General features: G+C 69.5%; 52 protein-coding genes (2 of these 52 cut by a window edge). 25 read left to right on the plus strand and 27 right to left on the minus strand.

Annotation, left to right across the window (positions count from 1 at the left end):
• The 4 genes from BUR94_RS02785 to BUR94_RS02800 form a co-directional block, all read right to left on the minus strand.
• A protein-coding gene (locus BUR94_RS02785) for an ExbD/TolR family protein (RefSeq protein ID WP_074254741.1) crosses the window boundary here: on the minus strand, positions 1–56 show its 5' end (the start). Its footprint begins 331 nt before the window's first position; only the first 56 of its 387 coding nucleotides appear in the window; it begins with the start codon at positions 54–56; the stop codon falls past the left edge of the window.
• On the minus strand, positions 53–1021 hold the full coding sequence (locus BUR94_RS02790) for a MotA/TolQ/ExbB proton channel family protein (protein WP_074254742.1): 969 nt from the start codon (positions 1019–1021) through the stop codon (positions 53–55). Before BUR94_RS02790 ends, BUR94_RS02785 begins: the two co-directional genes overlap by 4 nt.
• A 62-nt stretch (positions 1022–1083) precedes the next feature.
• Positions 1084–3018: a TonB-dependent receptor domain-containing protein gene (locus BUR94_RS02795; RefSeq protein WP_074254743.1), complete on the minus strand. Its 1935-nt coding sequence runs from the start codon at positions 3016–3018 to the stop codon at positions 1084–1086.
• A gap of 159 nt (positions 3019–3177) precedes the next feature.
• Positions 3178–3486 carry a DUF2218 domain-containing protein gene (locus tag BUR94_RS02800; RefSeq protein WP_074254744.1) on the minus strand — a complete coding sequence of 103 codons (309 nt, stop codon included), beginning with the start codon at positions 3484–3486 and terminating at the stop codon, positions 3178–3180.
• Positions 3487–3582: 96 nt separating this feature from the next.
• On the opposite strand from BUR94_RS02800, the gene BUR94_RS02805 reads away from it, so the two are divergent.
• From BUR94_RS02805 to BUR94_RS02820, 4 genes are read left to right on the plus strand one after another with little or no spacing between them, the layout of a single operon-like run.
• Positions 3583–4491: a siderophore ABC transporter substrate-binding protein gene (locus BUR94_RS02805; RefSeq protein WP_074254745.1), complete on the plus strand. Its 909-nt coding sequence runs from the start codon at positions 3583–3585 to the stop codon at positions 4489–4491.
• Positions 4488–5444: an iron chelate uptake ABC transporter family permease subunit gene (locus tag BUR94_RS02810; protein WP_074254746.1), complete on the plus strand. Its 957-nt coding sequence runs from the start codon at positions 4488–4490 to the stop codon at positions 5442–5444. Before BUR94_RS02805 ends, BUR94_RS02810 begins: the two co-directional genes overlap by 4 nt.
• On the plus strand, positions 5437–6384 hold the full coding sequence (locus tag BUR94_RS02815; protein ID WP_074254747.1) for an iron chelate uptake ABC transporter family permease subunit: 948 nt from the start codon (positions 5437–5439) through the stop codon (positions 6382–6384). The genes BUR94_RS02810 and BUR94_RS02815 overlap by 8 nt, the downstream gene beginning before the upstream one ends.
• The gene (locus tag BUR94_RS02820) at positions 6381–7145 is read left to right on the plus strand and encodes an ATP-binding cassette domain-containing protein (RefSeq protein ID WP_074254748.1); all 765 of its coding nucleotides are present in this window, start codon (positions 6381–6383) and stop codon (positions 7143–7145) included. Before BUR94_RS02815 ends, BUR94_RS02820 begins: the two co-directional genes overlap by 4 nt.
• Here BUR94_RS02820 and BUR94_RS02825 read toward each other — a convergent pair.
• The 9 genes from BUR94_RS02825 to BUR94_RS02865 all read right to left on the minus strand — a co-directional run bounded on the left by BUR94_RS02825 (position 7142) and on the right by BUR94_RS02865 (position 18103).
• Positions 7142–8203 (minus strand): lipocalin-like domain-containing protein, encoded by a 1062-nt coding sequence (locus BUR94_RS02825; protein WP_074254749.1) that lies wholly within the window; start codon positions 8201–8203, stop codon positions 7142–7144. The genes BUR94_RS02820 and BUR94_RS02825 overlap by 4 nt on opposite strands.
• On the minus strand, positions 8200–10599 hold the full coding sequence (locus tag BUR94_RS02830; protein WP_074254750.1) for an FtsX-like permease family protein: 2400 nt from the start codon (positions 10597–10599) through the stop codon (positions 8200–8202). Before BUR94_RS02830 ends, BUR94_RS02825 begins: the two co-directional genes overlap by 4 nt.
• A 76-nt stretch (positions 10600–10675) precedes the next feature.
• Positions 10676–11335 (minus strand): ABC transporter ATP-binding protein, encoded by a 660-nt coding sequence (locus BUR94_RS02835; protein WP_074257544.1) that lies wholly within the window; start codon positions 11333–11335, stop codon positions 10676–10678.
• Between the two features lie 120 nt (positions 11336–11455).
• Complete coding sequence (locus BUR94_RS02840; RefSeq protein ID WP_084192887.1) at positions 11456–12550, minus strand: ATP-binding response regulator; 1095 nt, start codon at positions 12548–12550, stop codon at positions 11456–11458.
• Positions 12551–12719: 169 nt separating this feature from the next.
• A complete protein-coding gene (gene metG / locus BUR94_RS02845) occupies positions 12720–14432 on the minus strand; it encodes a methionine--tRNA ligase (RefSeq protein ID WP_074254752.1) in 1713 nt (570 codons plus the stop codon).
• A 72-nt stretch (positions 14433–14504) separates the two neighbouring features.
• Positions 14505–15722: an MFS transporter gene (locus BUR94_RS02850; RefSeq protein ID WP_074254753.1), complete on the minus strand. Its 1218-nt coding sequence runs from the start codon at positions 15720–15722 to the stop codon at positions 14505–14507.
• A gap of 95 nt (positions 15723–15817) precedes the next feature.
• A complete protein-coding gene (locus tag BUR94_RS02855) occupies positions 15818–16432 on the minus strand; it encodes an ImuA family protein (RefSeq protein ID WP_074254754.1) in 615 nt (204 codons plus the stop codon).
• 82 nt (positions 16433–16514) lie between these two features.
• Entirely contained in the window at positions 16515–17063 is a 549-nt protein-coding gene (locus tag BUR94_RS02860; RefSeq protein ID WP_074254755.1) for a hypothetical protein, read from the minus strand.
• 455 nt (positions 17064–17518) lie between these two features.
• Entirely contained in the window at positions 17519–18103 is a 585-nt protein-coding gene (locus tag BUR94_RS02865) for a flavin reductase family protein (RefSeq protein ID WP_074254756.1), read from the minus strand.
• 74 nt (positions 18104–18177) lie between these two features.
• On the opposite strand from BUR94_RS02865, the gene BUR94_RS02870 reads away from it, so the two are divergent.
• The gene (locus BUR94_RS02870) at positions 18178–18666 is read left to right on the plus strand and encodes a GNAT family N-acetyltransferase (RefSeq protein WP_245794351.1); all 489 of its coding nucleotides are present in this window, start codon (positions 18178–18180) and stop codon (positions 18664–18666) included.
• A gap of 39 nt (positions 18667–18705) precedes the next feature.
• On the opposite strand, the gene ptsP is transcribed toward BUR94_RS02870, so the two are convergent.
• On the minus strand, positions 18706–20958 hold the full coding sequence (gene ptsP, locus BUR94_RS02875) for a phosphoenolpyruvate--protein phosphotransferase (RefSeq protein ID WP_074254757.1): 2253 nt from the start codon (positions 20956–20958) through the stop codon (positions 18706–18708).
• A gap of 231 nt (positions 20959–21189) precedes the next feature.
• Positions 21190–21975, minus strand: coding sequence for an SDR family NAD(P)-dependent oxidoreductase (locus BUR94_RS02880; protein ID WP_084192888.1), 786 nt, complete (start codon positions 21973–21975; stop codon positions 21190–21192).
• A 98-nt stretch (positions 21976–22073) separates the two neighbouring features.
• Between BUR94_RS02880 and BUR94_RS02885 the strand changes: the two genes are divergently transcribed.
• Complete coding sequence (locus tag BUR94_RS02885; RefSeq protein ID WP_074254759.1) at positions 22074–22574, plus strand: MarR family winged helix-turn-helix transcriptional regulator; 501 nt, start codon at positions 22074–22076, stop codon at positions 22572–22574.
• A gap of 3 nt (positions 22575–22577) precedes the next feature.
• Here the strand turns inward: BUR94_RS02885 and BUR94_RS02890 are convergent, their stop codons facing one another.
• Positions 22578–23813 (minus strand): aspartate kinase, encoded by a 1236-nt coding sequence (locus BUR94_RS02890; RefSeq protein WP_074254760.1) that lies wholly within the window; start codon positions 23811–23813, stop codon positions 22578–22580.
• A gap of 146 nt (positions 23814–23959) precedes the next feature.
• Here BUR94_RS02890 and BUR94_RS02895 point away from each other — a divergent pair, with 146 nt between their 5' ends.
• Positions 23960–24205 (plus strand): HP1242/YdcH family protein, encoded by a 246-nt coding sequence (locus tag BUR94_RS02895; RefSeq protein WP_074254761.1) that lies wholly within the window; start codon positions 23960–23962, stop codon positions 24203–24205.
• A 69-nt stretch (positions 24206–24274) separates the two neighbouring features.
• On the opposite strand, the gene BUR94_RS02900 is transcribed toward BUR94_RS02895, so the two are convergent.
• The 3 genes from BUR94_RS02900 to BUR94_RS02910 all read right to left on the minus strand — a co-directional run bounded on the left by BUR94_RS02900 (position 24275) and on the right by BUR94_RS02910 (position 28921).
• Positions 24275–26152 (minus strand): polysaccharide lyase family 7 protein, encoded by a 1878-nt coding sequence (locus BUR94_RS02900; protein ID WP_074254762.1) that lies wholly within the window; start codon positions 26150–26152, stop codon positions 24275–24277.
• A gap of 98 nt (positions 26153–26250) precedes the next feature.
• Complete coding sequence (locus BUR94_RS02905) at positions 26251–27639, minus strand: helix-turn-helix domain-containing protein (RefSeq protein ID WP_074254763.1); 1389 nt, start codon at positions 27637–27639, stop codon at positions 26251–26253.
• 49 nt (positions 27640–27688) lie between these two features.
• Entirely contained in the window at positions 27689–28921 is a 1233-nt protein-coding gene (locus BUR94_RS02910) for a multidrug effflux MFS transporter (protein ID WP_074254764.1), read from the minus strand.
• A gap of 191 nt (positions 28922–29112) precedes the next feature.
• Here BUR94_RS02910 and BUR94_RS02915 point away from each other — a divergent pair, with 191 nt between their 5' ends.
• From BUR94_RS02915 to BUR94_RS02950, 9 genes are all read left to right on the plus strand, one after another.
• Positions 29113–30645 (plus strand): acyl-CoA carboxylase subunit beta, encoded by a 1533-nt coding sequence (locus tag BUR94_RS02915; protein WP_074254765.1) that lies wholly within the window; start codon positions 29113–29115, stop codon positions 30643–30645.
• A 47-nt stretch (positions 30646–30692) separates the two neighbouring features.
• Positions 30693–31235: a DUF6497 family protein gene (locus tag BUR94_RS21005; protein WP_281249192.1), complete on the plus strand. Its 543-nt coding sequence runs from the start codon at positions 30693–30695 to the stop codon at positions 31233–31235.
• Positions 31236–31455: 220 nt separating this feature from the next.
• Positions 31456–31581: a hypothetical protein gene (locus BUR94_RS21010; protein WP_256377575.1), complete on the plus strand. Its 126-nt coding sequence runs from the start codon at positions 31456–31458 to the stop codon at positions 31579–31581.
• 66 nt (positions 31582–31647) lie between these two features.
• Complete coding sequence (locus BUR94_RS02925; protein ID WP_074254767.1) at positions 31648–32055, plus strand: hypothetical protein; 408 nt, start codon at positions 31648–31650, stop codon at positions 32053–32055.
• 331 nt (positions 32056–32386) lie between these two features.
• Entirely contained in the window at positions 32387–32587 is a 201-nt protein-coding gene (locus BUR94_RS02930) for a YMGG-like glycine zipper-containing protein (RefSeq protein WP_074254768.1), read from the plus strand.
• A 132-nt stretch (positions 32588–32719) separates the two neighbouring features.
• The gene (locus BUR94_RS02935; protein ID WP_074254769.1) at positions 32720–32905 is read left to right on the plus strand and encodes a YMGG-like glycine zipper-containing protein; all 186 of its coding nucleotides are present in this window, start codon (positions 32720–32722) and stop codon (positions 32903–32905) included.
• 129 nt (positions 32906–33034) lie between these two features.
• The gene (locus tag BUR94_RS02940) at positions 33035–35035 is read left to right on the plus strand and encodes an acetyl-CoA carboxylase biotin carboxylase subunit (protein WP_074254770.1); all 2001 of its coding nucleotides are present in this window, start codon (positions 33035–33037) and stop codon (positions 35033–35035) included.
• Entirely contained in the window at positions 35032–35415 is a 384-nt protein-coding gene (locus BUR94_RS02945; RefSeq protein ID WP_074254771.1) for a hypothetical protein, read from the plus strand. Before BUR94_RS02940 ends, BUR94_RS02945 begins: the two co-directional genes overlap by 4 nt.
• Positions 35415–36029: a hypothetical protein gene (locus BUR94_RS02950; protein WP_074254772.1), complete on the plus strand. Its 615-nt coding sequence runs from the start codon at positions 35415–35417 to the stop codon at positions 36027–36029. The genes BUR94_RS02945 and BUR94_RS02950 overlap by 1 nt, the downstream gene beginning before the upstream one ends.
• 109 nt (positions 36030–36138) lie before the next feature.
• Here BUR94_RS02950 and BUR94_RS02955 read toward each other — a convergent pair whose 3' ends face one another.
• A complete protein-coding gene (locus tag BUR94_RS02955) occupies positions 36139–36633 on the minus strand; it encodes a DUF4174 domain-containing protein (RefSeq protein WP_084192889.1) in 495 nt (164 codons plus the stop codon).
• A 98-nt stretch (positions 36634–36731) separates the two neighbouring features.
• Here BUR94_RS02955 and scpA point away from each other — a divergent pair, with 98 nt between their 5' ends.
• From scpA to BUR94_RS02985, 6 genes are all read left to right on the plus strand, one after another.
• On the plus strand, positions 36732–38858 hold the full coding sequence (scpA, locus tag BUR94_RS02960; protein ID WP_074254773.1) for a methylmalonyl-CoA mutase: 2127 nt from the start codon (positions 36732–36734) through the stop codon (positions 38856–38858).
• 126 nt (positions 38859–38984) lie between these two features.
• Positions 38985–39584: a VOC family protein gene (locus BUR94_RS02965; protein WP_074254774.1), complete on the plus strand. Its 600-nt coding sequence runs from the start codon at positions 38985–38987 to the stop codon at positions 39582–39584.
• Positions 39581–40051, plus strand: a complete 471-nt coding sequence (locus BUR94_RS02970) for a GNAT family N-acetyltransferase (RefSeq protein WP_074257547.1) — start codon at positions 39581–39583, stop codon at positions 40049–40051. Before BUR94_RS02965 ends, BUR94_RS02970 begins: the two co-directional genes overlap by 4 nt.
• Before the next feature lie 32 nt (positions 40052–40083).
• The gene (locus BUR94_RS02975; protein ID WP_074254775.1) at positions 40084–40773 is read left to right on the plus strand and encodes a molecular chaperone DjiA; all 690 of its coding nucleotides are present in this window, start codon (positions 40084–40086) and stop codon (positions 40771–40773) included.
• On the plus strand, positions 40754–41791 hold the full coding sequence (locus BUR94_RS02980) for an endonuclease/exonuclease/phosphatase family protein (protein WP_074254776.1): 1038 nt from the start codon (positions 40754–40756) through the stop codon (positions 41789–41791). The genes BUR94_RS02975 and BUR94_RS02980 overlap by 20 nt, the downstream gene beginning before the upstream one ends.
• Positions 41792–41828: 37 nt before the next feature.
• Complete coding sequence (locus BUR94_RS02985; RefSeq protein ID WP_074254777.1) at positions 41829–42236, plus strand: hypothetical protein; 408 nt, start codon at positions 41829–41831, stop codon at positions 42234–42236.
• Positions 42237–42260: 24 nt separating this feature from the next.
• Here BUR94_RS02985 and BUR94_RS02990 read toward each other — a convergent pair whose 3' ends face one another.
• The 7 genes from BUR94_RS02990 to BUR94_RS03020 form a co-directional block, all read right to left on the minus strand.
• Positions 42261–42785, minus strand: a complete 525-nt coding sequence (locus BUR94_RS02990) for a DUF6985 domain-containing protein (protein ID WP_217694040.1) — start codon at positions 42783–42785, stop codon at positions 42261–42263.
• Positions 42772–44313: a Ppx/GppA family phosphatase gene (locus BUR94_RS02995; RefSeq protein ID WP_074254778.1), complete on the minus strand. Its 1542-nt coding sequence runs from the start codon at positions 44311–44313 to the stop codon at positions 42772–42774. Before BUR94_RS02995 ends, BUR94_RS02990 begins: the two co-directional genes overlap by 14 nt.
• A gap of 56 nt (positions 44314–44369) precedes the next feature.
• Positions 44370–46544, minus strand: a complete 2175-nt coding sequence (locus BUR94_RS03000; protein ID WP_074254779.1) for an RNA degradosome polyphosphate kinase — start codon at positions 46542–46544, stop codon at positions 44370–44372.
• 51 nt (positions 46545–46595) lie between these two features.
• Positions 46596–47270: a P-loop NTPase family protein gene (locus tag BUR94_RS03005; protein WP_074254780.1), complete on the minus strand. Its 675-nt coding sequence runs from the start codon at positions 47268–47270 to the stop codon at positions 46596–46598.
• A gap of 4 nt (positions 47271–47274) precedes the next feature.
• Positions 47275–48393, minus strand: coding sequence for an AI-2E family transporter (locus BUR94_RS03010; protein ID WP_074254781.1), 1119 nt, complete (start codon positions 48391–48393; stop codon positions 47275–47277).
• A 209-nt stretch (positions 48394–48602) separates the two neighbouring features.
• A complete protein-coding gene (locus BUR94_RS20845) occupies positions 48603–50384 on the minus strand; it encodes a methyl-accepting chemotaxis protein (RefSeq protein WP_074254782.1) in 1782 nt (593 codons plus the stop codon).
• On the minus strand, positions 50377–50679 hold the full coding sequence (locus BUR94_RS03020) for a hypothetical protein (RefSeq protein ID WP_074254783.1): 303 nt from the start codon (positions 50677–50679) through the stop codon (positions 50377–50379). Before BUR94_RS03020 ends, BUR94_RS20845 begins: the two co-directional genes overlap by 8 nt.
• 427 nt (positions 50680–51106) lie before the next feature.
• Here BUR94_RS03020 and proS point away from each other — a divergent pair, with 427 nt between their 5' ends.
• The 3 genes from proS to BUR94_RS03035 form a co-directional block, all read left to right on the plus strand.
• Positions 51107–52447: a proline--tRNA ligase gene (gene proS, locus BUR94_RS03025; RefSeq protein ID WP_074254784.1), complete on the plus strand. Its 1341-nt coding sequence runs from the start codon at positions 51107–51109 to the stop codon at positions 52445–52447.
• A 10-nt stretch (positions 52448–52457) separates the two neighbouring features.
• Positions 52458–53663, plus strand: a complete 1206-nt coding sequence (locus tag BUR94_RS03030; protein ID WP_074254785.1) for a hypothetical protein — start codon at positions 52458–52460, stop codon at positions 53661–53663.
• A 109-nt stretch (positions 53664–53772) separates the two neighbouring features.
• Positions 53773–54670: the 5' portion of an ABC transporter permease gene (locus BUR94_RS03035; RefSeq protein ID WP_074257549.1), read on the plus strand. The gene runs 350 nt beyond the window's last position; 898 of the gene's 1248 nt are visible here — the first part of the coding sequence; its start codon is at positions 53773–53775; its stop codon lies off the right edge, out of view.

Consider the following 54670-nt stretch of genomic DNA (forward strand, 5'->3'; position numbering starts at 1 on the left):
ATCAGCGGCGTGAGGCTTGGCCTGCGGGCCTTGCGGGGCGGCTCGAAGAGGGTCACTCGGCGGCTCGCGCCATGGCGGGGGCGGCCCTGGGCGGCGGGGTGTCGGCGATGAAGATGCGGGCGGCGATGTCTTCCATGTCGGCGCGGATGGAATCGCGCACGCTCTCGAACCAGGTCAGCGCGGCGGAGGCGGGGATCGCCACGGCCATGCCTGCGGCGGTGGTCAGCAGCGCCTCCCAGATGCCGCCCGCGAGCAGCGAGGGATCGGCGCGGCTGCCGGCGGTTTGCAGGGTCTGGAAGGCCTCGATCATGCCCAGCACGGTGCCGAGCAGGCCCAGCAGCGGCGCGATGGTGGCGATCAGCTCGAGCGCGCGCAGCCCGGTGGAGAGCTCGCCCAGCCGGCGGCGGGCGGCGCGGGTGACCTCCTCGCGGGCGGCGGGCTCGTCGAGCGCCAGGCGGGCCTCGATGGCAGCGCGGGTGAGGCGGCTGCGGGTGCCCTTGCGGCCTTCGAGCAGGGCGAGGGCGGCGGGGGCGTCGCCCGCAGCCCAGGCCTCGACGGCGCGGAAGGCCGCCCCGCGCGACCAGGCCCCGGCGAGGAAGAAGCGCCAGGTTTTCCAGAGGATCAGGGCGAGGGTGAGCACAGCCAGCGCGGTGATGGCCCAGATCGCCGGGCCGCCGTCGACGAGAAAGCGGGTGGCCCGGTCGAGCGGGGCGGCGGGGGTGGTCTCTGGTGCGGAGGCGGGGGCAGGTTGGGCCGCTGCCGGATCGTCGGGCGCGGGGGTGGTGTCGGGGGCGGCGGGCGCATCGGATGCCGCCGGGGCGGAGGGCGCGGGGGCCGTATCGGGTGCGGCGGGCGAGGTGTCGGCGGGGAGGACGGGGGCCTCGGGCGCCGGGGTCTCGGTGACAACCTCGGGGGCTGCGTCGGGCGCGGCGGTCTGCTGCGCGGCCGCGGGCAGGGCGCAAAGGCACAGCAGGGTAAGGGTGGCGGCCTTGAGGTGCGAGCTGGCGGGGCGGATCTGCATCGGGCGGACTCCTTGGGTCGGGTCGGGAGGCGCCGCCGGTGCGCCTCCCGCATGGTTGCCTATCAGAACTTCATGTTCGCCGAAATCAGGAAGGTCCGGCCAGGTTCGGTGATGGGTTCGACAGCCGAGAAGCCGACGCCGTCGTTGCCGCGCCCGGAATAGGTGGTGTCGAACACGTTCTTCACGTCGAGCCGGAGGGTCAGGGCATCGTAGGCGGGCGGGGTCCAGGTGGTCCAGAGGTTGACCACCTCGTAGCTCTCCAGCGGATTGTAGCCTGCGGGCACGTCATCGACCTCGAGCGCGATCTCGGCGGTGCCGCCGACGGTCCACTGGTCGTTGAGGTCATAGGCGCCGGACAGGCCGATGATGTGGCCCACCGGGCGGCCGATGTAATAGGCCGTGGTGCCCACCGGTCCGTCATCGACGGAGACATCGGCATAGGTCCAGTTGCCCTCGATGTAGCCGCGCGCACCGGTGTAGCGCAGTTTGGCGTCGAAACCCTCGGAGGTGATGTCGTATGCCGCCGCTACACCCGTGGTGGTGAAGGGATCGTCGGCGTCCTTGATCTCGGTGTGGAAGAGCGCGAAACCCGCCTGCCAAGGGCCCTGCTCGTAGCGCAGGCCGATGCGGTAGTTGGTCGACCGCGAGGTGATCTGGTCGCCGTAGACCGGCGCAGAGTTCAGGCCGATCAGCGCGGCCTCGTTGAGCTCGTAGCCGCCCCAGACGGAGGCCGCGCCGAGGTTGAGCGTCAGCCGGTCGGTCAGCACGACGTCTGCCGCGGCGTTGACGCTGACGCCGGAGGACGACCACTCCTGCCCGCTGTTGCCCGTGTAGGTCTGGCTGTCGAGCCGCAGGCCGTAGGAGAGCGAGACGCGGGGGCTCACGTCCTGCCGCATCTGGGCGTAGAGGCCGATATTGGAAAGCTCCTCCTCGCCGGCGGTGGCGGAGGTGCCGGTGTTGGTTGCGGTCTCGTGGAAGAAGTCGATGCCCGCGGTCAGCACGCCGGAGCCGAGCGCAAACCTGTTTTCGGCCTTGCCCGAGAGGCTGCGGTTGCGGCCCTGGGCGCTTTCGGCGTCGAGCAGTTGCTCGTTCCAGGCCAGCTGGATCGTGGGTGCCCAGAGGCCCTGCGGATTCTCGTCGGTGTAGGTGAAGCTGTAGCTGGTGCGCTCGGTGATCGCCCGGAGATAGGTCGTGGGGCGGGTCGGGCTGTTGAGGTAGTCGAAGTCGGGGCGGGGGAAGCCGCCCTGGAAGGCGCGCAGGCCCTGGTCGGAGATCTGCTCTGCCGAGAACTCGAAGCGTTTTCCGCTGTCGGTGGTGTAGGCCACCTTGGCGAACACGTCCTCGAGGTCGGGCTCGGTGCCGCCGACCACGGTGCCCTCGCCGTTCTCGTAGTCATCCCCGGTCTGGCGGGAGTAGGCCAGCAGGTACTCGAAGCCGCCCTGGGCGCCGTAGATTGCGGCCGAGCGGCGGAAGGTGCCGCCGTTGGAGCCGAAGGTGAGGCCGGTGAAGCCGCCGACGGTGGCGCCGGGCTCCAGCAGGTCGCGGGCGTCCTTGGTCTCGTAGGCGATGATGCCCGCGAGCGCGCCGGGGCCTGCATCGGCCGGGGCGAGGCCGGAGCTGACGTTCACGCTTTTCAGCAGGAACGGGTCGAGCGGCACGTTGCCGGTGTGGTGGAAGGCGCCCTTGTTCTGGCGGGCTCCGTCGATGGTGACGGCGAGGTTGCTCTCCTCGAGCCCGTGGACCAGCACCTTCTGGGCGATCACCGAGCCGCCGGAGGCGAGAATCTCGGACTGGCCGGCGAAGAGCTCGTCGGTGCTGGCGGCGTTGCGCTCCTCGATCTCCTGCGCGGAGATCTCGACGTTGCCGAGGCTGTCTTGCGCGGCATCTGATTCGACCCGGATGGCTTCGAGGTCGATGACCTCCTGCGCGGCCGCGCTGCCTGCGATCAGCACGGCGGTGGAGGCGAGCAGGATGGTTCGTAGTTTGTTGGTCTTCACGTCATGTCCCCATGTTCTGGTGTTTTGCCGACTGGCTTGCACCGGGGCGCCTTCTTGCGGGCCGCACGGGGGACTGGCGTGTCGTATGCGGGGGTCGATTGCGATAACCGACTAAAAGAGTCAAGCTTGGCCGGACGCATCCGTCCGGACCTGTGCCCGTCAGGTGGCGGTGGCCAGCCCTTCCCAGTCCATCGTCTCGAAGTTCTCGCGGAAGGCGAAGCGGACGAGGTGGTTGTCGATCACAGCGCGGGCGCGGGTCAGGCCTTCCTCGTCGGGGGCGGTGATCTCGATCACCAGTTCTTCCGGCTCGGCCCTCATCGTCGCGGGGCCGGGAGGCAGCGCGGCCTCTGCGGAGGTGGCGTCGTAGCGGACGTCGATCTTGTGGGCGAAGTGCTTGCACAGCTGTTGCATGTACTTGCTGGCCGAACGGGTGGCAAAACGGCCGGTGTCGTGGAGTTGCTCTTGCATCTGACGGATCTCTGAGTTCTTTTGTCGGAAATATCCTGAGTGAATGAATCGGGATTGTCCAGACACCCTGACCCACGAGAACGAGAGGCCCTCGCCATGAAACTGCTTTCTCCTGCCCTTGCGGCGCTGGCCCTGATGCCGGCCGCGCTGGCCGCCCAGTCGGTCGAGATAGAGACCTTTGCCGGCGCCGCCTCGGTGCCCGTATCGCCCGAGAAGATCGTGGTGCTCGACATCGCGGCGGTCGATTCGATCTCGGCGCTGGGCGTGACCATCGACGCGGTGCCCGCCGTCACCCCGCCGGCCTACCTCGCCGAGGTCTTTGCCGCCGCGCAGCCGGTGGGCAGCCTGTTCGAGCCGGATTTCGAGGCCATTGCCAGCATGGCCCCCGACCTGATCGTGGCGGGCGGGCGCTCGCAGAAGCAGGTGGAGCCGTTGTCGAAGATCGCGCCGACCGTCGACATGACGATCTGGGAGGATGTCGTGGGCGAAGGCCGGGCGCGGCTCGAGGCCTTTGGCAAGCTCTTTGCCGCCGAGGACAAGGCCGCAGAGCTCGTGGGCCAGCTCGATGCCGCCGTCGCGGGTGCCAACGCGGCAGCCGAGGGCAAGGGCGCGGCGCTGATCCTGCTGGTCAACGGCGGCAAGATCTCGGCCTATGGCGACGACAGCCGTTTTGGCTGGCTGCACACCACGCTGGGCCTGCCCGAGGCCTTCCCCGACCTGACCGCCGAGACCCATGGCGAGGCCGTGAGCTTCGAGTTCGTGGCCGAGGTGAACCCGGACTGGCTCTTCGTGATCGACCGGGGCGCGGCCATCGGCCAGGAGGGCGAAGCGGCCGCTGCCGTGCTTGACACGCCGCTGATCGCGGGCACCAAGGCGGGCGCGGCCGGGCAGATCGTCTACCTCGACAGTGCGGCGCTCTATCTCGCGGGCGGCGGCATCCAGTCGATGCTGGGCACCATCGCCGAAGTGACCACCGCGCTGGAAGGCGCCGGGGCGGGCAATTGACACCGGCCGCCCGATGGGCGGTCGCCGGAACGATCCTCGCCGTCCTGATCGTCGCCAGCGTGCTGATCGGGGCGGCGAGCCTCTTTTCGGGTGACGTGGACAGCGGGCTGCTGATGGCCGTCAGCCGCCTGCCGCGGACCCTTGCCGCCCTGCTGGCCGGTGCGGGCCTCGCGCTGGCGGGCGTGGTGGTGCAGATGGCGGTGCAGAACCGGCTGGTGGAGCCGGGCCTCGTGGGCACGCCGGAGGCGGCGATGCTGGGGCTGCTGGCGATCACCCTGCTCGCGCCGGGTGCGGCGCTGATGGTGAAGATGGGCGTGGCCGCCGGGGCGGCGCTGGCCGGCACGCTGGGCTTTTTGCTGCTCGCGCGCCATGTGCCGCGCCGCGACCCGGTGCTGCTGCCGCTGGTCGGGCTGATCTATGGCGGCATCCTCGGCGCCGCCGCGCTCTGGCTCGCCTGGACGACCGACCTGCTGCAATACCTCGGCACCTGGATGTCGGGCGAGTTCTCGGGCGTGCTGGCGGGGCGCTACGAGCTGTTGTGGCTGGTGGCCGCGCTGGCGCCGGCGCTCTGGCTTGCGGCCGACCGGATCACCCTGCTGGGGCTTGGCGAGGACGCCGCCCGCAGCCTGGGGCTGAACTACCGCCAGACGCTGCTTGCCGGCCTCGTGCTGGTGGCGCTGATCACTGCCGCGGTGGTGGTGACGGTCGGGGCGATCCCCTTCGTGGGGCTCGTGGTGCCCAACGTCGTGTCGCGCTGGCGGGGCGACAACCTGCGGCGCAACCTGCCCGTGGTGGCCTGGCTCGGGGCGGTCTCGGTGCTGGGCTGCGACATTCTCGGCCGGGTGGTGCGCTGGCCCTACGAGATTCCGGCGGGCACGATCTTTGCCGTGCTGGGGGCGGGGCTGTTCCTGTGGCTGCTCCATGCGCCGCGCCGGGAGGCCGCCCATGGCTGAGGCCCGCCGCCTTGTGCCGCTGGCGCTGATCCTGCTCGGGGTCGCGGCGCTGTTCCTGGCGTGGAAGCTGCGCGCGCCGGTGGAGTTCATCCTCGCGCTGAGGGCCACCAAGCTGGCCACGCTGGTGGTGGTGGGCGCGGCGATCGGGGCGGCGACGGTGATCTTTCAGACGCTGACGGAAAACCGGCTTCTGACGCCGGGCATCGTGGGGTTCGATGCGCTCTATGTCTTCATCCAGACCGGCGCGGTGATGCTGCTGGGCGGCGCGGCGCAGGCCGGGGTGCCGGTGGTGCTGCGGTTCGGGCTGGAGGCGGGCTGCCTCGTGGCCGCAAGCCTCGCGCTCTTCGGGCTGCTGCTGCGGCGGGGCGCGGGAGACATCCTGAGGATGGTGCTGACGGGGGTGATCCTGGGCATCTTCCTGCGCGGGCTCACCGGCTTTGCGCAACGGCTGCTCGACCCCTCGGAATTTGCCATCGTCCAGCAGGCGAGCATCGCCAGCTTCACCGCCGTCGACACCACCGTGCTGGCCATCGCCGGGGCCACGCTCGTGGCCGCGCTGGCGGGTGCGCTCCGGCTCGCCCCCGCGCTCGACGCGGCGGGGCTGGGGCGGCAGGCGGCGCGGGGGATCGGGCTGGACCATGACCGGGTGGTGCTGACCGGGCTGGCGCTGGTGGCGCTGATGGTGGCACTTTCGACCGCGCTGGTGGGGCCGGTCACGTTTTTGGGACTGATCGCCGCGAGCCTCGCCTATCGTGCCTGCGGCACCTGGCGGCACGGGGTGCTGATTCCGGCGGCGGCGCTGATCGGCGCGGCGATCCTGGTGGGCGGGCAGTTCCTGTTCGAGCGCCTTTTGGGGCTGCAATCCTCGCTGGCCGTGGTGGTGGAATTCCTCGGCGGCCTGCTGTTTCTCGTTCTCTTGCTGAAGAGGTCTGCCCGATGATCCGGATCGACAGTCTGACCGTGACCCGTGGCGAGCGGCCTGTGCTCGACAACCTGTCGCTGGCCTTCGGAGAGGGCGGCATCACGGCGCTGATCGGGCCGAACGGGGCGGGCAAGTCGACGCTGCTCCATGCCATCGCCGGGCTGCTCCCGGCGGGGCGGGGGCGGGTCGAGGTGGAGGGCTGCGACATGGCCCGCACCGCGCCGGCCGAGCGGGCGCGGCGGGTGGCGCTGTTGATGCAGAACGATCAGGTGACCGCGCGGCTCACGGTGGAGGACCTGGTGAGCTTTGGCCGCTGGAGCTGGCACCGGGGCCGCCCCGGCCCGCGCGACCGGGAGATGGTGGCGCAGGCGCTGGCGCAATTCGAGCTGGAGGCTCTGGCGCGGCGGCAGATCGACACGCTCTCGGGCGGGCAGCGGCAACGCGCCTTCGTCGCCATGGCCTGGGCGCAGGAGACCCCCTGGCTGCTGCTCGACGAGCCGCTCGCCGCGCTCGACCCGCGCCATGTGCGCGACCTGATGGAGCGGCTGCACGCGATGTCGCGGCCCGGCGCGAAGGGCGCCCGCAGCATCGTGATCGTGATGCACGACCTTGGCGCGACGGCGCGCTATGCCGACCGGATCATCGCCATGAAGGACGGGCGGATCGTGAAATCCGGCCCCAGGGCGCTGGCGATGACCGGCGGGGTGCTCAGCGCGCTGTTCGACACCGGGCTGAAGGTGGTGCGGGTCGAGGACGCCGACACGGTGGTGCCGGCCTAGTCGTAGCCTGTCATTTCCAGGTAGCCGCGGCCGTCGTGGCTGCCGGTGATGCTGACCGGCCCTTCCCAGTAGGGAAAGCTGACCTCCATGAAGGCGCGCGGGTTGAGCGCCTCGATCTCCACGTTCACGCCCCGGTCGGGCAGTTCGACCCGCCAGCGGGTGGGCGGGGTGGCCTCGGTCAGCGGGGTGAGGGTGAGGGCGCCGTCGGGATAGGCGGTGGCGGTGCCGTCGGGCTCGATCCAGGTGGCGGAGGTGAAGGCCGTGCCGTCGGTGCTGCGCAGGGCGAAGCCCATCAGGCGGGCACCGGAGGAAAAGGAGAGCGAGATCCAATCCCATCCGTCCTGGTTTTCGGCCAGCGGCTGGGAGGACCACTCGCGGTCGAGCCAGGCCTTGCCGGTGACGGGGATGGCCCGGTCGGGGAGGGTGACGGTTCCGGTGAGGTCGTAGAAGGGCTGGGAGTAGTAGTGGCTGGCCTGGCCGCCGGGGCTTTTGACCGAATAGCCCTCGGCCCCGTGCAGCACGAGCGGGCCGGTGGCGGTGAGCGCGAGGTCGTAGGCGAAATCGGGGGCGGAGGCGGTGAGGCGCAGCGCGTCGAGCGCGTCGCCGGTGGCGGCGGTGGAGGTCACTTGCCAGTCGTCGATCCAGGCGGAGAAGGGCGTGGCGGTGACGCCGGCCTGGCCCGTGCCGCCACGGGCGCGGCGCTCGGTGGAATGGTGGGCCTCGGGCGTGGTAAGGGCGGCATGGGCCATCCAGACCTGCGGCGAGCCCCAGCCCTTGGCCTCGCGGCCCTGTGCCTCGGGGGCGAGGGCGGAGCGAAACAGGGTCCACTGGACGCCGTAGGGGGTGCCGTCGGGGCCCTCGAGCGTGGCGGTGAGATACCACCATTCGATGCGGAACGCGGGGTGGGGGCCGTGGTCGGCGGGAAAGGCGAGCCGCGTGTCGCGGGAGGGCAGGGCGAAGCCCTCGGCCTCGGTGCCGAGACCGGCGAAGCCCTGGGCGCGGGCCGTGAGCGGGGTGGCCGCGAGGGCGGCGAGAAGGGTGCGGCGGGTGAGGGTCATCTTTCGCTCGCGAAGACCTTGAGGAAGGCGGAGGGCCGGGTGCGGCGGAGCTTGAGCACCGGCCAGAAGCAGGCCAGCGCGGCGGCGGCCATGGCGGTGGCGAAGAGCAGCGCCCATTGACCGGGGAAGAGGAACATCGGCAGCCGCCAGCCGAAGGCCTGGGTGTTGACCACGGCGAGCAGCGCCCAGGCGAGGGCGAGGCCGAGGGGCAGGGCGAAAGCGGCGGTGAAGGCGGCCAGCGCGAGGGTGCGGACGGCCTCCAGCGTGGCCAGCCGGGCGCGGGTGGTGCCCATGGCCCAGACCGGGGCGAGCTGGGGCAGGCGCATGGTGGAGAGGGTCAGCATGGCGGTGAGGATGGCCAGCGCCGCCACGCCGAGGGTGAGCGCGTTCAGCGCCGCCGTCACCGCGAAGGTGCGCTCGAAGATCGCCAGCGAGTAGGCCTTGATCTCGGCGTTCGGCACCAGCGCGGTGGGCGGCAGGCCGAAGTCCTCCGTCAGGGCGGCGGTGAGCGCGGGAATGTCGGAAGGCTCGGCACGGATGCCATGCCGGAGCCGGGACACATCGGGGAAGTGGCGGGTGAGCGCGAGGGTGGCGACGATCGCCTGGGGGCCGGGGTTTCCGTAATCGGAGTAGGTGGCGACGATGGTGGGGTGCCAATCGGGCGCGAGGCGGAGGCTGTCGCCGGGCGAGAGGCCGGCGCGGCGGGCGAGCTGCTCGTTGATCATCACCGCATCGCCGGTGGCGAGGCGGTCCCAGGCGTCGGGTGTGGCGGAGAGCAGCGGCCAGTTCTCGCGGTAGGTGGCGTGGTTGGCAACGCCGTAGAGCTCGCCGGTGCCCTGGTCGGCGAGCGGGAGGGTGACGTGCCAGATGGGCAGGGTGGCCTGGACCTCGGGGCGGGTGTCGAGGAAGGCGCGCAGGCGGGCCGCCTCCGCCTCGGTGCGGGCGGTGACGTAGAGCTCGGAGACGAGGCGCTGGTCGAGGAAGCCGGTGAAGGTGAGGCGGAAGGAGCTGACCATTGTGCCGACGCCGATGTTGGTGGCCAGCGCCAGGAGCAGGGCCATGAGGGCGAGGCGCAGGCCGGGAAGCTGCTGGCGGGCATCGGCCCAGAGCCATTGGGCGAGCGGGCGGCGGGCGAGGGCTTCGGCGGCGGCGAGGAGGGCGGCGAGCAGGGCGGGCAGGGCGAGGGCCGCACCGAGCAGGAGCCCGCCGAGCAGGGCGAAGCCGCCGGGGAGGCCGCCGACCAGCGGCACGGCGGCGGCCCCCGCGGCGGCGAGGGCGAGGCCGGCTGCGGCCAGGAGGGTGAGGCTGCGCGAGGAGGCGCGGGCCCAGGCGCGGGGCCGGGCGGAGGCGAGGATGGGCAGCCGAGCGAGGCCGATCAGCGCGCCGGTGCCGGCGGCCAGGGTGCCCGCGAGGGCGATGGCCAGCCCGGTGGCCGCCCAGGACGGCCGGAAGGCGAGCTGTCCGGGCAGGGCCGCGCCGTAGAGACCGCGCAGGGAGGCGGAGACATCGGGCAGGAGCGCGGCGGCGGTGACATGGCCGAGCACAAGGCCGAGGGCTCCCGCGACGAGGGCGAAGGCGGTGAGCTCTGCCAGGGTGAGCGCGGCGAGCAGGCGGGTGGAGAGCCCCAGCGCGCGGAGGGTGCGGATCATCGGGCGGCGCTGTTCGAAGGCCAGCCCGATCGCGCCATGGGCGATGAAGAGGCCGACCGCGAAGGAGAGCAGCCCGAAGGCGGTGAGGTTGAGGTGGAAGCTGCGCGTGAGCCGGGCGATCTCGGCACCGCCCTGCGGGCGGCTGCGGGTGAGGCTGGGCGCCACCTCGGAGAGCGGCGGACGGGTGAGCGGCTGGGCGGCATCGGGCGCGACCAGCAGGTGGGTGATGGCCCCCGAGGGGGCGAGGGTCATCGCGCCGTCGATGGTGGTGACGATCAGGCCGGGCGCGAGGCCGGGGGCCGGGGTGGCCTGGGGAGCGCGGGCGAGGGTTTCGGGCGCGGCCCAGGCCGGAGGGGGCAGGGTGACGAGGGCGGAGGGGGGCATCTGCGCCAGGGTGGGCGCGAGGTCGGGCAGGCTGCCCATGGGGAGGGTGAGGAAGTCGTAACCGCGGAGGGTGAGGCCCTCGGGCGTTGCGCCCTCCCAGACCGGGGAGACCTGCCAGCCGGCGGCGCGCAGGGCGAGGAAGCTCTGCATCGGGATGCGGCCCGTGGGGGAGGTCAGATGGTCGGGCGCGTCGGGGGAGAGGGTGGCCTCGGAGGCGGCATAGGAGGCGCGGGCCTCGGCGTTGATCGCCTGCACGGCAGAGAACAGCGCGGTGGCCAGCGCGATGCCGAGCAGAAGCGTGGCCAGCTGGCCGGGGTGGCGGCGCCAGTGGGAGAGCAGGGCGGAGAGGGCGGCGCCGGTCATCGGTGCATGCTCGTCCGCGCTTCGAGGCGCTCTCGCGGCGGGGCGGCGGTGGTGCGCGGGAGCGAGGGCGGCCGGGTCATGCCAGCCGGCCGTGCGACAGGTGCAGGCGGCGCGACATGGCGGCGGCGACGGTGGCGGAATGGGTGACGGTGACAAGGGCGGCGCCGGTTTCGGCGGCAAGTTCGAGCATGAGCGCGAGAACGGTGGCGGCATTGTCCTCGTCGAGATTGCCGGTGGGCTCGTCGGCGAGCAGGAGCGGCGGCCTGGCGGCCAGCGCGCGACCGATGGCGAGGCGTTGCTGCTGGCCGCCGGAGAGGGTTTCGGGCCAGGCGGAGAGCTGCGGGGCGAGGCCGAGCCGCTCGGCGAGGGTGGCGCACCATCGGGCATCGTGCCGCCCGGCGAGGCGGGCCTGGAAGGCGAGGTTGGCGGCGACATCGAGCGAGGGGATCAGGTTGAACTGCTGGAAGACCAGCCCGATGCGGGTGCGCCGGGCCTCGGCGCGGGCGGCGTCGGGCAAGGCGGAGAGCGGCGCGCCATCCAGCGTGACGGTGCCGCTGTCGGGGCGTTCGAGCCCGGCGAGCAGGTGCAGGAGCGTGGATTTGCCAGAGCCGCTCTCGCCGGTCAGGGCGAGGGTCTCGCCCGGTGCGAGGGAGAGGGAGACACCGTTGAGCACGGGCTGGCTGCCGCCGCCGGGGAGCGCGAAGGTCTTGTGGAGGTCTTTGGCGGTCAGCAGCATTGCGGGGAACATGTATGGCGCCGGGCCGGAAGGGAAGTGGGGTGCGGCGCTGGGGCGCGGGGGGCGGGATCGGGGGGAGCGGGGTCGGGGGCCGGGGGCGGCAAGGCTGCGGGGCGGCGCCTAGGGCGAGCGGCCCTCGAGCGCGCGGCGCATCTCGGCCTCCAGCGTGCCGGGTGTGCAATCGGGGCCGAGAAGGCCATCCATCCCCTGTCCGCGCAGGGCGGAGAGGGCGGGCGGGTTGGCCGCGCCGGAGCAGGCGATGACCGGAACATCGCGGAAGCTGCGGCCCGAGTTGCGGATCTGCGACACCGTGGCGGGGCCGGAGAGGCCGGGCATGTCGAGGTCGATCACGGCGAGATCGGCCGGGCCGGCGAAGAGCGCCTCGATGGCCTCGTAGCCGTTGGCGACGGCGATCACCTCGTGGCCGGCGGCCCGCAGCAGGGCGCGGAGATGATCCTGCGCGGCGGCATCGGCGACGGCGAGCAGCACCCGCATCGGGGCGAGGGGCAGGCGGCGGCGGGGGGCGTCGTCCTGGCGCGGCATCGGAGAGCTGGAGCGGCGGCGCGGGGCGAGGCCGCCCTCGGCCGCGGCCAGCGCGGCATCGAGCGCCCCGCGCAGCGCCTCGGCGGCCTTCAGCACCTCGGCCAGCCGGGCGCGCTGCCCGCTCTCGAGTTCGCCCTGCTCCATCAGCCCGGCGAAGCCGAGGATGGCGCCGAGCGGCGTGCGGGTGTCGTGGCCGAGTTTCTCCAGCAGGTCCCGCAGCGCGCCTGCGCCCTCGTGGTCGCGCTGGGCGCGGGCATCGAGCTCGCGCTCGGCATAGCGGGCGCGGCGGTCGTCGGTGATGACGGTGAGGCTCTTGACGTAGCGGCCCGAGGCATCGCGGATCGCGCCCGATGACAGCAGCACCGGGATCGGTCGGCCGTCGGCGCGCAGGAACTCGTAGGAGATGTTGCTCACATGGCCGCGGTCGTAGAGCATGGGAAGGCCGTGGGTCAGGGCGTAGGCGCGGCTCCGGGGGGCCATGATATCGACGGAGCGGCGGCCGATCAGCTCCTCGCGGCTGTAGCCCAGGAGGCGGGCCCAGGCGGTGGAGACATTGAGCAGCGTGCCATGTTCGTCGATGGAGTGCAGCAGCAGGGGTTCGATGAGGAACAGCGCATCGAAGCCGTGGTCGAGCACGGAAGGTTCTTCCTGCAAGCTGGGTCGAGGGTTCATGATGCCCCTTCCCTCATGGCGCAATGCTTTGTGCCCACGAACCTGCCCCCGGTGTCAATTGCACGCTGCTTCGGCCTTCAAAGCAAGCGGATCGTGAAAGTTTTCACGTATTTATCCCGACTCACCTCCCTCGAGGCGGGCTTTATGCGACTTTAGTCGTAGCTCGGGTTCAGCTCCGGATGCCGGAGAATCGCGCGGCCCAGTCCTCGCGGGTCTCGTCGGCGATCTTGGCAAAGAGCACCTCGGGCACGGTGAAGGCGTGGCCGGCGGGCAGCGCGGTGAGCGCGGCGGAGAGGTCGGTGGGCCATGCGGCCTCGTCGGTGCGCATGTCGGCCAGCATCCGCTCGGCGGAGAAGGGGATGAAGGGCGCGGAGAGCACGGCATAGACCCGGATCAGGTTGAGCGCGAGGCGCACATCCGCCGCCGCTGCCTCGGGGTCCTGCTTGAAGGTGGTCCAGGGCGCCGCCGATTGCAGGAACTCGTTGCCCGCCACCCACATGGAGCGCAGCGTGGCCGCCGCGCGGCGGACCTCGATGGCATCCATCTGGGCGGTATAGTCGGCGAGCTTGCCCTGCAGGTCGTCGATCAGGGCCTTGCCGCGTTCGGAGAGCGCCCCGCCCGCCGGCACCTCCTCGCCCCATTTGGAGCGGCAGAATTTGGTCACCCGCGACACGAAGTTGCCCAGCACGTCGGCCAGGTCCTTGTTCACGTCCTGCTGGAAGGTCTCCCAGGTGAACTCGGTGTCGGAGCTTTCGGGCGCGTGGCTGAGCAGCCACCAGCGCCAGTAGTCGGCGGGAAGGATCTCCAGCGCCTGGTCCTGGAAGACGCCGCGGCCCTGGCTGGTGGAGAACTGGCCGCCCTCGTAGTTCAGGTAGTTGAACGATTTGATGTAATCCACCAGCTTCCAGGGCTCGCCGGAACCGAGGATGGTGGCGGGGAAGCTCAGCGTGTGGAAGGGCACGTTGTCCTTGCCCATGAACTGCACGTAGCGCACATCTTCGGCGCCCTTGTCGGTGCGCCACCAGCGCTCCCAGTCGCTGCCCTTGCCGGCGTCCTGCCATTCCTCGGCGCAGGCGATGTATTCGATCGGCGCGTCGAACCAGACGTAGAAGACCTTGCCCTCCATGCCCGGCCAGTCCTCGGTGCCCTTCTTGACGGGCACGCCCCAGTGCAGGTCGCGGGTGATGCCGCGGTCTTGCAGCCCGTCGCCGTCGTTCAGCCACTTGCGGGCGATGGAGGTGGTGAGCACGGGCCAGTCGGCCTTGCTGTCGATCCATCTCGACAGCTCGTCGCGCAGCGAGCGCTGCTTGAGGTAGAGGTGCTTGGTCTCGCGCACCTCGAGGTCGGTGGAGCCGGAGATGGCGGAGCGGGGATTGATCAGGTCGGTCGGGTCGAGCTGCTTGGTGCAGTTCTCGCACTGGTCGCCGCGGGCCTTGTCGTAGCCGCAGTTGGGGCAGGTGCCCTCGATGTAGCGGTCGGGCAGGAAGCGGCCGTCGGCGTTGGAATAGACCTGCTTCTCGGAGACTTCGGCGATCAGCCCGTTCGCCGCCAGCGCCCCGGCGAAATGCTGGGTCAGCCGGTGGTTCTGCGGCGAGGAGGAGCGGCCGAAGTGGTCGAACGACAGGCCGAAGCCCGCGCCGATAGCGGCCTGGACCTCGTGCATCTCGGCGCAGAACTCGTCCACCGGCTTGCCTGCCTTGGCGGCGGCCAGCTCGGCGGGGGTGCCGTGCTCGTCGGTGGCGCAGAGAAACAGCACCTCGTCGCCGCGCGCCCGGCAGTAGCGGGCGTAGAGGTCGGCGGGGAGCTGGGAGCCCACCAGGTTGCCGAGGTGCTTGATCCCGTTGATGTAGGGAATGGCGGAGGTGATGAGCGTGCGGGGCATGGGTGGGGCCTTTGTCGGAAGTTGGCCGATGGGTTACAGCAGGCGGCGGCGAGGGGCAACGGCTGCGCGGCCCTACTTGTCCTTGCGTTGCCGCCCGGTGAGCCACCCGATCAGGAAGCTGGTGCGCGGGGCGTAGATGTAGCGGGTGCGGGTTGCCGTGGGGCGGGCGCGCATCCGGATGGTGCCGATCACCGCCAGCGCCACATGGGCCAGGGCGATGAGCCAGAAGAGCGCCGCCGCGCCGGTGGCGGCCATCAGCCAGGAGGCGGTGAGCGGCGCGGCGATGGCCCCGGCGGCGAAGGCGAACATCAGCGAGGCCGAGAGCTCGACGCGCTCCTCGTCGGAGGCCCAGTCGTGGGCATGGGCGGCGGCGACCGAGTAGATCGGAAAGCTGGTGAGCCCGAAGAAGGCCGCCGTGGCGAGGATCGCGGCGGTGGAGCCGGAGGTGGCGATGGTGGCCAGGCACGACAGGGTGGAGGCGACCGAGAGGCCGATCAGCACCCAGCGCCGGTCGTAGCGGTCGGCGAGCCAGCCCACCGGCCATTGCGCCAGCGCGCCGCCGCCGATCCAGATGGCGAGGAAGAGGCCGATCTGCTCGGGGCCGAGGCCGACGGCCTGGCCATAGACCGGGCCCACGGTGCGGAAGCTGCCCGAGGTCAGCCCGGCCACCAGCACGGCGGCGCCGGCCAGCGGCGAACGGGCGAAGGTGAGGGCGGGGCGCAGGCGCGGGGCCTCGGGCGTGGCGGGCTGGGCGGCGGTGGTCAGCGCCATCGGCAGGAGCGCGGCGCAGCACAGGATCGCCAGCAGGGTGTAGGCGGCATAGGTGGCGGGCTCCAGCACGCCGACCAGCAGCTGCGCCAGCAGCGAGCCGCCGAGGTCGACCAGCCGGTAGCCACCCATTGCGCGGCCCCGGGTCTCGTTGGTCACCCGGGCCTGGAGCCAGGCTTCGATGACGGTGTAGCAGCCGGCGATGCAGAGGCCGGAGGCCACCCGCATCCCGGCCCAGGCCCAGGGCGTGGTGAGCAGCATGTGCCCCAGCAGACCGATCGCCCCGAGCGCGCCGAAGGCGGCGAAGGCGCGGGCGTGGCCCACGGTGCCCATCAGCCGGGGCGCCCACCAGCAGCCGAGGAAGAAGCCGAGAAAATGCGCCGACCCCAGCAGGCCGATCTCGCCGGTGGAAAAGCCCAGCGTCAGGCCCGAGAGCGCATCCATCGGGCCGAGGCCGCCCGAGGAGAGCTGGAGCAGGGCCACGGAGGCGAGGAGCGGGGCGAAGGTGAGCAGGAGGCGCATGGGGCGGGGTCGCGTGACGGCTCTGGCTGGGCTGGCCATGGCGCGACGGGGGGCGTCGTTTTTCGCGGGCCGGCGGGGAAGGGGCTGTGACTGGCCTACGCCGATTGCTCCAGCGCGGCAAGCGGCGTGAGCACCAGCGGCGCGCGGGCGGCGGGCTGGGCGAGGTGCCAGGCGGCGGGCGGGGCCATGCGGGCGCGCCGCCGGGAGAGCCGCCAGCGCGTGAGGCCGGGTCCATGGTCGGGCGTGGCGTGCCAGCGGCTCTCCACCCCGGGCGCGCCGCCCTCGCCGGGGGTGAGGATCAGCCCCAGCGGGGCCGCACCCTCGGGCGTGCCGGCGGCCAGGTGCAGACGCCGCACCGGCACCATGCCCGGCGGCGCCTCGAGATCGGCCACCACCAGCGGCACCGCCCCCGCGCGCAGGGCCTCCTCCATGCACCAGAGCAGCTCCATCGGGCGGCCCGCCCGCACCATCAGGAGCCGCGCCGGGTCGATCCAGCGGCCGACGCCCGCGCCGCAGAGCGCCTCGCCCTGCCAGGCGGGCGCGATCCAGATCACCGGGCCGGAGAGCCGCGCCGCCACCGCCAGCGCCAGGGCCTGCCGGGACGGGCCGCAGAGCTCGTGCACCCGGCCCGTGGCCAGGGCGAACTCTCCCGTCACCACGCAGGCGTGGCGGGCGTGGTGGGGCATGTGGGAGAGCGGGTCGTGGGGCATGGGGGCAGGATAGTGTTCGTGATTTGTTCTGTAAATGGGGCGCGTGCGCCGGTCGCCCGCCGAACACCACCGAGGATGGGGCTCAGCTCTCGGTCACACCCTCGATCACCCGCCCGTCCGGCGCGGTGCGGGCCACGAAGATGATGTGGTCGTCGTCGCGGGGCAGGGCGTGGAAATCCCAGCTGGCCTGGGGCCCCAGGCCCGGGTCGCGCGGTGACAGCGGGATGGCGTGCAGGCGCATGGCGCGCATGAAGCGGGCCTCGGAGACCGCGCCCGAGCGCCGGGCCTCGGGAAACGCCCGGAAGAAGGCATCGGCCAGGGGGCCGTTCTCGGGGGTCAGCCAGTTCTGCGCCCAATCCTGGCGCAGCAGGGCCAGCGCGGCGCGCAGACCCGGCAGCAGCCTGCGGGCGCGCTGGAGGAGCAGGACGAAGGGATCGAGCTCGGCGGGGTCGAAGGTGGGATCTCGGCAGGGGGAGGTAGAGCGACAGCGGCACGCGGCGCCAGCCGATGCGGGACGGATGCAGATCGGCCAGAACCTCGCGGCCGACCGGCCCGAAACGGGGGTGGTGGAGTGGAGAGAGCGCGGGCAGGTCGTGCAGGGCCTGAAGGCTGGCGGCCTCGGAGGCGACATCGCGGCAGTGGAGATCCCCCTCCACCGCGCCATCGGCCGAAACGCGAAAGGCGTAGATCGGGTCTTCGGTGACCAGCAGCAGAGTCGGCTCGCCCTCGATGGAATAGTGGAAGGTGAGCTGCGACATCGCCAGCCCCTCGGGCCAGCCCCTCGGGCCAGCCGTGACGCGCCAGATCGGACCGGGCCGACGGCACCGCCTTGTCGAGCACGGCCACGAAAGGCCGGGCCTCCTCGACAAGGCGGCGCAGCAGGGCGACGGAAGACTCAGGGTCGGCGGCCTCGGGGTCGGCGGCCTCGGGCGCGCGGCCCAAGCCGCTGATCGAGAGCTCGACCCGCAGGCCGTCGACCGTGATCGCGGGCAACTGCGCCTGGTGGGCCATGCCGTCGAACCGCTCGAGCAGGGCCGGGCCGAGCGCGGCCTGGACACTGTCTTCGGCGCGGCTCATGGCGCGGCCTCAGTCGTCGGGGCGGCTCAGTTCGAAGACGTTCTCCACCACGGCATAGTCGCGGTAGCCCAGGCGGGAGAGCGGCTGGAAGGTGGTCACGTCGAAGCGGCCGTCCTTCAGGCAGTCGTCGCGGATATGCACGCCGGTCACCTCGCCGATGACCATGTGGTTGTCCTTGCCCTTGAGCTGGACGAGCTGGACCACCCGGCATTCGAGGTTGGCGGGCGCGTGGGCGACGCGGGGGCAGACGATGGTGTCGCACTCGGCCTTCTCGATGCCGGCCTTCTCGAACTCGTCCACCGTGGGCAGGTGGGCGGCGGAGGTGGCGTTCATCACGTCGCGCGCGGCGGCCTCGACGATGTTCACGCAGAACACGCCGGTCTCGCGGATGTTCATCAGCGAGTCCTTGGTGCCGGTGGAGCAGAACATCACCTGCGGCGGCACATAGGCGATGGCGTTGAAGAAGGAATAGGGGGCGAGGTTGTCGTGTCCTTCGGCCCCGCGCGAGCTGATCCAGCCGATGGGCCGGGGCGAGACGATGGCGTTGAAGGGGTTGTGCGGCAGGCCGTGGCCATCTTCGGGGGTATAGAACATTCGGGCTCCTTGCGGCGTTTGCGGGAAGGTAGCGTGCGTGCTAGGGGGCTGCCAGTGCGGAAGGGACGGCAGGCGTGATCGGATACAGGCTCAGCGAGGAGAGCGCGGAGGACCGTTGGGAGGTTGAAGCGCTCTACGACACTTGTTTTGCACCGGGCCGCGAGGCGCTCAGTTCCTACCGGCTGCGCGACGGGGTCGACCGGGTGGCGGGCCTGTGCCTGCTGGCGCGGGACGGCGAGGGAATTCTGGCCGCCGCGATCCGCTACTGGCCGGTGCGGGTGGGCGGCCATGCCGCGCTGCTGCTCGGGCCGGTCGCGGTGCACCCGACGCGGCAGGGCGAGGGCCTTGGCGCATGGCTGGTGACCGAGAGCCTGGAGCGGAGCCACGGGCTTGGCTGGGCGCGGGTGATGCTGGTGGGCGACGCGCCCTATTACGCGCGCTTCGGCTTTCGGAAGCTCGCGGGCGTGGTCATGCCGCCGCCCACCAACCCCGAGCGCGTGCTCGGCACCGGCGACTGGGCGGGCATCGCGGGCGACGTGGAGAAATGGGACAGCGCGCCCTGAGGCCATGCCGGGACCGGCCGCTGCGGCTGGCGGGTGCAGCTATTCCGGGTCGGTGTTGTCGAGCAGCCAGGCCTCGGCGCGGGCCCGAACCGATTGCTCGCCGTCGGCACGGGCCTTCTCGATTACCTTCCTCAGATCGGACAGGTCGATCCGGCGCAGGAGCGACTTGACCGCGCCTATGGAGGCGGGGCGCATCGAGAGGGCGCGCAGCCCGATCGCCGAGAAGCAGGCGGCCTCCAGCGGGCGGCCGGCATCCTCGCCGCAGAAGCTGACCGGCGTTTCGGTGGCGTCGCAGCGCATGGCGATCCATTCGAGGAAGCTCAGGAACGACACGTTGAGGCAGTCGTAGCGGTTGCGGACCCGCTCGTTCTCGCGGTCGGCGGCGAAGAAGAACTGCTTGAGGTCGTTGCCGCCGATGGAGATGAAATCGGCCAGCTCGAAGAACTTCTGCGGCGCGTAGGCGAGCGAGGGTGTCTCCAGCATGGCGCCGACCTCGACGCTCTCGGGCAAGGTGTGGCCGAGCCTGTCTTCGCGGTCGAGCTCGCGCATCAGGTGGTCGCGCGCCTCGGTGAACTCCGACAGCTGCGCGACGAACGGAAACATGACCGAGAGCGGCCGCCCGCAGGAGGCGCGGATCAGGGCCTGGAGCTGCATCCGCATCACGCCGGCCTTGTCGAGCCCCACGCGGATCGCCCGCCAGCCCATCGCCGGGTTGGGCTCGTCCTGCCGCTTCATGTAGGGCAGCACCTTGTCGGAGCCGATGTCGAGCGTGCGGAAGGCCACCCGCTTGCCCTGCGCCGCGTCGAGCACGCGGGAGTAGAGCGCGGCCAGCTCGCCCCGGCGCGGCACCTGGTTGCGGACGAGAAACTGCAGCTCGGTGCGGAACAGGCCCACACCTTCGGCACCCGAGGAGGGCAGGGAGGGCAGGTCGGCCATCAGGCCTGCGTTCATGTGCAGCGCGACAGTGGCGCCCGACTTGTCGGTGGCGGGCAGGTCGCGGATCGAGGCGTAGCGTTCGACGGCCTTGGCGCGCATGGCGATCTTGTCGCGGAAGGCATTGGCGACGTTGTCCTCTGGCCGCAGGTGAACGACGCCCTGGTCGCCGTCTACCAGGATCGGGTCGCCGTTGAGCGCCTCTGTGGTGATGCGGATGGCGTGGATCACCAGCGGGATCGCCAGGGCCCGCGCCACGATGGCGGCGTGGCTCCCGACCGAGCCTTCCTCGAGCACGATCGCCCGCAGCTTGCGGCCATAGGCCAGAAGCTCGCCGGGGCCGATGTTGCGGGCCACCAGCACCGGGTTGGCGGGCATCTCCGAGCCGTCGTCCTGGCCCTGGCCGGTGAGCAGGCGCAACAGGCGGTTCGACAGGTCGTCCAGGTCGTGCAGGCGCTCGCGGAGGTAGGCGTCGGGCACTTGCTCCATCCGGGCGCGGGCCGCCGATTGCTCCTTTTCCACTGCCGCTTCGGCAGAGAGGCCGCGGCCGATATCCTCTTCCATCCGCTTCAGCCAGCCCTTGGAGTTGGCGAACATCCGGTAGGCCTCGAGCACCTTGCGCTGGTCGCCCTCGGCCAGCGGCGCCGAAGACAGCATCTCGTCGACCGAGTAGCGCAGCTTGTCGACCGCCTCGCGCAGGCGGACCACCTCGGCCTCGGCATCGTCGGCGATCGGGTTCAGCACCACCACGCGGGGCTCGTGCAGGTAGACCCGGCCTTCGGCCGCCCCCTCCTGCCCGACGCCGCCCCGAAACATCACCGGGTGGGTATGGCGCGCCTGAAGCCCGTCGGCCGAACTCTGGAACACGCCCAGCTCGGCCATCTCGGCCAGCACCATGGCGACCACCTCGAGGCCATAGACATCGTCGTCGGAATAGGCGCGGGCCTCTCGGCTTTGCACCACGAGCACGCCCAGCCGCTCGCCCAGCCGTTGGATCGGCACGCCGAGAAAGGCGGAATACCGCTCTTCCCCGGTTTCGGGCATGTAGCGGAAGCCGTGCTCGGCGGGGGCGTTGGCGGTGTTGATCGGGGTGGTTCGCAGGGCGACGCGGCCGACGAGGCCCTCGCCCAGCCGCATCCGGGTCTGGTGGACCGACTCGGGCTTGAGGCCCTCGGTGGCGCAGAGTTCGAGCGTGTCGGCGTCGCGGAACAGGTAGATCGAGCAGACGTGGGTGCCCATCTCGGCGGCGATCAGCGTGGTGATCGCGTCCAGCCGTTCCTGCCCCTCTCCGGCCTCGGAGAGAGTTTCGCGCAGGCGCTTGAGCAAGCGCCGGCTGCCGGGTTGGTTACTGTCTGGCATTCTGCCCCATCGTTCACGGCCCGGCGCGCGGGCCGTTCCGGAGACCGGGTATAGACCATCGCGCCGAGGTTGCGAAACGGGTTTTGACGCGGGCGGTGTGAATTACCGGGGCGATCCGCGCGGGGCTGTACCCTGGAGCATCATGCCGCCCGGCGCATCTGTGCTGGTGCAAGAGCCGCGCCGGAGGCGGCACAGGGGCACGGGGCCGGCGCGGCGGGGGCGGGGTGCGGATCAGGCCGCGGGGCTCAGCCCGTAGCGGCTGGCCGGGGTGCCGGATTGCAGCACGTCGAAGACCCTCTGGCGGGCCGCGAGCGCCTCATCGAGCCGCATCCCCTCTTCCAGCGAAGGCAGTGTGAGCACCTCCCCGGCGTCGAGCCCGGCCAGGGCGGCGGCGACCATGTTGCTGGCGGTCATGACGATCTCGGGCGGGAGTTGAGACAGGTCGACCCCCGCGACCTCGTAGATCTCGCTCTCGACCGCCGCGGGCAGAACCGCCTGCACCCGGACGTTGCTTCCCTCGGCCTCTGCGGCCATGCCCTCTGACAGCATCATCACGAAGGCCTTGGTTGCGGAGTAGAGCACGGTGCCGGGGTAGACGCCCATGGCGACGGCGGAGCTGATGTTGATGATCGAGCCTCGTCCGGCGCTCCGGAATGCTGCAAACGCGGCCCGTGCCAGGCGCTCGACGGCGGTGACATTGAGGTGCAGCATGGTGCTGGCCTGTTCCGGTGAAAGCTGGTCATAGGCTCCGATCGCGGTGGTGCCGGCGTTGTTCACCAGCACGCCCAGTGATGGCTCATCGGCGATGAGGGTCGCGATGCGCTCAAGGTCGTCGGGGGCGGTGAGATCGGCCTGCACCACCCGCGCGTTGACGGGGAGGCTTTCGGCAAGGGCGCTCAGCCTGTTCTCGCGGCGGGCGACGAGGATCAGGTCATAGCCGCGCCCGGCAAGCTGGCGGGCATATTCGGCCCCGATCCCGGAGGAGGCGCCGGTGATGAGAGCGGTGGGTGTGGTCATCGGAGTCCCTTTCATTGAGTGCTCAATTGTTGAGTGCTCAATATGTGGAGTGTGAGCCGAGATTGTCAATCCTTGAAGGCTCAACTATATGTGACGCCATGGCACGCACTCCCGAACCCACGCGCGATACAGCGGCGGATGAATGCCTCTCCACCGCGCTGCGACAGGCGACACGTCGGCTTGGGGCTGTATATGACGCGGCGATGGCGCCGCTTGGGGTGAACGGCACCCAGGCGCGGTTGTTGTGGAAGATCGGCGCGTTGCAGGAGGAGGGCGGCGCTCCGCTGAAGCGGGTCGCGGAGGAAATGGGCTATCAGGTATCGGCCCTGTCGCACGCGCTGAAGCCGCTTGAGCGAGACGGGCTGGTGCAGGTGACGCAAAGCCGCGCGGATCGCCGGGTGCGCCACCTGGAGCTGACCGGCAAGGGCCGCGGCATCGTTTCGCAGATCACCGATCGCTGGCTGTCGGCGAATGCACGTATCGACAGGGCGCTGGGCCGTGCGGAGGCGGAGGCCCTCATGCGGCTGGCCAGCAAGGTGGCCGGGCCGGAATTTGCCCGGGCAATGGCGCGCGGCGAAGAAGAAGAGGAAGAGGGCTGAGGCTCAGGCCTTTTCCAGCTCGAAGGCGTCGTGCAGGGCTTGGACCGCCAGTTCGGTGTACTTGCGGTCGATCAGCACGGAGATCTTGATCTCGGAGGTGGCGATGACCTTGATGTTGATGCCCTCGTCGGAGAGGGTCTTGAACATCTTGGCGGCGACACCGGACTGCGAGCGCATGCCGATGCCCACCACGGAGATCTTGGCGACGTCGGTATCGGCGACGATCTCGCGGAAGTTCAGGCCGCCCTTCTCCTTCACGTCGTTCAGCGCCTTCTCGGCGCGGGCGACCTGGTTGATCGGGCAGGAGAAGGTCATGTCGGTGCGACCTTCCTCGGAGATGTTCTGCACGATCATGTCGACGTTCACGCCGGCCTCGGAGAGCGGGCCGAAGATCGCCGCCGCGATGCCGGGCCGGTCGGCCACGGAGATCAGGGTCATCTTGGCTTCTTCGCGGCTTGCGGCCACGCCGTTCACGGCTTTGCTTTCCACGATATCCTCCTCGGCACAGATCAGCGTGCCCGCTTCATCGGATTGTTCTTCGAAACTCGACAGCACCCGCAGGCGCACGTTGTAGCGCATGGCCAGCTCGACGGAGCGGGTTTGCAGCACCTTGGCGCCCAGCGAGGCGAGCTCCAGCATTTCCTCGAAGGCCACCTTCTCGAGCTTGCGGGCCTTGGAGGTGATGCGGGGGTCGGTGGTGTAGACGCCGTCGACATCGGTGTAGATGTCGCAGCGCTCGGCCTCGAAGGCGGCGGCGAAGGCCACGGCGGTGGTGTCGGAGCCGCCCCGGCCCAGGGTGGTGATGCGGCCATCCGGGCCGATGCCCTGGAAGCCTGCGACCACGGCCACCTTCATGCCCTCGGCGAACTTGGCCATGATGTTCTCGGTCGGGATCTCGACGATCCGGGCGGCGGCATGGGCGTTGGTGGTGCGCAGCGGCACCTGCCAGCCCTGCCAGCTGCGGGCGGGCACGTCCATTTCCTGCAAGGTCAGTGCCATCAGGCCGGCCGTCACCTGCTCGCCGGAGCTCACAACCGCGTCATACTCGCGGGCATCGTAGAGCTGCGAGGTTTCCTCGACATAGCCCACGAGCTTGTTGGTTTCGCCCGACATGGCCGAAACGATGACGATGACGTCATAGCCATTGGCGACCTCGCGGCCCACGCGCTTTGCGGCGCGGCGGATGCGGTCGGTGTTGGCGACGGAGGTGCCGCCGAATTTCATCACCAGAAGGGGCATTGGCGCAGTCTCTTACAGTTCCGGCGCGGGATAGGTGACGGCGGGGAAAAGCGCAAGAGTGCTGTCTCTGTCGCGGCATGATCCATGTCAAGGCACGAGCGGCCTGCGGCGCGCAGTCTGGGAACGCAAAAAAACAGGAGTGACCCATGTCGCAGAACACCCCTCATGAACTGGCTCAAGAGTTTCCGGGGCGCGAGGCCGAGATTTCGGCGCTGAAGCAAGGGGATGCGCATTTTGCCCGGATGGTGGACCGCTACCACGAGCTGAACCGCGCCATCCACCGCGCAGAGACCAACGTGGAGCCGACCGACGACCTGCACATGGTCGAGTTGCGCAAGGAGCGGATGTACCTGAAGGACCAGGTGGCCGCCGCGCTGAACGTGAAGGCCTGAGCGCGGAAAGGCCGAGCGCCCCGGCGCTGGTGGCGCCGGGGTCTGCTCCTGCGGGCGGGCGGGGGCGGCTCAGTGCCGGGCCTCCAGTGCGAAGAACGTGACCTGATCGAAGTCGCGCTCGGGCCAGGGAGAGCTGTTGTTCTGCGAGTAGGCCCCGGCCTTGAAGTACATGAACTCCTCGGCGATGGAGTAGTCGCTGTCTGACATGTCGAGCGGGGGCGCGCTGACCGTGGTGCCATCATCGCGGGTGATGGAGACATCGAGGATCGGGTGCACGGTGCCGTCCACCTCCTTGCCCGAGACGCGGATCTCGTAGGAGAACCGCTCGTCGAGCGCGATGCCGTCGGCGGGGTTCTCGGCGAAGTCGCTGCGGTCTCCGATGAGCGGCACGTAGATGTCGTCGCGGCCTTCGCGCTCGTGGATATAGTAGACCGACCCGTATTTGTTGGTGGGCAGCTTGCGGTAGTAGAGCCGGATCGGTTCGCCGTCCTTGGCGTGGATCTGGCCGATGATGACACGGCCCACGCGCGAACCCTCGCCCATGCGGGTGACCTGGTTGACGGCGAGCGTGGCCGTCATGGTGCCGTCAACGCCGCCGGCCGCGGCCTGTGCCTCGGGCGGGGCGGATGAGAGGACCCAGTTGTTGGCCGTCGGCGTGCCGTCCTCGTTGCGGGTGGCGATGCTCTCGTCGCCGCCGCGCAGCATCTCGCGCAGTTCGGCGCGGGAGTAGCTGGAGTTTTGCGTGGTGGCGCCGGTGCCGACGACACGGAAGACCATGCCGCCGGTCACCGGATCGGTGTAGAAATAACGCTCGTCGGACCAGCCATTGGCCAGGAGCGTTTCGGAGATCTCATCGGCGCGGCCATCGCCGTCTTCATCGACGGGGAGGGTGATCTTCCAGTTGGTGAGGTCGAAGTTGGCGGCGGGCGGCTTGCCGGTGGCGAGGCCATAGGCGCTGATGCCGGCCACCTCGGCGGCGTCGGAGCCGTCGCCGGTCGGGGCGATCTCGCCCATGCCGCAGCCCCACGGCTGGATCTCGAGCACGCTGTTCCACTCGTTGGAGGCATTTCCCAGGCCGATCAGCTTGATGTGGCGGGCCACGCGATCATCGAAGTCGAACCGCTCGATGGCGGTGGTGGTGCCGCTGGAGGCGGTGCGCCCCATCAGCGGGGTGAAATCGGTGCCGTTGACGGAGGTTTCGAGGGCAAAGAAGTTTTGCCGCTCGTTGCCCTTGTAGAAGGCGATGCCGATTTCCTTGAGGGTTTGCGGCATGCCCATGTCGATCACCAGTTCCTTGCCCTCGAGCTTGGACGACCAGCGCGACTCGGGCTGAAAGGACCCGTCGATGGTGAGCTCGGGGCCGTGGCCGTCGTGGGTGCCGTCATCGCGGGCAGAGGAGACCCCGAGCTGGCTCATGCGCTCGCATGCACCGGGGATGGTGGCGTAGGTGACGGGGCCGGCGGCGGCCTGCTCGGCGGCGTCGAGCGCCGGGCCGGAGAGGGCGGTGATCTCGAAGTCGTCGAAGCGGCCCTCGCTGCCGTTGTGGCTGCCGAAGATCGTGGCCTCGGTGGCGTCGCCCGACGAGAACGGCACCTCGAGGGTGATCCAGTCTTCGGTTTCGGAGCCGGAGGCGGCGGTGAAATCCTGTGCGCCCAGCGTGATGCCGATGCTCCCCGGCCCCTTCACGGCGGCCCGAAGCATGTAGTCGCTGCCCGGCGCCAGGGTGATCTGCTGTTCGAACCGGCCGGTGGCCTTGCTGATCTTGGCGGATTTCTCGCCGGTCCGGGCGTGGCCGGAGATGGAGGTGGCGTCCTTGTCGGGATCGACATCCTGCCAGCCGCTCCAGCCGTGCTCGAAGGATGGGTTGGTGATGAGGTCCTGCGCGGTGGCTGCGGGCGCAGCGGCGCAGAGGGCCAGAACAACGGCGGGTGTAGGACCGAATCGCATGCTTCTCCTCCAGGTTGCGAGTTGGTGCCGGTATACCAATACTAGTATACCAGACTTGCAACAGGAGATTTGGCGCCCTCCTCTCGGTCAGGCGATGTTCAGCCGGTGTCTATTTCGTAGGGCAGCAGCCCGCGGGCATTGGGGTTGACCGTGAGGCGGCGCTCCAGCGGCGGGACCGAGCGCTGGTGGCAGCCCTGGCGCTCGCATATGCGGCAGGAGATGCCGATGGGCTCGAAGGCGGCGGGCTGGGTGATATCCAGCCCGTCGGCATAGACGAGCGCGGGCGCGTGGGCCACCTCGCAGCCGAGCGCGATGGCGTAGCGGCGCACCGGCGCGTGGAAGCTGCCGCCGGGCTTGGAGACGTCGCAGGCGAGGGAGATGTAGCGCAGCCCGTCCGGGGTTTCGGCAAGCTGCCGCAGGAAGCGGCCGGGCGTTTCGAAGGCGCGATGCACGTTCCAGAGCGGGCAGGCGCCGCCAAAGCGGGCGAATTGCAGCCGGGTGGCGGAGTGCCGCTTGGTGATGGTGCCGGCCTGATCGACGCGGACGAAGAAGAAGGGGATGCCCTTTGCGCCGGGGCGCTGGAGGGTCGAGAGCCTGTGCGCCACCTGCTCGATGGAGGCGCCGAAACGGTCGGAGAGGCGCTCGAGGTCGTGGCGGGTGTCGCGGGCGGCCTCGAGAAAGGCGCGGTAGGGCAGCAGGGCGGCCCCGGCGAAGTAGTTGGCCAGCCCGATCTTGGCGATGGCGCGGGCCTCCTCGGTCTGGAAGCGGGCGAGGTCGAGCGTGGCCTCCAGCAGGTCGTTCTGGGTGAGCAGGGCGAGCTGGTGGTAGATCTGGAAGCGCCGGGTGGCGGCGGTGGCGCGGGCGGGGAGGGAGAGACGGCGGGCCTCCGGGTCGAACCGGCGGAGGGCGGTTTCATCGGTGAGCGCGAGGGTGACGCCGGCCTTGGCGAGGTGCTTCTGGGCCGAGTCCGGGTCGGAGGCATCGCCGGCGAAACGCTCGGCGGCGCGGTCGATGGCGTCGAGGTAGTTGTCGCAATAGTGGAAGAAGTCGCGGACCTCCTCCCAGGGCGAGATCGGGGCCGGGCCGCCGGTGCCCATGGCCTCATCCAGCAGCGCCAGGCGCTCCTGCCCCTGGCGGTGGGCGCGGTGCAGCTCGAGGAAGGCGCGGGCCAGCGCGGGGGCGTTCGACGCGGTGAGGCGCAGGTCGGCCAAGGGGGGCGTGTCGGTGAAGACCGGGTCGGCGAAGGCCTCGCGCATGTCTGTCACCAGCCGCTCGGTGTCGCCGGAGCTGAGCTCGGTCACGTCCTGGCCGAACTCCTGCGCCAGCGCCAGCACCACCCGCGCCGAGACCGGGCGGTTGTTGTTTTCCATCTGGTTGAGATAGGGCAGGGACACCCCCAGCTTGGCGGCAAAGGCCTTCTGGGTGAGGTTCAGCCGCGTGCGGATTTCCCGCAGCTTGGCGCCGGCATAGAGCTTTTGCGTGGGCATGGTGCCCGCATTTTGCAGATAAGCACGGCGCGCGCCAGCCTTTGCAAACTCAGGGAAGCGCGCCGGGCGTGCCGGCCAGCTGGCGCTCGCGCAGGAGCACCACGATTATGGCGACCAGGCTGCAGAGGGCGGTGCTGACCATGAGGGTCAGCAGGGGCAGCGGCGTGGAGCCTTCGCCCAGCAGCGCGGCGGCCAGCGCGGAGAGCGCGGCGCCGCCGGCGATCTGGATCGCGCCGCCGAGGCCCGAGGCGGAGCCCGCGAGATCGGGCCGCACCGAGACGAGACCTGCCGCGCCGTTGGGCATGACCAGCCCGTTGCCCAGCCCCACGAAGGTGAAGAAGGCAAAGAAGAGGAAGGGATCGCGCAGCCCGGCGAGGTAGGCGGCGAGGTGCAGCGAGAGGCCGATGACGGTGAGCAGGCAGCCCCAGAGGATCATCCGGTTGATGCCGAAGCGGCTGGCAAAACGGCCGGTGAAGGCGTTGCCGAGCAAGTAGCCGATGGCCGGGAAGCCGAAGTAGAAGCCCATGGTCGCGGGCTCGAGGCCGAAGTAGTTGGTGGCCAGGAAGGGCGCGCCGCCGAGGTAGGCGAAGAAGGAGCCGGAGGCGAAGGCGGAGGCCAGCGCGTAGCCCCAGAAGCGGTAGGACGACAGCAGCGTGGGGTAGCCGCCGAACTGCTCGGAGAAGCGGGCCTTGCGGGTGTGCAGGGTTTCGCCGAGGTCGGTGAGCACCAGCGCCAGCAGCACCACGCCGAAGCCGAACATCAGCCAGAAGTTGGCCTGCCAGCCGAACCATTCGTCGAGCTTGCCGCCGAGGGCGGGCGCGATCATCGGCACCAGACTCATGCCCATGGTGACATAGCCGATCATCGAGGCGGCCTGGTTCATCGGCACCACGTCGCGGACGATGGCGCGCGACAGCACCATGCCGGTGGCCACCACGGCCTGGCACATGCGGAAGAACAGGAAGCTCTCGACGGTGGGCGCGTAGATGCAGCCCAGCGTGGCGAAGAGGAAGATGGTGATCGAGGCGATCAGCACGACGCGCCGCCCGAACCAGTCGGACAGCGGGCCGACGATGATTTGCAGCACCGCGTTGACCGCGAGAAACAGCGAGACGGCGAGGCCGATCACCCGGTACTCGGTGTTGAAATGCGCGGCCATCGCGGGCAGGGACGGCAGGAAGACATTCATCGTCAGCGCGGTCATCGAGGCGACGAGCACGAGGGTCAGAACATGGGGTGGGGTGCTGCGGTCGGCGAAGCGGACCCGGCTTCCGTAACTCATTGCGCGGAATTAGGCGGGGTGCAGGGCTTTGTCTACTGCCAGCGCGGAAAAAGTGTGCGCGACTCACATGAATATTCATTTTTGCAGTTTGCTTTGCCCTTCTTGCCAAGAGTTTGCAAATTTTCCGAATTTCCCTTTGGTCCGCAGCCGTGAGACCCTATAGCTTCGGCAAAATCATCGGGGAGATGGCCATGAAGGACATTCTGGAGCAACTCGAGGCGCGTCGCGCGGAGGCCCGGGAGGGTGGCGGCCAACGGCGGATCGACGCGCAGCACGCCAAGGGCAAGCTGACGGCGCGCGAGCGGATCGAGCTGCTGCTGGACGAGGGCTCCTTCGAGGAGTTCGACATGTTCGTGGCGCATCGCTGCACCGACTTCGGGATGCAGGAGCAGCGCCCGGCGGGCGACGGGGTGGTGACCGGCTGGGGCACGATCAACGGCCGGATGGTCTATGTGTTCTCCCAGGACTTCACCGTGTTCGGCGGCTCGCTCAGCGAGACCCACGCCCAGAAGATCTGCAAGATCATGGACATGGCGATGCAGAACGGCGCCCCGGTGATCGGGCTCAACGACTCGGGCGGCGCCCGGATCCAGGAGGGCGTGGCCTCGCTCGCGGGCTATGCGGAGGTGTTCCAGCGCAACATCATGGCCTCCGGCGTGGTGCCGCAGATCAGCGTCATCATGGGCCCCTGCGCGGGTGGCGCGGTGTACAGCCCGGCGATGACCGACTTCATCTTCATGGTGAAGGAATCGAGCTACATGTTCGTCACCGGCCCGGACGTGGTGAAGACGGTGACCAACGAGCATGTGACCGCCGAGGAGCTGGGCGGGGCCTCGACCCACACGAGAAAGTCGAGCGTCGCCGACGGCGCCTTCGAGAACGACGTGGAGGCGATGACGGAGGTGCGCCGTCTGGTGGACTTTCTGCCGCTGAACAACCGCGAGAAGCCCCCGGTGCGGCCGTTCTTCGACGATGTGGCGCGGGTGGAGAAAAGCCTCGACACGCTGGTGCCGGAGAACGCCAACACGCCCTACGACATGAAGGAGCTGATCTGGAAGGTCGCGGACGAGGGCGACTTCTACGAGATCCAGGAAGACTACGCCAAGAACATCATCACCGGCTTCATCCGGCTGGAGGGGCAGAGCGTGGGCGTGGTGGCGAATCAGCCGATGGTGCTGGCGGGCTGCCTCGACATCGATTCGAGCCGGAAGGCCGCGCGCTTCGTCCGGTTCTGCGACGCCTTCGAGATCCCGATCCTGACCTTCGTGGATGTGCCCGGCTTTCTGCCCGGCACCAGCCAGGAGTATGGCGGGGTGATCAAGCATGGCGCCAAGCTGCTGTTCGCCTACGGCGAGGCGACCGTGCCCAAGGTGACGGTGATCACCCGCAAGGCCTATGGCGGGGCCTATGACGTGATGGCCTCCAAGCACCTGCGCGGCGATTTCAACTACGCCTGGCCCACCGCCGAGATCGCGGTGATGGGCGCCAAGGGGGCAACGGAGATTCTCTATCGCAGCGAGCTCGGAGACCCCGAGAAGATCGCCGCGCGGACGAAGGATTACGAAAACCGCTTCGCCAATCCTTTCGTGGCCGCCGAGAAGGGCTTCATCGACGAGGTGATCCAGCCGCGCTCGACCCGCAAGCGGGTGGCGCGCGCCTTTGCCTCGCTGCGCAACAAGAAGCTCTCCAACCCGTGGAAGAAACACGACAACATTCCGCTCTGAGCGGAAAACCGCTTGAGCCCTGTCGCAGGGTAAGGGGGATAGCCAGAATGATTTTTTCGTGCCAATACAGGCTGATCGACCGTCGCTGCCCGACGGACGCATCAGCGAGATCTGGCCGTTTCGGTCGCCTGTTCAAGGCGCACGGCCTCTTGCCGGACGTTCGCGTTCGGCTGTTTCGCACCGGGGAGGGGAGGCCCCGGTGCGGAACCGTTATCGCCCTGATCCTTTCAATTGCGACACCGGCCTGCGCCGCCGACCTGCCGGAAGGCTGGGCGGTGTTTCATGATGCCATCGTGGAGCGCCATATCGGCGAGACCGAGGGCGACGAGGAGCGCTGGCTGATCATGCGCTACCTGGCGCCGGCGATCGCCCGCGACGGTGGCACCCTGGTCTATGACGACGTGTCCGAGGCGATGGACGTGCTCTGCAACGGCCCGGCGCTCGAGACCGCGCGGTCGCATGAATCACCCATCGACCAAATCGTCATCGCGTTGATGGACCGGGTGGTGGAACGGGGCCAACCCGACCCGGAGGCCACGCAGTTTATTGCCTCCTACCAGGTCACCGAGACGGGGTGCGAGTGGCAATGAGCGGCGCTAACCTCAATAAAACAAGGCGTTTCTGCGGGAGCGAAGGCGGGTTTGATGCAATCCCGCCACAGCGGATTCATGTGCACGGAGGGGCCTGTTTTTCCTTGGGTAATTGCATTAACCTCACGCTTGGCCAGACCTATTTGGCTGTGAACTCGAATGAGGGACCTGGGGAGTGTCACTGCTTTCTGCGCACCTCACAGATTATTAGGAGACAGAGATGTCGAAGAGCATCAAAACCCTTCTCGCCATCAGCCTCGTTGCCTTCGTGGCTGCCTGCGCTCAGCAGGACGAAGTTGTTGTGGAAGAAGTCGTGGTCGAAGAGCCGACCTACTCGAAGTACTGATTCTACACCGGGGCAGGCCTTCGGGCCTGCCTCGACCCTCCGCCCGCTCATCGGGGAGCGTGGCGCATGATCAAGCATCGCGGATTTCCAGGCCGCCTTCCCGGAACAGATTACCAATTCACCATCCGACGTGCCGCCAAGGGGGGAGCCACCCCGATCAAGGCGCGTGCGCGCTACGCCGATCGCAAGGCCGTGGACCGCCGGGCCGATTCGGCCTTCATGGCGGCGCTCTGGGCGCAATTCGGTGACGAACCCTTCGAACGCGGCAACCTCGATGCAGGGCGGCTGAGCTGGCTGTTCGGGCGCGAGGTGGTGGCGGCGGAAGACCCGTTCGACCCAGCCAGCTACGACGCGCTGCTGCGGATCGACGAGGCCCGGGCGCGCGCGAGCTTTCCCGAGGTGTTCGACGGTGGCGGCGAGAGCTTTGACGACGACGACGATTGGGATGACGACGACGAGGAGGATTGGGCGTGAACTTGCCGAGCCTCCCCGGATTCCGGCAGGAACCGGCTCATTCCTGCCGCAACGTGACGCGGCGCTTGCCGACGCCCGCTGTGGTTGCAAATGTCACTGCAGGCCCGACGTTCTCCAGCAAGCTTGCGTCGGCCTGTATAAGTCAAAACCGTTACCCTTCCCCTTCTATGTGGTCTGACCCCTTTCGGGTCAGGCCACACCCTTTTTCGTCGCGGCGAAACACCGCCTGCGAGGTCGGGGGGGATATGTCATGTGACGAATTTGGCTTCACGGATTCAACGATCTGCGATAATACTCTGCGCATAAACAATAAAACTCGAGGCAGTTTACCATGCAGAAACTCATCTGGGCCGCAGCCCTTCCTTTTGTCTTTGCCCTTTCCGGGTGCCTTGAAAACGACGTGCAGCGCGCGGCTGTCGGCGCCGGCATCGGTGCCGTCGCGGCCTCTGCCACCGACAACGACCCGCTCGTCGGCGCGGCAGTCGGGGCCGGCGTGGGCGCGCTCTCGGACGACATCGCGGACGCCTTCTGAGGCCAGCCGCCACAAGCGAAACGCCGCCGGGCCGTGGAACCGGGCCGGCGGGCCCCTTGTTGATCTCGCGAACCTGAAATCGCCCTGCACGCCCGAGCGCGTCCGGGCCAACAGTTTGCGAGGACCATCCCCATGCAGAAATTCATCCTGGCCGCCAGCCTGCCCGCCCTGCTGCTTGTCGCGGCCTGCGACAACGATGTCGAACGTGCCGCCGTCGGTGCGGGCATCGGCGCCGTCGCCGCTGACGCGACCGGCAATGACCCGGTCGTCGGCGCAGCCGTGGGCGCCGGTGTGGGCGCGCTTTCCGACGATCTCTGACGCCCGCGCGCCGCAGCGCGCCGTCGGCATCACCGAAAACCATCGAGGCGTTCTCCGGGCGAAAGACCCGGGGAGCGCCTTTTGCGTGTCGCGGCCCAGCGTGGCCCAAGCTGAAGAGGGACAAGACAGATGTTCGACAAGATCCTGATCGCCAACCGGGGCGAGATCGCCTGCCGGGTCATCAAGACGGCGCGCAAGATGGGGATCAGCACGGTGGCCGTCTATTCGGACGCCGACCGCAATGCCTTGCACGTGGAGATGGCCGACGAGGCGGTGCACATCGGCCCGCCCCCGGCGAACCAGAGCTACATCGTGATCGACCGGATCATGGAGGCCATTCGCCAGACCGGCGCACAGGCGGTGCATCCGGGCTACGGCTTTCTTTCGGAGAACCCGAAGTTCGCCCAGGCGCTGGCCGCCGAGAACGTGGCCTTCATCGGCCCGCCGGTGGGGGCGATCGAGGCGATGGGCGACAAGATCACCTCGAAGAAGATCGCGCAGGAGGCCGGCGTCAGCACGGTGCCGGGCTACATGGGGCTGATCGAGGATGCCGAGGAGGCGGTGCGGATCAGCACCGAGATCGGCTATCCGGTGATGATCAAGGCCTCTGCGGGCGGCGGCGGCAAGGGGATGCGGATCGCCTGGAACGACGAGGAGGCGCGCGAGGGCTTTCAGAGCTCGAAAAACGAGGCGGCGGCCAGCTTTGGCGATGACCGGATCTTCATCGAGAAGTTCGTGACCCAGCCGCGGCACATCGAGATCCAGGTGCTTTGCGATGCCCATGGCAACGGGATCTATCTGGGAGAGCGCGAGTGCTCGATCCAGCGGCGGAACCAGAAGGTGATCGAGGAGGCGCCCTCGCCGTTTCTCGACGAGGAGACCCGCCGCGCGATGGGCGAGCAGGCCGTGGCGCTGGCGCAGGCGGTTGGCTACACCAGCGCGGGCACGGTGGAGTTTATCGTCGACGGGGAGAAGAACTTCTACTTCCTGGAGATGAACACGCGGTTGCAGGTGGAGCATCCGGTGACGGAGTTGATCACCGGGGTGGACCTGGTGGAGCAGATGATCCGGGTGGCCAATGGCGAGCCGCTGACCATGACCCAGGCCGACGTGAAGCTGAACGGCTGGGCGATGGAGAGCCGGATCTACGCCGAGGATCCCTATCGCAACTTCCTGCCCTCGATCGGGCGGCTGGTGGCCTACTGCCCCCCCGCGGAGGTGGCCGAGGCGGCCCGCGCGGTGCGCAACGATACCGGCGTCTACGAGGGCGGCGAGATCTCGATGTATTACGACCCGATGATCGCCAAGCTCTGCACCTGGGCACCGACCCGGGGGCAGGCGATCGAGGAGATGCGGGTGGCGCTGGACAGTTTCGAGCTGGAGGGGATCGGGCACAACATCCCGTTTCTCGCGGCGGTGATGGACCATCCCAAGTTCGTCGCGGGCGACATGACCACCGCCTTCATCGCGGAGGAATATCCTGACGGCTTTGCCGGCGTCGAGCTGAGCGCGGCCGACAGGCGGCGGGTCGCGGCGGCGGCGGCGGCGATGTATCGCGTGGCCGAGATCCGGCGCAGCCGGGTGAGCGGCCGGATGGACAACCACGAGCGCCACGTCGGCGAGGAGTGGGTGGTGAGGGTGGGCAGCGAGACGCTGGTGACCGAGATCGCCGCCGACCGGGCGGGCTCCACCGTGGCCTTCTCGGACGGCACCGTGCATCGGGTGGCCTCCGACTGGACGCCGGGCGACAGCCTTGCCCGCCTGCAGGTGGACGGCAAGCTGATGGTGCTGAAGGTGGGCAAGATCGTCAGCGGCTTCCGCATCCGGTTCCGGGGCGCGGACGTGCCGGTGAAGGTCTGGACGCCGCGGCAGGCCGAGCTTGCCGCGCTGATGCCCGAGCGGCTGCCGCCCGACACCTCCAGGCTGCTGCTCTGCCCGATGCCGGGCCTGATCGTGAAGGTCAACGTGGCCGAGGGCGACGAGGTGCAGGAGGGGCAGGCGCTTTGCACGGTCGAGGCGATGAAGATGGAGAACATCCTGCGCGCCGAGAAGACCGGCAAGGTGGCCAAGATCAACGCGGGGCCGGGTGACAGCCTCGCGGTGGACGACGTGATCATGGAGTTCGAATGAGCATCGGAAAGAGGGCCCTGCTGGCCCATGCGCTGGGGTTCGTGGCGGGCGTCGGCGCCGCCTGGGCGCTGACCTACCTGTTCAGCGGCCTCGTGCTGGGCGAGGGCTCGGGCGTGGCGATGCTGGCGCTGGTGGCCTTTGGCGCGGGCGTGGCGGGCTTTGCCGTCTGGACGCTGGTGGTGACGCGGATGCTGCCGATCCGCGCCGATGGCCGCTGGTGGGCGCTGGGCGTGGCCTCGGTCGTCGGCCTGATGGTGGTGGCCACCGGCATCATGGCGCTGGGCGTGTTCAACCCGCCGCAGACGCTGGTGCTGATGCTGTTTCTGCTCTTCGCGCTGGGCGGCTGGGCCACCCACGGGCGGATGACGGGCGAGGGCTGATGGACTGGCTCGCCGCCCTCGACCCTCGGATCTGGCAGGCGGTCATCGCCGGCCTCTTCCTTGGTGCGGGGTGGTTCGTGAACGGGGTGCTGAACCGCCGCGAGGCCGCGGCGCTCCGGCAGGAGAAGCTGCGCGACATGCACCGCGCGCTCTATGCCGAGATCGGCAACAACCTCGCCAACCTCTGGGACGAGGAGCGCATCGAGAGCTACGCCAAGGGGATCGTCGGGCGGATGCAGGCGGACGAGGGCTTCGTGCCGCTCATTCCGCGCGAGCACAACGACACGGTCTTCGACGTGCTCCTGCCCGAAATCCATGTTCTGCCGCGCCAGACCATCGACCCGATCGTGGCCTACTACAGCCAGCTCAAGAGCATCGCCGCGCTGGTCGATGACATGCGGGGCGAGAGCTTCAAGGTGATGGCTCAGGGGCGGCGGATTGCGATGTATCGCGATTACATCGAGATGAAGAAGCAGGCACTCAGCTTCGGGCGCTATGCGAATGCGGTGATCGACGCTTTTGGCAAGGGCGGGCGCGAGGCCGCCGAGCGGGTGCGGCTGGAGTTCAATACCCCGGCTGAGGACCCGTCCGACCCGTCACAGGGATCGGCGTGAAGGGAATGTCGCTGCGCTTGCTCATATCCGCTCCTGCACGGCCCGGACCGCTCCGGGCCTCTGACCTCAATATAGGCCTTTGCGCCGCCGTTCTCAAGCGCCGCGCGGGCTACTTGCGGCGCAGCTCGTCGCGCCGCAGCGGCCATTTGTCGATGCTGCGGGTGATTTCGCGGACATCCCAGGGGAAGGGTTTGCGCAATTTCACCTCGCCGTCCTTGCCGATCAGCACGAGCTGGAAGCCGCGGGGCCGCAGCTGGGTGCGCACGGCGGAGTTGGCCGAGGGGTCGGTATCGGTGATGACCACCACGTCGCGGTCGATCAGCGCGCCGGGGCGGGCGGCGAGAAGCTCCATCTGCTCGGCGAAGCGCGGGTCGGCGGGGGTGTCGGCAAACACCACCACCGGGCGGCGGAGCCAGAGAAAATCGGCCAGCGTCACCTCGGAGCCGGTGAGCACCTGCAGGGTGTCGGCATCGCCCGCGGCCTCGGCGGCCACAGCCTCTGCCGCCTCTTCTGCCGCGCCGTCCGAGATCACGGCGGGTCCGGTCTCCTGGGCCCAGAGGGGCGTGGCGATGAGGGCCGCGAGGGCGAGGGGGGTAAGCCGCATGAAGGTCTCCTGTTGCCAAGGATATAGGCGCGGATGCGCCGAATGCGAAGGGCGCATCCGCGCTCGAGAGATGAACCGGACCTGAAAGGGAGGCTCCGATGAGCAAGACCGACGACTGGAAGGCGCTGGCCGAGAAGGAACTGCGGGGCAAGCCGCTGGAGAGCCTCGACTGGCACACGCTGGAGGGCATAAGGGTGAAGCCGCTCTACACCGAGGAGGATGTGGCGGGGCTGGCGCACATGGGAAGCGTGCCCGGGATCGCCCCCTTCACCCGCGGGCCCAAGGCCACGATGTATGCCGGCCGGCCCTGGACGATCCGGCAATATGCCGGGTTCTCCACGGCGGAGGAGAGCAACGCCTTCTACCGCAAGGCGCTGGCGGCCGGGCAGCAGGGCGTTTCGGTGGCCTTCGACCTGGCGACGCACCGGGGCTACGACTCGGATCATCCGCGCGTGGAGGGCGACGTGGGCAAGGCCGGGGTGGCCATCGACAGTGTCGAGGACATGAAGATCCTCTTCGACGGGATCCCGCTCGACGAGGTGAGCGTGTCGATGACGATGAATGGCGCGGTGATCCCGATCCTTGCCAGTTTCATCGTGACCGGCGAGGAGCAGGGGCATGACCGCAGCCTGCTTTCGGGGACGATCCAGAACGACATCCTGAAGGAGTTCATGGTGCGGAACACCTATGTGTATCCGCCGGAGCCCTCGATGCGGATCATCTCCGACATCATCGAATACACCAGCAACGAGATGCCGAAGTTCAACTCGATCTCGATCTCGGGCTACCACATGCAGGAGGCCGGGGCGAACCTGGTGCAGGAGCTGGCCTACACCCTGGCCGACGGGCGCGAATACGTGCGCGCGGCGATCGAGGCCGGGATGGACGTGGACAAGTTTGCCGGGCGTCTCAGCTTCTTCTTCGCCATCGGGATGAATTTTTTCATGGAGATCGCCAAGCTGCGTGCCGCCCGCACGTTGTGGCACCGGATCATGACCGAGTTCGGCGCGAAGAGCGAACGCAGCAAGATGCTGCGGACCCATTGCCAGACGAGCGGCGTGAGCCTGCAGGAGCAGGACCCCTACAACAACGTCATCCGCACCGCCTACGAGGCGATGAGCGCGGTGCTGGGCGGCACGCAGAGCCTGCACACCAACGCGCTCGACGAGGCGATCGCCCTGCCCACCGAATTTTCGGCGCGGATCGCGCGGAACACCCAGCTGGTGCTCCAGGAGGAGACCCAGGTGACCCGCGTGGTCGATCCGCTGGCGGGCTCCTACTACGTGGAGAGCCTGACCGATGACCTGATCGGGAAGGCCTGGGCGCTGATGGAGGAGGTCGAGGAGATGGGCGGCATGACCAAGGCGGTGGCCTCCGGCATGCCCAAGCTGCGGATCGAGGAATCCGCCGCGCGGCGGCAGGCGATGATCGACCGGGGCGAGGAGGTGATCGTCGGCGTCAACAAGTACCGCAAGGAGAAGGAAGACCCGATCGACATTCTGGATGTCGACAACGTGGCGGTGCGCGAGACCCAGGTGGCCCGGCTGGAGAAGATCCGGGCCAGCCGCGACCAGGCGGCCTGCGATGCGGCGCTGGGCGAGTTGGAGCGGCGGGCGCGCGAGGGAGGCAATCTGCTCGAGGCGGCCGTGGAGGCGGCGCGGGCCCGGGCGAGCGTTGGAGAGATCAGCATGGCGATGGAAAAGGTGTTTGGCCGCCACAGGGCCGAGGTGAAGACATTGGCAGGCGTCTACGGCGCGGCCTATGACGGCGACGAGGGGTTTGCCGCGATCCAGAAATCGGTGGAGGACTTTGCCGAGGAGGAGGGCCGCCGCCCGCGGATGCTGGTGGTGAAGATGGGCCAGGATGGCCACGACCGGGGGGCCAAGGTGATTGCCACGGCTTTCGCCGACATCGGGTTTGACGTGGATGTGGGGCCGCTTTTTCAGACGCCGGAGGAGGCGGCGCAGGACGCGGTGGACAACGACGTGCATGTGGTGGGGATTTCCTCGCAGGCGGCGGGTCACAAGACCCTGGCACCGAAGCTGGTGGAGGCGCTGAAGGCGGCGGGGGCGGAGGATATCATCGTGATCTGCGGCGGGGTCATTCCGCAGCAGGACTATGATTTTCTTTACAAATCCGGGGTGAAGGCGATCTTCGGCCCGGGCACCAACATCCCCTCGGCGGCGCAGGACGTGCTGAAGCTCATCCGCGAGGCGCGGGGCTGAGCGGGCCGGGGGCGGCGGCGCTCCCGCCCGCCCACCCCGGCCCTGTTGCGGGCGTTGCGCCGGGATGGCAGGAGCGCGCGACGCGGCGGGTTGTGCTTTGGGCCGGCCCGTGCGCTTGATGCGCGCATGATCGCATTCGACCATATCGCGGTGCTCTGCGAGCGCCTGGAGGACGGGGTGGCCCATGTGCGCGAGGCGCTGGGGGTGACCTGCGACCCGGGCGGGGTGCATGAGGCCTTCGGCACCCACAACGCGCTCCTGTCGCTGGGTGGGGAGGAATACCTGGAGGTGATCGCGGTGGACCCGGCGGGGCGGGCGCCCGGGCGGCCGCGCTGGTTTGACCTCGACCGGTTTTCCGGCCCGCCCGTGCTGGCACGTTGGGTGTGCCGGGTGGACGACCTGGACGCGGCGGTGGCGGCGCATCCGGGCGCGGGCGTGCCGATGGCCTTGCAGCGCGGCGCCTATCGCTGGGCGATGGCGGTGCCCGAGGACGGGATCCTGCCGCTCGACAACCTGCACCCGGCGCTGATCGAGTGGCAGGGGCCGCATCCGGCGCCGCGCCTGCCCGAGCGGGGACTGCGGCTGAGGCGGCTCATCGTGGCGCATCCGCAGGTGGCCGTGCTCGATGCTTTGGGTCTCGACGATGCGCGGGTGACGCTGACCACGGGCGACACCGGGCTGGCGGCGCAGATCGACACGCCGGACGGGCCGAAGTGGTTGAGGTGAGGCGGGCGGGGCCTGAGGATGCCCCGGCGATCTGCGGCCTTGTCAACCATGTGATCCGGAACACCATCGTCACCTTCAACTCGGTCGAGAAGGTGCCGGGCGAGATCGCCGCGCAGATGGCGGCGGGTGCGCCCTTCTGGGTGGCTTGCGAGGCGGGCCGGGTGGCGGGCTATGCGAGCTACGGGCAGTTTCGCGGAGGGGTGGGCTACCGGCATACCATCGAACATTCCATCGCGCTCGACGAGGCGGCCTGGGGCAGGGGCATGGGCCGCGCCTTGATGGGCGCGCTCTGCGATCATGCCACGGCGGCGGGGATGCACTCGGTCTTCGCGGGCGTCAGCGCCGAGAACGGGGCCGGGGTGCGGTTTCATGCCGCGATGGGCTTTGAGGAGGTGGCGCGGCTCCGCGAGGTGGGGTTCAAGTTCGACCGCTGGCATGACCTTGTGCTGATGCAGAAATTCTTGTGACCCGCCCGGCGCGGGCGGGTAAGGTGGCGCCCATGTCGATCTGGTCTCGCATAGGTGACGCGCTTTCGGCTCTCGCGGCGGGCGAGGGGCTTTCGGCGGTGTTCGACAAGCTGCGCACCGCGCCGGAGCGGACCGTGGGCTTTACCATCGCGGTGATCGCGCTGGGCGCCAAGATGGCCAAGGCCGACGGGCAGGTGACCAAGGACGAGGTGACGGCCTTCCGCGAGGTGTTTTCGATCCCGCCGTCGGAGGAGGCCAATGCGGCGCGGGTGTTCAACCTCGCGCGGCAGGACGTGGCGGGCTTCGAGGAATACGCGGCGCGGATCGCGCGGATGTTCGACGATGGCCACGGCGCGCTGAACGACCTGCTGGAGGGGCTGTTTCATATCGCGATGGCGGACGGCGAGTATCACCCGAAGGAAGACGATTTTCTGGCGCGGGTGGCCGAGATCTTCCGGGTCGATGACCGGGAGTTCCGCTCGCTGCGCGCCCGTTTCGTGCCCGATGCCGAGCCCGACCCCTGGGCGGTGCTGGGCGTGGCGCCCGACGCGCCCCTGGCGGAGGCGCGCGCGGCCTGGAAACGGCAGGTGCGCGAGAGCCACCCCGACGTGATGATGGCGCGCGGCGTGCCCGAGGAGGCGGTGCGAATGGCGGAGAAACGGCTGATCGCGGTGAACCGGGCCTGGGAGGAGATCAGCGGGCGTGAGACTGGCCACCTATAACGTGGAGTGGTTCAACGCGCTCTTCGACGAGGCGGGCGCGCCGCTGGCCGACGCCGAGTGGTCGGCCCGCTGGAAGGTGACGCGGGCGCAGCAGCTGGAGGCGCTGGGGATCGTCTTTACCGCGCTCGATGCCGATGCGGTGCTGATCGTGGAGGCGCCGGACTGGAAGGCTCCGCGCCGCACCGAGGCCGCGCTGGAGGGCTTTGCCGCGCTGTTCGGGCTGCGGGCGCGCCGGGCGCTGGTGGGCTTTGCGAACGACACCCAGCAGGAGCTGGCCCTGCTCTACGATCCCGATGTGGTGGAGGCGCGGCACCGGCCCGTGGGCGAGGCCACCGGCAAGAAGGGCAGCGAGGAGGCGCCGCGCTTTGACGGGGTGTTCCGGATCGACCTCGATATCGACGCGCGGGAGGACCTGGTGCGCTTTTCCAAGCCGCCGCTGGAGGCGGAGCTGCGGCTCAAGGGGTTGGCGGAGCCGGTGCGGTTCATCGGGGTGCACATCAAGAGCAAGGCGCCGCATGGGGCGCGCTCCAAGGCCGACGCCACCCGCATCTCCATTGCCAACCGGCGCAAGCAGCTGGCGCAGTCGATCTGGCTGCGCCGCCGGGTCGAGCACCATCTGGCGCGGGGCGAGGCGCTGGTGGTGGCGGGCGACTTCAACGACGGTCCGGGGCTGGACGAATACGAGGCGCTCTTCGGCCGGTCGGGGCTGGAGATCGTGCTGGGGGCCGATCAACCCGAGCCGATGCGGCTCGTGGACCCGCATGCGCGGCAGGCGCTGGCGGGCGGGCTGATGCAGGCCCATGACACCACCGCGCGGTTCTTCATCCGCGAGGAAGGGCGTTACCTGACGGCGCTGCTCGATTACCTGATGCTCTCGCCCGCACTGGCGGAAAAGACGATGGGCTGGCGGATCTGGCACCCGTTCGACGACCCGGCGATCTACGCGCTGCCGGAGCTGCGGGAGGCCCTGCTCACGGCCTCCGATCACTTCCCTGTCAGCGTGGACCTTGCGCTCTGACTTTGAAACGTCATGGCGCCGTGCCTATATTGGTGCCATGAAACACCTTGCTGCCTTGACCCTGGCGAGCACGCTCGCCCTTGCTCCCGCCCATGCGCAGGAGGCCGAGCCCCGGCCTCGTGGCGACATGGGCGAGGGGTTCAACCTCGTGGAAGAGGGGATGATGCTCTTCTTTCGCGGCCTTGCCGAAGAAATGGAGCCCGCGTTGAAGGACATGGCGCGGGAGATGGAGCCGGTGATGCGCGACCTGGCCGAGACGCTGGGGCCGCGGATGGCGGAGCTGGCGGAGATGATCGGCGAGTTCGACCAGTATCACCCGCCGGAGAAGCTGGCGAACGGCGACATCCTGATCCGGCGCAAGGCGCCCGAGGAGATGGAGCGCGAAGCGCCGGTGCCGCGCCGGACCACGCCCGAGATCGACCCGGAAGGCGAGATCGAGCTGTAGAGGCGGGCGGCCCCGGATGGCCTGTTACCGGCGCGTCGTGAGCGCCGGATCGTTGGCCCTGTAGACGATTCCCTCGTAGTCGGGGCGGGCATAGGCTGTTTCATTGGTGACGTGGCCATCGTAGCCGCCGACCTTGGTGAGCCGCGCGCCGTCTTCCCAGACCATCATCAGCCCGTGCTCCCCCTCCCAGGCACATTGGGCCTCCATGACCACGTAGACGTGGTCGGGGTGGCGCTCGTCGAGTTTGACGAAGACGGTGCCGGGGGTGACGTGCTGCCAGATGTCCTCGGGCGTGGCGGGCACGCCCATCTCCTCGTCGAGCCACTCCTCGCCGCCGACATCCTGGTGAAAGTCGCGGTAGTAGTTGAAGACGTGCAGGCTGTCGGCCAGCCGATCGGCCGGGGTGAGGCGGGCGAAGGCGGCCAGCGCCGGGGCGGCGGCGTCGGGCGCGGGTTCGGCGGGGTGGCCGAAAAAGATCATGCGCTGAACCTCGGCACCGTCGAAATAGGGCACCGTCACCGGCTCGTGGCGAATTTCAAACCCCGGCAAGGCGCACTTCCATCTCGCAGCCGAGCTCGTCGGCCAGAGACTTGAAGCGGGCCTCTGCCACCTCGCCATAGAGGTCGGCCGTGGGACGGGGGAGGACCAGCTGGAGCTGCTTCTTTTTCGGGTGATACTCGAGCCGGCACATGGCCTCGGGATTGTTGCCCGAGAACATGGCCCCGAAGCGCATGGCCTTGCCGAGGATCACCGCCATCCGCCTGTCCTTGTCGGAGAGAAGCTCCACCATCGGCTCGAGGTGCGAGCCGGGTGCTGCGTTGCGGTAGCGGTGCAGCAGGGCGAGGCCCACGAAGACGCGGCCCTGGTGGTCGATCCCGCCGAGGTTGGAGCGGGTGGCGTTGTCGAAGCAGACCTCGCCGCGATAGTCGGGGTGGGCACGCCAGCTCACATCGTGCAGCAGGCAGGCGGCCTTGATGAGGCGCTGCTTTTCGGCCCGGGCGGAGCGGAACAGCGGCGAGACGAAATTGTAGAGCGTGAGCCCGAAGCCGGGCACGCGGGCATTTTGCACCTCGTCGTAGCGCGCGGCCTCGATCAGCGGATCGCGGGCGCGGATCAGGTCGGACATCTGCTCGTAGAGCATGCCCTCGCGGATGCCGTAGGCGGAGATCCAGACTTCCTTGGTGCCGAACTTCTTCATCAGCCGCCGCAGCACCTCGCCGGCCACCGGCACCAGCGCGATCCGGGCGGAGGAGAGGCCGGCCTCGGCGCGGACCTGCTCGAGGTCGCGGCCGCGCAGCCAGTTCAGCGTGGTGCGCAACTGGGCTGGCGTGGCGTGGTAGTCGTGCAGCACGTGGAGCGGGTAGCCGCGGCGCAGGATGTCGATCCGGGCGATGGCGCGCCAGGAGCCGCCCACCAGATAGAGCCGCTTGTGCTGGGGGATCTTGCCGGCGAGCCGGTCGAGCACGCGGTCGATCTCGGCGCGGCGGGCCTTGCGGCCGCCCTTGATGGTCTTGAGCCGGAGCGGGCCGAGCGAGGTGGAGGCACGCACGCCCACGCCGCCATCCTCGAGCAGCGCAAGCTCCATCGAGGAGCCGCCGATATCGCAGGAGAGCCCTGTGGCGCCGGGCCAGCCGACCAGCACGCCCTGGGCGGAGAGCCGGGCCTCCTCCTCGCCGTCCACGACATAGACCTGGAGGCCGGTCGCCGCCTCGATGGCCGCGCAGAAATCGGCGCCGTCATCGGCGTTGCGCACCGCGGCGGTGGCGGTGGCTGTGAGCGGCGGGATGCCCATGCCCTCGGCCAGCGCGTGAAAGCGGCGGATGGCGGCCAGCGCGCGCACCCTGCCCTCGGGGTTGAGGCGGCCGGTCTCGCCCATGCCCGCGCCGAGGCCGCACATCACCTTTTCGTTGAAGAAATAGGCCGGGGACCGGGCCGCGCCGTCGAATATGACCATGCGGACGGAGTTGGAGCCGATGTCGATCACGCCCACGCGGGAGAGCGCCTGTGCATCCGGGTGGTCGAAGATCGGGCGACCGAAAGGGCCCCAGCTCCGCTGCTGTTCGCCTGATCCGTCCATATGTGCTCTCCGGGCGGTTATCGCGTTCTTGTGATAGAGGGCACGGGCGCCAAAGGTCAATCTTTGGCGTGGGTCAGCTCGGGAACGTCGCCGGCCCCCGCCGATCCGCGGCCCGAGAGCGAGGGGTTCTCCATGAAGAAGCGGTGGCAGTTGAACGGCTCGACCCCTTCGGCAAGCGGCGGGCGGGTGAAGCTGCCATCGGGGTTCATCACCCAGCTCTGGGCGGTGTCGGCCATGTTGGCGGCCATCACCTGCTCGACGATCTGCGCCTTCACCGTCGGGTTGGTGCATTCGACCAGCGTTTCCACCCGGCCCACGAGGTTGCGGCCCATCCAGTCGGCGGAGGAGATGTAGACCCGCGCCTTCTTGGACGGCAGCCCCTGGCCGTTGCCGAAGCAGACGATGCGGGAGTGCTCGAGGTAGCGCCCGACGATGGATTTGACCCGGATGTTCTCGGACAGCCCCTGGATGCCGGGGCGCACGCCGCAAATGCCGCGGATCACGAGGGAGATCTTAACGCCGGCCTGGGAGGCGGCATAGAGCGCGTCGATCACGTCGCTGTCGATCAGCGAGTTCATCTTGGCCCAGATCTCGGCGGGCTTGCCGGCCCTGGCGTGCTCGGCCTCGGCGGCGATCATCTCGAGCAGGCGGGGCTTGAGCGAGATCGGCGAAATCGCCAGGTTCTCCAGCGCACCGGGCTGGGCGTAGCCGGAGAGATAGTTGAACACCTTGCCCGCGTCGCGCCCCAGCGCCTTGTCGCAGGTGAAGAAGCTGAGGTCGGTATAGATGCGGGCGGTGATCGGGTGGTAGTTGCCGGTGCCGAAATGGGTGTAGGTGACCAGCTCCTTGCCCTCGCGGCGGACCACGGTGCTGATCTTGGCGTGGGTCTTGTAGTGCATGAAGCCATAGACCACATGCGCGCCCGCGCGCTCCAGCCGCCGGGACTGGCGGATGTTGGCGGCCTCGTCGAAGCGGGCCTTCAGCTCGACCAGCGCGGTGACCGATTTGCCATCCTCCGCCGCCTCGCAGAGCGCCTCCACGATGGGAGAGTTGCGCGAGGTCCGGTAGAGGGTTTGCTTGATCGCCACCACGTCGGGGTCGCGGGCGGCCTGCTGGAGAAAGCGCACCACCATGTCGAAGGTCTCGTAGGGGTGGTGGAGCAGCATGTCCTTCTGCCGGATCGCGGCGAACATGTCGCGGTCGTGGTCGAGCACGCGCTCGGGGATGCGCGGGGTGAAGGAGGGCCAGAGCAGATCGGGCCGGCTGTCGATCACCAGCTCCTTGAGGTCGGCGACGCCGAGGATGCCGTCGGTCTCGATCACGTCGTCCTCGCGGACCTCGAGCTCGCGCATGATGAGCGCCTGGAGCGGCTTGGGCGCACCGGCGGAGATGTTGAGGCGCACCACCTCGCCGCGGCGGCGGCGCTTGAGCGCGGTTTCGAACTCGCGCACGAGGTCCTCGGCCTCTTCCTCCAGCTCCAGGTCGCTGTCGCGCAGCACGCGGAAGGTGCAGGAGCCCTTCTCGCGGTAGCCCGGAAAGAGCGAGCCGATGTGCAGGCGCAGCAGCACCTCGAGCGGCAGAAAGCGGTTGTGGCCCTCCGCGGCGGGCAGGGCGATGAAGCGGTCGACCTGCTGCGGGATCGGCAGGATGGCATCGAGCTTGCGGCCCGAGTGCTCGCTTTCGAGCTGGAGCGCGAGGCAGAAGCCGGTGTTGGCGATGAAGGGAAACGGATGCGCCGGGTCGATCGCCAGCGGCGAGAGCACCGGGAAGACCTGGGCCAGGAAGTAATCGGCCAGAAAGGCGTGGTCGGCCTTGCTGAGGCTCTTGGCGTCGAGCAGCGCGATGTTGTGCGCCTCCATCTCCTCGCGCAGGGCGCGCCATGTCTTTTGCTGCTGCGCCATGAGCTTGCGGGCGTCGGCGTTGATCAGCACCAGCTGTTCGGCGGGGCTGAGGCCATCGTCGGAGGGCGTGGTGTTGCCGGCATTCGCCAGCTCGCGCAGGCCCGCGACGCGCACGGTGTAGAACTCGTCGAGGTTGGTGGCCGAGATCGAGACGAAGCGGACGCGCTCGAGCAGGGGGACCTTGGGATTCTCGGCCTCCTCAAGCACCCGCCAGTTGAACGCGAGCCACGACAGCTCGCGATTGTAGAAGCGGGTCGGCCCGGTGATGTCGACGTCCTCGAGGACGGTCGGTTCGGGGTAGGGGGCGGTGAGAAAGTCGGATTGGGTCATGGCAGGGGTTTAGGCGGGCAAGGTCACGTTCATATGACGCTTTTCACCCTCCTATGTGCCTGAAATGTCTTTGCTGTCCAAGACCTCGCGGGCGAGCTTGCGAGACAGTTTGTGCCCGGTGGCCAGCTGGTGCCGGTCGAGCGCGGCCACGGTGGCGCGGGCGGCGGCGGCGGAGCGCTCCATGTGGGTGAGCAGGTAGGCCAGCAGCTTGGGCGTGGGCGCGAGCTGGCGGTCGTCGAACAGCTTGACGAGGAGGGCGGTCAGCAGCGCGTCATCGGGCTCGCCGAGCCGGGCGCGGGGCGTGGCGGAGAGCCGCGTGGCGAGGTCGGGCAGGGCGGGGGCAGGCAGCGGCTCGCGGGCGGTCAGCAGCAGGCGGGCGCCGGCCTCGGTGGCGCGGTTCAGCAGGTGGAAGAGCGGCTCCTCGCGCGCGCGGCTGCCCATGAGCGCGTGCACGTCCTCGACCAGCAGCGCGGCGCCGGGCGCGGGCGGCGCGAGGCCGGAAAGGGCGGCGGCGCCGAGCGCGGTGGCGCCGGTATCGGCGGCCCAGATCGCGGCGAGGTGGCTCTTGCCCGCGCCCTCGGGGCCGGTCAGCAGCAGCCGCCCGCCGGGCCAGTTGGTGCTGTCGTCGACCAGCGCCACGGCCTCGGCATTGGCCGACGACACGAAGAAGGCATCGCGCCCGGTGGCTTCGATCACCGGGAGGTCGATGGGGATTTGCCTGGGCATGGGTCTACTTCGGGTCGGGATCGTTTGCTGGGGTGTCGGCGTGGCTGACGGCGACGGTGGCGGGCGGGGCTTCGGCGGTGCCGCGGTAGAGCCTGCCGTCCTTGTATTGCCCGATGGCCCAGCGGGCGATGACGCCCATGGCCGCGGCCACGGGCACGGCGACCAGCATGCCGGTGAAGCCGAAGAGCGCCCCGAAGGCCGAGAGCGCGAAGATCAGCCAGACCGGGTGCAGCCCGACCGATTGGCCGACCAGGTTGGGCGTGAGCACGTTGCCCTCGAGGAACTGGCCGACAAAGAAGATCACCGCCACGGCGCCGATCCACCACCACTCGCCCCAGAACTGGAAGAAGGCGAGGCCGATGGCCAGCGCCCCGCCGACCAGTGCCCCGACGTAGGGGATGAAGGTGAGGGCGCCCGCCACGGCCCCCACCACGAGGCCGAAGTTGAGGCCCACGCTCATCAGCCCCACGGCGTAGAAGATGCCGAGGATCAGGCAGACGGTGCCCTGGCCGCGGATGAAGGCCGCGAGCGTCTTGTCGATCTCGCTGGCAAGGTGGCGGATGGTGGGGGCATGGTCGCGGGGCAGCAGATCGTCGACCCGGGCCACCATGCGGTCCCAGTCGAGCAGCAGGTAGAAGGTGACGATGGGCACCAGCACCAGCAGCACCAGCACGTTGACGATGCCCGAGACCGAGCTGACCAGGGAGCTGACCAGCTCGCCGCCGCGCGACTGGATGGTCTCGCCCAGGGTGGAGAGCGACCTGGAGACGGTGCTCTCGCCGTCCATCAGGTCGGGGAAGCGGGTGGTGAGGAAGTTGCGCAGGTCGGAGAAGATCTGCGGCGCGGCCTTGAACAGCGCCACGGTCTGCTCGACCAGGGTGGGCACGATGAGCAGGGCGCCGAGGATGAAGATCAGCAGGGCCACCAGCGAGATCAGGATGACGGCGGCAATGCGGTGGAGGCCCATCCGCTCGAGCCGGTCGGCGACGGGATCGAGGCAGTAGGCGACGGCGCCGCCGAGCACAAAGGGCAGGATCACGTCGCCCAGCAGGTAGAGCACGACGAAGAACGCCACGGCGGCGACGGTCCAGTACTTGGCCTGGTCTCGGACGGGAAGTGCCATTTTGCCCCTGTGTTTCCTGCGGCCCCATATTGCCCGGCAGAGGCCGGGGTGCAAGGGCGCGAGGCTGCGGCGGGCCGCGGGAGGCGAGGCCGGCGGCGGCGCGGCGCGGGCTGTTCGGCGCATCGAGGGGCCGCCCGGGGTGCGGCGCGCGGCTCGTTCGGCTCGTCCGGCACGCGGGACCGCCGCGCCGCCCCGGGCGGCCGGTCGCGTCAGGAGGCGGCGCGCAGGCGGGGCAGGACCGCCGGCGCGTCGGCGGCCGCCGGGTCGATATCGGGGAGGGTGAAGCCCTTCATCAGCGCGTTCAGCTCGTCGGCGCTGCCGGCAAGCACGGCATTGGCGGCGGTTGTCTCCTCGAACATGCCGGCATTCTGCTGGGTCACGCGCTCGAGGTCGGAGATGGCCTCGTTGACCTCGCTGAGGCCGCGCGACTGGTCGGAGGTGGCCGCGGCGATGGACCGGAGCCGTTCGACGATGCCGGTCACCGAGGCCTGGATGCCCTCGAGCGCGGTGCCGGTGTTCTTGACCAGGGCGGCGCCGGTGGAGATCTCGCTCACCGAGTTGGAGATCAGCCCGTTGATCTCGCGCGCGGCACCGGAGCTGCGCTGCGCCAGGGCCCGGACCTCGGAGGCCACCACGGCGAAGCCGCGACCGGCCTCGCCCGCGCGCGCGGCCTCGACCCCGGCGTTGAGGGCGAGGAGATTGGTCTGGAAGGCAATGTCGTCGATCACGCTGGTGATCTTGAAGATCTCCCGCGAGCTGCCCTCGATCCGGTTCATCGCCTCCACGGCCTCGGCCATGATGCCGGTTCCGTCGGCGGCCTCGGTCGAGGTGGCCTCGGCCTGCTTGCGGGCATCGCGCGATTCGCTGGCCACCAGCTCGATGGTGCGGGTCAGCTCCTTCAGGGTGGCGGCGATCTGGGCCAGGGTGGCGGCCTGCCTCTCGGTGCGGGTCGAGAGATCGGTTGCGGAGGCAGAGAGCTCGCGGGACTGCTCGTTGATCGAGGCGGCCTGGAGGATCACCGCGTTCATCGCGCCGCAGAGCCGCTCGCCCGCGCCGTTGAAATGGCGGGCGAGGTCGGCGAAATCCGCGCCGAGATCCTCGGTGACGCGCACAGCGAGGTCGCCCTCGGCCAGCTGGGCGAGCTTGTCGCGGAAGACCTCGAGCAGCCGGGCGAGGGCCTCGGTGCGTGCGGCGGCGGCGGCGGCCTCGCGCGCCTCGGCCTCGGCGGCGGCGGCGGCGCGGCGCTCGACCTCGGCCAGCGCCCGCTCGGCCTCGGCACGGGCCTGCGCCGCGGCCTTCGACTGGTCTTCGGCCTGTTTCTGCGCCGCTGTCGCGCGGCGGGCCTCCTCGCGGGCGCGGGCGCCGCTTTCCTCGGCCCGCGCGGTGGCGACGAGGCTCTCGTTGGCCTTGTCGGAGGCCTCGCGGGAGAGGGTGATGCGATTGAGGATGCTGAGGGTCAGCACCGTGGTTTCGGCCACGACGATGATCGCATGAAAGACCGTGCGGCCGATGTTGAAGACCAGATCGCTCGACGGGTAGACCAGCGCGGGAAGGGCGAACGTTAGGACCAGGTGGTGCAGCGCGATGGTGCTGGCGGCCACCAGCAGCGGCACGATGTCGGCCAGCGCCACCAGCATGGCGAGAACCGCGAAATAGGCCATGTGACTGTCGGTCTGCATCGGGTGGCCGGCGAGCGCGGCGTTGAGCGCGATGGCCAGCCCGGTGAGCGACTGCGCCACGACGACCCGGGCGACGCGGGGCGTGAAACGGGGCGCAAGGAGCCCCAGGACGGCAAACCCGCCACCGGCGATGCCCAGCACGACGGCGTTGCCGCCCATCATCCATACCGCCGCGAGCGCCAGCAGCCAGATGGCCGGCACCAGCCGGGCGAGCAGCTGCGTGGCGCTTGCGCGCGCGGCCTCCAGCGCGTGGTCGATGGTGGGGTCGATCGCGTGCCGGGCGGTGAGCAGGAGCGGCTTGGGGTCAGGCATGGGATACTCCGCAGAGGGTGGCGAGCGCCGCGCCGCCGAACACCGCCCAAGCGCCGTGATCGCGGGCGGCGGCGGCGGCGGCGGGGGTCGGAAAGCTGGCGAGGATGGCGAAAGGCGCGCGCCGGGGCCCCAGCGGGCGCCCGCCCGACGCGGCGAGCAGGCGGTCGGCCTCGGCCCAGGGGGAGAGGATCACAAGCACCGGCCCGTCGCCCGGCGGCGCGGACAGTGCCAGCGCCAGCGGCGTGGTCACCAAGCTGGCCAGAAAGGCGAAAGGAAGGACGAATTTGCCAGGCAAGTGCGGGCACCGGAAGAGTTGCGATGCCTCCTTCTAGGGCAGTTCGGTTTCTGCCTTCTTAACGGCCGTCGTTTTTGAGTGCAGCGCGGGAGTCCCCTGTGAATAAGGCGTGATTCAGCCCGGGCTCGCCTTGTTTGCTGCAGGTGCAAAACGCATTCTCTCCCATGCCTGCACAGAGGTATTTCGCCCGATGACCCAATATCTGAAGCTCTCCGCCCTGCTTGCCCCGCGCCCTCTGCCAGAGCGCGAGTCGGTGCCGCCGGTCCGCCAAGAGCCTGTCGGGCGCGGCGCGGACGAGCCGAGCCCGCAGGGCGCGCGGCGCGAGCCCATGGCGGCAACGCGGCCGACGCCGCCCGAAATCTTGTGAGCCCGCCCACGATGGGCTAGAGCCTCGGGGCAACGCACGACTGCCCCAAAGGACCGCCCCATGCGCCTCAGCCGCTACTTCCTGCCCGTTCTCAAGGAAACCCCCGCCGACGCGCAGATCGCCTCGCACCGCTACATGCTGCGCGCGGGCATGATCCGCCAGCAGGCCGCCGGGATCTACTCGTGGCTTCCATTGGGCTACAAGGTGCTGAAGCGGATCGAGCAGATCGTGCACGAGGAGCAGGAGCGCGCCGGGCACATCCCCCTGCTGATGCCCACGCTCCAGCCTGCCGACCTGTGGCGCGAAAGCGGGCGCTACGACGATTACGGCGCGGAGATGCTGCGCATACAGGACCGGCACGAGCGCGACATGCTCTACGGGCCCACCAACGAGGAGATGATCACCGACATCTTCCGCGCCCATGTGGCCAGCTACAAGAGCCTGCCGCTGACGCTCTACCACATCCAGTGGAAGTTCCGCGACGAGATCCGCCCGCGCTTCGGCGTGATGCGGGGCCGCGAGTTCTACATGAAGGACGGCTACAACTTCGACCTCACCAAGGAGGACGCGCTGCACGCCTACAACCGCCACATGGTGAGCTACCTGCGCACCTACGAGCGGATGGGGCTGACGGCGATCCCGATGCGGGCCGACAGCGGGCCGATCGGCGGCGACGACACCCACGAGTTCCTGGTGCTGGCCCCCACCGGCGAGAGCGACGTGTTCTACGATGCGGGCGTCACCGAGCTGAAGCTGGGCAACCGCGAGATCGACTATGCCGACCACGCGGCGGTGAAGGGGGTCTGCGAGGAGTTCACCAGCCTCTATGCCCGCACCGACGAGACCCATGACGAGGCGCTCTACGGCGAGATCCCCGAGGAGCGGCGCCGGCAGGGCAAGGGGATCGAGGTGGGGCAAATCTTTTACTTCGGGACCAAGTATTCCGACCCGATGGGCGCCATGGTGCAGGGGCCGGACGGGCAGAAGGTGCCGGTGCACATGGGCAGCCACGGGATCGGCGTGAGCCGCCTCGTGGGCGCGATCATCGAGGCCAGCCACGACGACAAGGGCATCATCTGGCCCGAGGGGGTGACGCCCTTCCACGTGGGCATCGTGAACATGCGGGTGGGCGACGCGGCCTGCGACCAGACCTCCGAGGCACTCTATGGCACGCTGAAGACGCTGGGCCTCGATCCGCTGCTGGACGACACCGACGAGCGGGCCGGCGCCAAGTTTGCCACCCAGGACCTGATCGGCCTGCCGTGGCGGATTACCGTGGGGCCGCGGGGCCTAGCCAATGGCGTGGTCGAGCTGACCTCGCGGCGCACCGGCGAGAGCGAGGAGCTCTCTCCCGAGGCGGCGGCGGCAAAGCTGGCGGCGCTCTACGAGGGGCACCTCTGAGGGCGGCGGCGTGATCCCGCCCGAGGGCCTCGCCGAGAACCTCGCGCTGCTGAAGCACCGGGCGGGCGGGCTGCGCGAGATCGCGGCCTGGCTCGACGGCTGGAACAGTCAGAGGCTGCATGGCGGGCCGCGCGGCGCGGACGCGGCGTTTTTTAACAACTTCACGCGGTTCTTGCGGGAGAGATACCCGGAAGCCGGGCTGACGCCATGGCCGGTGGCGCTGGTCGAGATCGCGGGCGGCGACCGCGAGGCGTTGGCGCTGTTCTTCGAGCTGTTCGAGGACTTCGAGGACGGCAAGGCGGCGCGGGCGCGGCTGGTGGAGAAGGGCAAGCACGGGCCTTCGGCGCGGCCGAGGGCGGAGCGGAAACCCAACCCGATGCCGCCCGGCGCCGATCCCTTTGCCCCGGGGCCGGAGCGGGCGCTGGCGGAGCTGATCGAAGCCTTCGCCTCCGGCAAGCTGGACCGGCCGGGCGACGGCACGCTGGCGGCGCTGAAGGTCTGGCTGGAGGGCTGGGCGGGCGAGGACCGGCGGCGCTGGGCGGCAATCTCCGAGTTGGCGGGCTTCATGGCTGCGCTGGGCGGGCAGCGAGTGCAGAAGGACTGGACCAGGCTGATGCTGCCGCTGACCGGGCCGGTCACCGACCGTTACGAGGCCCTTGCCTCGGTCTGCGAAAGGCTGGAGCGGCGGCGGCGCGAGGTGGTCGACAAGTTCAGCCCGGTGCTGGGCGCGCCGGTGATCCCGGACGGGCCGGAGCCGGGCTTTCCGGCACTGCCGGTCCTGCGGAACGGCACGCCGCTGGTGACCTGCTTCGAGACCTGGGCCACCACCCCTGCCACACGGCCCTGCGATGGCGACATCGGGCGGCTGAAGGGTTGGCTGCTGCGCTGGGTCGAGGCCAATCGGCCCGAGGGCGAGGATGCGGCGGTGGCGCGGTATCTGCACCAGTGGCTCGGCTACCAGGCGAAGCTCGCCCACACCCCGCGCTGGGAGGCCCGGCTGGCGGTGCTGGCGCGGCCGGAAGAGGACCTCTGGTCGGTGCTCTCGCGTTGCGTGGCGGCGCTGGCGCATCGCTACCACCAGGTGAACACCAGCCAGAACCCGGAGTTCACCCACCCGGTCATTCCCGAAACCGAAGCGGAGCGCGGGGGCTGCGTGGACCTGCGGGCCGAGGCCTTTCACGAATGGGCGAGGATGCCCGATCCGGGCGACCGTTAGCGCTTGACCCCCGCTCGCCCGCGCAGCATTTTGCGCCGCAAACCGAGCAGGAGGCCCAGACGTGGCCAATAAAGCAGGCAAGACGGCCCCGTTCTCGAAGTACGAGTGGATGATCGCATGGCGCTACCTGCGCTCGCAGCGGTCCGAGGGGGGCGTGAGCATTCTCAGCTGGATCGCGCTGGGCGGCATCACCCTGTCGGTCTTTGCGCTGATCGTGGTGATGGCGGTGCGCTCGGGCTTCCGGACCGATTTCGTGGATACGATCATCGGGGCCAATGCCCATACCTCGGTGCGCTCCTCCGTCTACGTCGACGAGAACGGCGCCACCTCGCGCCAGATCGTGGATTACGACGACTGGGTCGACAGGCTGGTCAGGGTGCCGGGGGTCCTGTCGGCCGCGCCGCTGGTGAAGGGGCAGGTGCTGGCCAACCTGCGGGCGGCCAACGCGGGCGTCGAGGTATACGGGATCCGCGCCGATGACCTGATGCAACTGCCGCGCATCGCCGCGCCGGAGCAGAGCGAGGGCGATATCGGGCGCTTCGAAGAGGGCATCGCCATCGGCTGGGGCGTGGCGCAGGAGCTTGGCGCGGTGGTGGGCGACCGGGTGCGCATCATCAACCCCACCGGCACCCGCTCGCCGATGGGCGTGACCCCGCGGGTCAATGCCTACGAGGTGGTCTACATCTTTCAGGCCGGGCGGTGGGACATCGACCGCACGCGGGTCTACCTGCCCTTTGCCGAGGCGCAGGCCTTCTTCAACTTCGATGGCGCCGCGAGCGAGATCGAGGTGATGGTCGACGACCCCGAGAACATCGAGCAATGGGACGAGCCGCTGCTGCGGGCGGCGGGAGACAAGGCGCTGCTGTGGAGCTGGAAGGACGCCTGGGGCAATTTTTTGCGGGCGCTGGTGATCGAGGACATCATGATGATCATCATCATGTCGATCCTGGTGCTGATCGCGGCGCTCAACATCATCTCGGGCCTCATCATGCTGGTGAAGAACAAGG

It is taken from the genome of Vannielia litorea (assembly GCF_900142295.1).
In the GTDB taxonomy this organism is placed as follows: domain Bacteria; phylum Pseudomonadota; class Alphaproteobacteria; order Rhodobacterales; family Rhodobacteraceae; genus Vannielia; species Vannielia litorea.

What these genes read in the sequence shown, in the direction of transcription:
- BUR94_RS02790 (WP_074254742.1), bottom strand. Translation starts at nt 1,021, where the DNA reads ATGCAGATCCGCCCCGCCAGCTCGCACCTCAAGGCCGCCACCCTTACC.
- BUR94_RS02800 (WP_074254744.1), bottom strand. Translation starts at nt 3,486, where the DNA reads ATGCAAGAGCAACTCCACGACACCGGCCGTTTTGCCACCCGTTCGGCC.
- BUR94_RS02805 (WP_074254745.1), top strand. Translation starts at nt 3,583, where the DNA reads ATGAAACTGCTTTCTCCTGCCCTTGCGGCGCTGGCCCTGATGCCGGCC.
- BUR94_RS02815 (WP_074254747.1), top strand. Translation starts at nt 5,437, where the DNA reads ATGGCTGAGGCCCGCCGCCTTGTGCCGCTGGCGCTGATCCTGCTCGGG.
- BUR94_RS02820 (WP_074254748.1), top strand. Translation starts at nt 6,381, where the DNA reads ATGATCCGGATCGACAGTCTGACCGTGACCCGTGGCGAGCGGCCTGTG.
- BUR94_RS02825 (WP_074254749.1), bottom strand. Translation starts at nt 8,203, where the DNA reads ATGACCCTCACCCGCCGCACCCTTCTCGCCGCCCTCGCGGCCACCCCG.
- BUR94_RS02830 (WP_074254750.1), bottom strand. Translation starts at nt 10,599, where the DNA reads ATGACCGGCGCCGCCCTCTCCGCCCTGCTCTCCCACTGGCGCCGCCAC.
- BUR94_RS02835 (WP_074257544.1), bottom strand. Translation starts at nt 11,335, where the DNA reads ATGCTGCTGACCGCCAAAGACCTCCACAAGACCTTCGCGCTCCCCGGC.
- BUR94_RS02840 (WP_084192887.1), bottom strand. Translation starts at nt 12,550, where the DNA reads ATGAACCCTCGACCCAGCTTGCAGGAAGAACCTTCCGTGCTCGACCAC.
- metG (WP_074254752.1), bottom strand. Translation starts at nt 14,432, where the DNA reads ATGCCCCGCACGCTCATCACCTCCGCCATTCCCTACATCAACGGGATC.
- BUR94_RS02850 (WP_074254753.1), bottom strand. Translation starts at nt 15,722, where the DNA reads ATGCGCCTCCTGCTCACCTTCGCCCCGCTCCTCGCCTCCGTGGCCCTG.
- BUR94_RS02855 (WP_074254754.1), bottom strand. Translation starts at nt 16,432, where the DNA reads ATGCCCCACGACCCGCTCTCCCACATGCCCCACCACGCCCGCCACGCC.
- BUR94_RS02860 (WP_074254755.1), bottom strand. Translation starts at nt 17,063, where the DNA reads ATGTCGCCTCCGAGGCCGCCAGCCTTCAGGCCCTGCACGACCTGCCCG.
- BUR94_RS02865 (WP_074254756.1), bottom strand. Translation starts at nt 18,103, where the DNA reads ATGTTCTATACCCCCGAAGATGGCCACGGCCTGCCGCACAACCCCTTC.
- ptsP (WP_074254757.1), bottom strand. Translation starts at nt 20,958, where the DNA reads ATGCCAGACAGTAACCAACCCGGCAGCCGGCGCTTGCTCAAGCGCCTG.
- BUR94_RS02880 (WP_084192888.1), bottom strand. Translation starts at nt 21,975, where the DNA reads ATGACCACACCCACCGCTCTCATCACCGGCGCCTCCTCCGGGATCGGG.
- BUR94_RS02885 (WP_074254759.1), top strand. Translation starts at nt 22,074, where the DNA reads ATGGCACGCACTCCCGAACCCACGCGCGATACAGCGGCGGATGAATGC.
- BUR94_RS02890 (WP_074254760.1), bottom strand. Translation starts at nt 23,813, where the DNA reads ATGCCCCTTCTGGTGATGAAATTCGGCGGCACCTCCGTCGCCAACACC.
- BUR94_RS02895 (WP_074254761.1), top strand. Translation starts at nt 23,960, where the DNA reads ATGTCGCAGAACACCCCTCATGAACTGGCTCAAGAGTTTCCGGGGCGC.
- BUR94_RS02900 (WP_074254762.1), bottom strand. Translation starts at nt 26,152, where the DNA reads ATGCGATTCGGTCCTACACCCGCCGTTGTTCTGGCCCTCTGCGCCGCT.
- BUR94_RS02905 (WP_074254763.1), bottom strand. Translation starts at nt 27,639, where the DNA reads ATGCCCACGCAAAAGCTCTATGCCGGCGCCAAGCTGCGGGAAATCCGC.
- BUR94_RS02910 (WP_074254764.1), bottom strand. Translation starts at nt 28,921, where the DNA reads ATGAGTTACGGAAGCCGGGTCCGCTTCGCCGACCGCAGCACCCCACCC.
- BUR94_RS02915 (WP_074254765.1), top strand. Translation starts at nt 29,113, where the DNA reads ATGAAGGACATTCTGGAGCAACTCGAGGCGCGTCGCGCGGAGGCCCGG.
- BUR94_RS21005 (WP_281249192.1), top strand. Translation starts at nt 30,693, where the DNA reads ATGATTTTTTCGTGCCAATACAGGCTGATCGACCGTCGCTGCCCGACG.
- BUR94_RS21010 (WP_256377575.1), top strand. Translation starts at nt 31,456, where the DNA reads ATGTCGAAGAGCATCAAAACCCTTCTCGCCATCAGCCTCGTTGCCTTC.
- BUR94_RS02925 (WP_074254767.1), top strand. Translation starts at nt 31,648, where the DNA reads ATGATCAAGCATCGCGGATTTCCAGGCCGCCTTCCCGGAACAGATTAC.
- BUR94_RS02930 (WP_074254768.1), top strand. Translation starts at nt 32,387, where the DNA reads ATGCAGAAACTCATCTGGGCCGCAGCCCTTCCTTTTGTCTTTGCCCTT.
- BUR94_RS02935 (WP_074254769.1), top strand. Translation starts at nt 32,720, where the DNA reads ATGCAGAAATTCATCCTGGCCGCCAGCCTGCCCGCCCTGCTGCTTGTC.
- BUR94_RS02940 (WP_074254770.1), top strand. Translation starts at nt 33,035, where the DNA reads ATGTTCGACAAGATCCTGATCGCCAACCGGGGCGAGATCGCCTGCCGG.
- BUR94_RS02945 (WP_074254771.1), top strand. Translation starts at nt 35,032, where the DNA reads ATGAGCATCGGAAAGAGGGCCCTGCTGGCCCATGCGCTGGGGTTCGTG.
- BUR94_RS02950 (WP_074254772.1), top strand. Translation starts at nt 35,415, where the DNA reads ATGGACTGGCTCGCCGCCCTCGACCCTCGGATCTGGCAGGCGGTCATC.
- BUR94_RS02955 (WP_084192889.1), bottom strand. Translation starts at nt 36,633, where the DNA reads ATGCGGCTTACCCCCCTCGCCCTCGCGGCCCTCATCGCCACGCCCCTC.
- scpA (WP_074254773.1), top strand. Translation starts at nt 36,732, where the DNA reads ATGAGCAAGACCGACGACTGGAAGGCGCTGGCCGAGAAGGAACTGCGG.
- BUR94_RS02965 (WP_074254774.1), top strand. Translation starts at nt 38,985, where the DNA reads ATGATCGCATTCGACCATATCGCGGTGCTCTGCGAGCGCCTGGAGGAC.
- BUR94_RS02975 (WP_074254775.1), top strand. Translation starts at nt 40,084, where the DNA reads ATGTCGATCTGGTCTCGCATAGGTGACGCGCTTTCGGCTCTCGCGGCG.
- BUR94_RS02985 (WP_074254777.1), top strand. Translation starts at nt 41,829, where the DNA reads ATGAAACACCTTGCTGCCTTGACCCTGGCGAGCACGCTCGCCCTTGCT.
- BUR94_RS02995 (WP_074254778.1), bottom strand. Translation starts at nt 44,313, where the DNA reads ATGGACGGATCAGGCGAACAGCAGCGGAGCTGGGGCCCTTTCGGTCGC.
- BUR94_RS03000 (WP_074254779.1), bottom strand. Translation starts at nt 46,544, where the DNA reads ATGACCCAATCCGACTTTCTCACCGCCCCCTACCCCGAACCGACCGTC.
- BUR94_RS03005 (WP_074254780.1), bottom strand. Translation starts at nt 47,270, where the DNA reads ATGCCCAGGCAAATCCCCATCGACCTCCCGGTGATCGAAGCCACCGGG.
- BUR94_RS03010 (WP_074254781.1), bottom strand. Translation starts at nt 48,393, where the DNA reads ATGGCACTTCCCGTCCGAGACCAGGCCAAGTACTGGACCGTCGCCGCC.
- BUR94_RS20845 (WP_074254782.1), bottom strand. Translation starts at nt 50,384, where the DNA reads ATGCCTGACCCCAAGCCGCTCCTGCTCACCGCCCGGCACGCGATCGAC.
- proS (WP_074254784.1), top strand. Translation starts at nt 51,107, where the DNA reads ATGCGCCTCAGCCGCTACTTCCTGCCCGTTCTCAAGGAAACCCCCGCC.